The following is a 57671-nucleotide window of genomic DNA, read 5'->3' as shown; positions in this document are numbered from 1 at the left end:
GTGGTCTATCGTACAGAACAGTATGGGGCGATCTGCTGTCCGCGAGATGAAAGACATGCACTGTCGGACAAGGATGCCACATTTATCCAAGGCTATGAAAAGCAACATGGCGTAAAAATTAAAGGAACTTATAGACAGAATAGGGGCGATGAGGGCGAATATAGTACGTACTACACGCTGCAAGGTTTATCCGCAAGAGAGCGCTTAGCCTTTCTACTCGCTAAGAATACACAATGGCAATGGAATAATCAAGGCGTATTCGATCCGCAAACGCCCCGAATCATTACGCCAACACGCGTACTACGCGCAATTGAGGAATATAGTAAGATACAATTGATCACCTATTAATACGCAATACTATGCTGCAGCCTGTTCTATTTCTCCTCATCATTAGCATCTCACTTAGTGCTTGTCAACAACAGAGCGATCCTGCCAGAAGCAAAAACAGTAAGGAAGAGAACCAAGCTTTACTAAACTTACTTGCTGACAATATGCACGCAAGCATCACCGACATGACCGAAAGACAGCGTGAGCCGACTAATCAATGGTTATTAGTGAGTTATTATCCGTTATCTGCCCATGAGCTAGCAGCGTTGCAATCTGTCGCAGATCAAGAAGGCAGTTTCGCAACCGGTTTGGTGGATGGCATCACCTGCAGGATAGTGAGTATGCAACTTCGTGACGAAAATGGAGTAGACATCACCCTGGCAGATACGAGTCAATACCCACTGTATGTACAGCGATTTGGATTGTGGGAACACGAGGAGAAATTGTGTCAAAATGTGGGCATTCAAATTCGTACGCTTGCGCCATTTTCTAGCTTGACTGGCCATATCGAGCTTCGGCTTCAGTTAGAAGACGACGCGGTAAGCGTAATACCTGTAAACATCAGCATAAATGATGTGCTGTAGCGGTCTTTTTTAATAATTATTTTTTATGCTTAGACATCTTTTTCCCAGATTATTGATTGGTGCTGCTGCGCTACTCGTATTAGCACTCCATACCAGCGAAGCGGATAAAGGTGGTGGCAATAATGGTATGGGATTGAAAATCCTGTTGTTCGTCGCGCTCGGTATCTTGCTAATAGAAGGACTGTACCTTTTCGGAGAAATGCTCGCTCTTGGTTATAAAACAAAATACCAATTGGCAGCGATCAATCTAGGGCTTCTCGCCATTGGAGCTCTTGTTTTCCTATACTTATCTACTCTTTAATTTATTTTCACTATTAAATCCCTTTACTATGATGGTTAGATTTACCGTATTACTTGTTGTGCTTTTGCAGCTTTCTATTACTCACGCTCAAGAGACTATGCTACCTGAAGTGTTGGATGTAGCACACATACGATTTGATGGCAAGTTGGCACGCTTCTTTTCGGTGTCTGAGTTCGAAGCGCATTATCAGCAAGCAGACAGCACCGCTTTACTCATCGATTTGCAGCCCTGTAGTTATGTTTTTGAATACGCCGATGGCAGCAAAGATGCGGATGATGAATATTGGTACAAGGATGGTTCTCGTTTCGAACGCAGCCAGGAGAAGCTTGCGGTAGATGAATTCCGATTTACTAATGATCATTTTATACTGTATACCGATTTGCGATTGGATGCCTCGACAACGTTAGCTGATTTGGCGATTCATTTTCCCAATGCTGTACAAGCCATGGGTGAGCTAGATGTACAAGGGGAAGGAAAAATGCAGATGCTGATATTCCGTGAAGACGAGGAAAATATATCTGATGGACACATTCGTCTCTTTCTCAAAGATGGAAAGCTATCTTTTATCCATTGGTGGTTTCCCTGTTAATAATAGGGTGGTTTTTTGAGTGATAGCCAATCATTTTTTGAAAAAATGATGCTACATTAGGGAAAGAATTTTCCGCAGTTAGCTATTCTATGGAATAGCTAACTGCGCGGAATCTGATGATGCCGATCAGGCAAAGTCAGACTATCTACCAAAGCAACAAGAACATCACATTACACAATGCAGGGTGACAGCAATAAGTATGCAGCAAATACGGATCAGCGCATGATAAAAGTGGTAATTATAGAGGATGAACCCGCTGTGCGCAAAGAAATAAGCTATCTCGTGCAGCAAGAAACCGATATGGAGTTGATCGGTTGGACTGATAATGTGTGTGATGCAACGACTTTACTCGAGCAAAAAATGCCCGACATCGTATTGATGGACATTCAGCTGCGCGATGGTACGGCGTTCGATGTATTGAATCAACTAAAAACTATTCCTCAAAACATTATTTTCATCACCGCCTACAATCACTTTGCTATAAAAGCGATAAAATACGGTGCGCTAGATTATCTACTCAAGCCTATCGATCAGACCGAATTGCAGGAAGCGCTTGATCGCTACCGTCGTCGGCGAGAAGATAATCCACAGTGGATGCAGCAACTGTCGCTCGCGCAACAGAGCATCGCGGAAAATCAACTTCCAGAAAGTATTGCCTTGAATTCGGTTAACAACATTCGCATCATCCCAGTGCAAGATATTCTATACTGTAAAGGCGATGGTCCGTATACCCATTTTCATTTGCAAAGCGGAAAAGTGGAGTTGACCTCTAAACCGCTGAAGTATTTTGAAGAGCTGTTGCCAAATCCTCATTTTTTACGGACGCATCAGTCGTATTTGGTCAATCGGAAATACATCTCTAGCATTCAGCGTTCCGAAATTTTGGTTTTGGAGAACAAGGAAGAAATCCCAATTTCTCTGCGCAGAAAGAACTTTATTATCGAACAATTATCCCTTGCGAAGTGATGCGCAGTTTCTTTTTTATATTGTTCATAAGTTTTCTATTTGCCTGTCAAGAACATACAACTACGTATACAGCTGGCAAATCAGATGTAAAAACACACATACAGCAGCTAGAAACGGCCGGCATTACGCCGCAAAATTACGATTCTCTAAAGTCCGTCTGGCATCAGTTGTACCAAGATCCTACCTTATCGTCCGACAGCGTATCGTATGCTAAGGTGACGTATCATTTGGCGCGGATGTACGGCATGCGAGGGGAGGATTCGGCTAGTTTCTTTGTGAAAAAAGCATTGGATTTTATCGAACCGACACAAGGAAATCTCGACGAAAAAGCGCTAGTGTACAATGGGATGGGCAATATTCTGAGTTTACAATCTAAGGCGCATGAAGCAGGTTTTTATTATAATCAAGCGGCAGCGATTGTACTCTCAGACAGTTTAGTCGATCTGTCTGCAGAAGCCAAATCGGTGATGTTGCTATCCGCGGCACAAAGCAATAATGCCACGTATCAACTCTCGCTCGCAGAGCGAATGATTCGCGAAGCGATCCCAATTTGCGATTCCTTGCCAGCAGGGCACATCAGCCATCAACGTGTGCTAGTGCAGATGATCCAGACGCAGCGGGCACGCAAACAACCTGCCGATAGCATTGCACCATACCTCCGCAAATTAGAGGAACTGCACAGACAACATCCTACCCAATACAATCCAGCCTATCTGTATGAGTCCAAGGTTTTCTATTTTGAAAAGACCAGTCAAACCGATTCTTTAGTTCATTATCAACTGCTTAAAATGCAGTTGGATGAAGAGAGAAACAATGTCAGTGCAGCACATCCTACCGATGTTAAAAATCTTTTTTTGGATTATTGCAATGTGGCGAGTACTTACTTGCTGCTTGGCAATACAAACTTGGCAGGCACCTATTTGCTGAAGGCAGCCAAACTGAAAAAAGAACATTCCGAAATGATTCTAAAGCATGACGAGATCTATTACCAAAAGGCCGTAGCCACCTTGTGCGAAAAAACGGGACGTAAAGACGAAGCCATAGCGCTCTTAAATCATACGATGGATTTGGAAGAAGATATCTATCAAGAGCAAAATACGCAAGCGGTGGCCGAGATGAATGCACTCTATCAGTTGCAAGCCAAAGATCGATCCATCCAAACGCTGCATGAAAACATCCAAATCAATACTTTGCAACTGCAACAAAACCGCCTTTGGTTGATTATTTGCTTGCTAACTTTAGGACTATTGGCCTTAGGAATCTTCTTGCTGTACTACAGTCAGCAACAGCGTCGGATCAGGATGGAAAAGGAAAAAGTAGTCTTGCAGCAGCAATTACTGCGCACCCAGATGGAGCCGCATTTCATTTTCAATACGCTTTCGGCATTGCAGAGTTTTATACGACTGGATCAGAAAGATCGCGCCATCAAATACCTTAATCGTTTCAGTAGACTGCTACGCAGTAGTTTGGAGCTAAGCCGGGAGCAATTGGTGCCCTTAGATGAAGAAGTAGAAACCTTGGAAAACTACCTCAGTTTGCAACAGATGCGTTTTGATCAGGCATTCACCTATCAGGTTTCTATTCCAGAAGATCAAGATTTGACTGCCATCATGGTGCCGCCGATGTTGGTACAGCCTTTTGTGGAGAATGCCATCCTCCATGGGATCAATATGGAAACCGGAAATGGACATATCACCATTGCCTTTACGATCGAAGCAGAAGTATTGAAAGTGACTATTAGCGATAGCGGTAAAAAAATAATCCCCGGCATCAAACCCGATCACCGTTCTCTATCCAGTACGATCAGTCGCGAGCGACTACAGCTCTTAGGAAAGAAAGCAAAACTGAAAAGTATAACCGATGCCAAGCGCGGTACAGTGATTTTTTTAAATATTCCAATTAAAGGTTAATATCGTTAAGAATATGCAGAAATGTTGCATTTTGAACAATCTTTTTTGCGACAGCTTAGATACATTTAGAGTTGATCACGAATGCAAACTCTGTAAGAGTCAACCAAAACAACTCGCGAACATATCCTGAGTTTTTAATTCATCCAAACGAGATTTGCAGTGATGCTGTTTTATAAAAACCATCCCTGGATTATATGTTTTGCTATGTTTTTAGCGTGTATACTGCGATAAAAAATTGCATGATAAAGAATACTCTACGTGTAATAAAAAAAACCTACTCGTCAGTTTGCACTGCAAACTTTTTCATCAGTGGTGCCATATCATCACTCACTTTCTCATTAAGTATCTTGGCGTAAATCTGTGTGGTGGCAAATCTGTATAGTTATGCGGCAGAATGTCTTCTTTGGCAAATATCGGCTAGGTATCTGCTGTTCTTTACATTTCTCCATTTAGCATTATATGCAAGTATCCTTCTATTAAAAGGCACACATGGTGTTTAAACTTATTTACACATCATGTGTCTTATCAAATCTATTTTAAGAAATGAAATTCTATATTTTGGTGTATGCCAATTAGATATTTCAAATGCAGAAAGCCTTTCCAAATAAACGCTCATCCTTATGAGATTGCCGATATTTCGGGGTAGAAAAAAGGCTATGATGATAATCACTTTCTACTGAAAATTTATAGCATCAAACACGCTCACTTTAGGCGCTATTATAGTCTTCATAGAGAGCAATTTTTAAACAAAAGCGTCGGTATCAGCAAAATGCGTTCTTTTCACATATTTAACCTACACATAACGCGCGAATTATCATAACTGAAATCAAAACCCCAATCTCTCAACTTTTAAAGAAACCTTTGCTGTTTCTTTCGTGTAAAGACAAAACGTAAATATAACGGTTGATCCAGCAACTCTCCACGCTTGTAAGTAACGGGAAGTGCCGTCAACAATCGGACTACCCGTAACGCCTCCTGATTAAATACATCAAAGTCACCATTTATTCCCAATATGGAATCCACCTTACCGAATTGATCAACCTCTAAGGTTATAGAAACGTAGATATTTTCTTCGATAGGAGGTAGCGTCGCCCAATGAATGAGGGAGTCTATGGTGCCTATTGGAACAGGCTGGTACATAGTACGGGGTGTACTGGTAGATAAGGAATTGTCGAAGTAAGCCGAAGTCTTCAATATGCCCTTTTCGAAAACATACTCAAACTCATCTTCGTGAATACTGGAAAAGCCTGCATGCTGATAATATACAAGCCTACCTTTGTAGGCAGTTACCTTGTCGGTAAACCAGTCAGCAGGTACCCGACTATCGTAAACTTTATTGCCAAATAGCGTATCCAAGTTTACTTTTGCGCTGTGATTCCCATTATAGATACCCGTTAGGTACAATTGATTATCGATCAGCTCCCAATAAGCAACGTATCCTCGCCAGCATCCAGTAGAAAAACTACTTAAGGAATCGGGGAACAGCGGTCTTTCCAACTCGTTCAGCTTTGCCCATTGCTGTAGAGGCAAAGCGTGGAGTAATAGGGTATCGCCGTTAACAATTAACCGATCCGGTGCTTGTTCCGTTGCAAAAGCGGAAAAGGAAACTATCATACCGAACATCAAACTCATCAGGGCTGTATACTTCATATATCATGTGCTTTAACCTAATGATGAATACCGGGATGTAATTCCATAAGTCAAAATGACATTTTTAGCTACTCTCGGACGCAGGCCTGAGCCTTCCAGAATCGAACCATTGGGTTCTCATCCCAGCCAACAAAAAAAGCAACCCTTGTGAGGTTGCTTTTTTTGTGATCCCGCTGGGATATTTTGCGTCGCTTGTCCCCATACTCAGGGCTGCAAAGAATATGTTCGAACCCATGCCGACCCTTCTGTTCGAATCTGTCGGAAACAAAAAAACCTCACATTTCTGTGAGGTTTTTTTGTGATCCCGCTGGGATCATATTTTGAACCTAAAATCGCCGTTTGGGATGTCATGAAGCCCTTTTTCAAAAAGAGACTCACCGAAAAGCTCACCTAATTTTTTAGCTGCAAATGCTATTTCATAAATCTACGAAATTAAATCATATCACAAATAAAGAATATGAACCCTTTTGCAATCACAATCGAATGGTAAGACTTCAAAAACAGGTGAGGCTACCCCTTCAATACTACGAGTACGTTTTTTATATTTGTAATTATACATTTTTGGAAAAGCAACTTATGCTTAAAATTCTTGGCCGATTAAATATAGCAACCACGACAGATTCATGCAATGTTGTTTAACGACCAATAAATATTTATTGTTTTATTAATGAATATATATCAGATTGCGGTTAGGCCGAGACACCAGAGGTTCATGTTTTTTATATCTACGAATTATTCCTATGATAAATTGTATCGGTTAATCGTTAGAAATCAGTCACTCTGGGGAGGTCGGTACAATCCCATTATACCTGTAGACGACGGAGAGATATCGCCCGGTTACCTCGATATTATTAGACATTATGACCCCGATCTTATATTCTATAGTACGGGTGTTGATCCTGAAATTCTAAAGAACCTCGGACTGTTTAACCCTACAGGCTATGTAAATATGGATGAACATCCTCCCATTGAAAATATCACTGGTGTTAATACTTTTTTCTTTCTAACTGATTATGATGCGAGCGCCAAAGTCTTACTACCCGAAATGGTATGGCCCGAAGACAGAATTTTACCCAAATTTTATGAGCTAAATTTCGGCTTGAGTGATATGCCCTATCATCATGAATATGAAATGAGCAAGAAGAAAATCCAATTGGTAATCGACAATGAAAGACTTGCTGAACTTAATAAAATTATTCATTTGGAGAAGCCTGTCAACCTAGTGTCTTTAGCTAAGAAAAATGTTAACACTCATATTTTAAGGAATCTGCGACATGCTAAATTCAATGATTGTGAGTTAGTCGTTGCTAGAAGTGACGAACAAGCTGACGACTTGCTGTATTATTGGAATCGTGGTTTATATGAACATAAAAACATTGTCTATGTAACTGTCGATCAATTAAAGGAATTCTCCAAGGATAAATTCTTCGGTGGTGTTCTATACGATATGAAGGGAGATTCCTCAATTCATGTTGTGTCGACATCATTGAATCAAAAGGAGATAGAAGAGCTTATAGAAAATTTGTTGCGCCCTATAGCATTTAACACCAATTTCCAATATTATGACATCAGTGCGTTTCCATATGAGGTTTTAGATAGAAACGGATTATTTGAACGGGATTACGGTGAGTCCGTCACAACGCAAACATTGGTGTCGGATAATGGACGTGTTCATGTGCCAAAACTAAGCTTTGGAGGCACACCGGTTTATTTAGAACAAACCTATGTTCTCGACCTAAAAATCTCCCAAGACTTTGAGTCAGGTCAACAGCCTGTGTTGTTTCCCTTAACAACAGAATCGCAGTATATTGTCAAAGAGATCAGAGGACGCGTCACCCTTTCAAGAAACCTCTCCATATTCCTAAATAGTCAGCAGAACCAAACAGACTATTTTAAAATCAGTATACCTTCTTTTGATAAACTTGTACGTCAGTTGATATGTAGCCCGGTCATACACGGAGAATATTCTAAAAATAAAATAGAGGACATTGGTCCACATGATGCAAGCAACCGATTAAGAGCCTTTATAAAATCGTTCAATGGCCAGCTAGAGGAAATTAATTACTTTTTTTCAGACAAATTTTGGGTTGACATTTTTGTGGAACTTAGCACGAGTGAAAAGGTTACAGGGGATAGCTTGACATTCGACGAAATTCTAATTAAAGCATTAGCAATTTACGCTCAGCAGAAATTAAAATTCGTTGATCGCAGTCAAGGATGGTTTAATTTGGAAAATTTGACTTTAGGCTTGAAACAAACTTTGACCGAGTTGACAGGATACCAAGTGTTTTTCAAAGGGTTCAAATTAAAATGTGCTAATTGTTCATCGACATTTTGGTATCACGTCAACGAAGTGAGGGAGTTAGTGAATTGTCGCGGTTGTCTGAGAGATTTTAATTTACCCGTAGAGCCACAGTTTGCATACAAGTTGAATGACTTGATAAAAAATAATATATTCACAACTAAAACAAGCCGTGACGGCAATCTAACAGTCATAAGGGCTTTGGCGGCTTTGAGTAATGGTTTAGGCTCGTTCCAATTTTCTCCGCAATTGAATTTGTATGATGATGTACATAGCAACAAACCGTGTGGGGACCTAGACATTGTTATAAATGATATTGGAAAGTTTGTAATAGGTGAAGCAAAACACCATAGCAAAGGTTTTTTTGATGATAGTATGAAATCGCTAAAATCACTTGCGGATATCGCGGAGATGATATTTCCAGACCAGATCGTTCTTGCTTGCAGTGAGGATGAGAAGAACAAGCTGCAAAATGCTTGCAAAAGTTTGGAAAAGTTAATTAAACACTTTCCACACAAGCCCAAAATCGAACCGCTGCTTTTATCTCAGCCTGACTACTGGCACATTAAATCACATAGATACTTTAAATACTAATCAATTAAATATGCCTAAGCGAGATTTGTAACAATGCAAAATAGTCATTAAACAAATAGCCAATTTTGTTTAAGTCCATTTTTGTTCGATTCGCTAAAGTTATAAAATATGGAGGATATATGCGTACAGATAAACCATGTGATAATATGCTTCGTTTGTTAACCTTCATCATTTAAAGTCTCTCGCCCGAAGAACGCCCCCTGTATTCCTAAGGTGTGATAATTTTTTGGTGATAACAGGGGGGCAGGATGTTTTAAGACCCAATACTATTTCCCCATTAAGTATAATAACGTTTATAAATATAAAACATAAAGATATTGTTTGAAATTTAGAAATAATTAAACGGTTGTAACTTCAGTCGTTTTGACTTTAAAATTATTACTTTTTAATGATTAAAAATTATTAAGTTCCAATTAAATGGAATCCACCATCACAAAACCAAGCATCGGCTGCAAGGTCTCTATATAAAACTGCCTGCCAAAGATTTAAATATACTTCAGACTTAGACCTGGCAGTCTCAAGCAAAAATTTTTTCACTGCAATTTGATTCGATCTTTCACCATAGATACCGGCTAATTGTTTTTTCATTCCTGCCAATTCTCGACCTGCTTGAGTTCCATATAATTTTTTTAGCTCAAATGATTCAAAATGCCTGCTAACGCGATCAAATAATAATTGACTCCAAACAGTCGGTCGATCCACATAAAATGATACTGAGACTGGGTTCGTTTGCAATACATGCATTTTCAACCATTGGACTTTTTCGATATCATCGTAGTAAGGATGAAGTGTTTCATCTTCGGGTGTTGACGGATATTCCATTAATTTCCCCTTGTTACATACTGTGCATGCGGGGATTAGATTAATTGGCACTATAGAGAGCCGGGGATATTTTGCTTTGGGTAAATAATGGTCTAAAGTATCAACATCCCGATGTGCGCACAACGGGCACAAGTTATGAGGTGCTGACAACAATAATTTATCATAATGAATTCTTCCGTTGGCATGTCCGACCATTTGACCCGTGTAAACATATTTTAATTCTCTAACCGTAACATTGCCGTTGATAATCGTTTCGCGAGCAATAGTATGTATCAGCCCTTTGGTAACTTTACTATTAAACTCTGCCTCAGCTTGCAAAATTAGTGGTGTACAGGCAGTAAGCTTGGCTTTTTTCAATGCATTTTGAGTCGAGTTAATACAGTCTGCATAAACGGTCGCAGTTAATAGAGTTGGTTTAGGTAATTTTAACATGTTTAGCGATTACTGATTATTGCCATAATTATCGATCTAGCTTCTGTACCAAGCTGTCCGTTGAAAGTCTCTATAACACTATCATAGTCATAGTTCCTCTCTAAGAGTATACGATTAAGAAGTGTATAAAACCCTGAGTCGGTAACTTCCAAACCAAAAACATCATTGGTTAATAAACCTACGTTTTCACCAAACGTTTCCCTCGGCAGACGATCTGCGCCCATTAAATTACCACTACGCTTTAGTTTCCAAGCACAGCTTTTTGGAACTTCTTGTAAAATTACGGGTGAATGGGTGGCAACGATAGCCACTCCATTTGTAGCAATCAATAGATCAGACACGGCCCGTATAAATGCGGATAGCAACGGTGGATGAAGATGGGCTTCAGGCTCATCCATTATAACTAAGCTCCGTTCTTGTAATTTTTCGATTAAACGTGTAATAGTTAGTAATACTATTTTATGACCAGAACTAAGCCGCCGAAATGTCCTTAAGGTCTTAGCACTAGATTCTCTAGTACCATCCATTTCTATTAAATCAATTATTCTGACTTCGTTGAAATAAGGGTCAGATTGTAATGTCGTGATAGCAGAAGTCCAACGTTCATAAGTCCCTGCTGACCGACAACTGGCTAAACTGGACAAAAACTCTTTGGGCAACATTGTAGAGTCCTTAATTTTTGGTGCATTTGTATCGTTTGAAGATGGCAATTTCAAGCCGATATAAGAATAGGTCATTTCATCAATTAATTCAACATTTTCAGAACGAGGTTCAATCTCGTCGAAGGCGCTAAAAGAGACGGATATTAGATTTGCAAAATGACCCACTTCTTCTTCCCAAGGTTCGGCATCATAAAAGAAAAACCTTCCCACTTCATCTTTGCGCTCTTGATCTACTACCAAAGAGTCAATCATTTTATTTATTAACACCGTTTTGCCAACGCCGTTTTTCCCTATTAAAACATGAACATTTGTTGGAGGAAATGACTCTGGTTTAATTTCGAATGATAAACCAAATTTCTCATCGTCATCTGCGCCTTCTGCATATGAGAAGTTAAAAGGTGTAAGCTTCGCTCCGCCTTCAGCAATGCGATGAAACTGGCCGGTAATGGTATTCGAGTTTAATGATCTTAGAAATGATGTTTGAAACACAGGTTCATTTTCGATTTCTTTATAAAGTTTATTATTCTTTGCGATATCATTAAGGCTCATTAAAATATCATCGCGTAATTGAGGCCCTAAACTTTTTAGCCCTTCATAATACTCGGCGGATGTTCCAACTGAAAAATAAATATCGCCAATATTAGAAAATCGATGACCAATTTGATAAATCCTATCACCAGTTTCCTGGCCTTTAAAACCAATTTTTATAGCACCCAAATCGTGCTTTTCAGAATGTTTATCGACATAAAAAATAGCAAAAAGAGTGAAATAACTATAGTCATTCCAATTATCCCAAATTAAAAAAACGTGATTTTTTGCATTTGGCGGGTAATCGCCCCATGTATCTAATATTGAAAAGTTCATTCGCGATTGTTTAGGAAAGTCTAATTTTGGTGCTTTAAAGATGGCAATTTTGATTGTGAAAAAGAAGATTATTTTGGAGTAGTGGTGTAAACCTTTTTAGGACGAGTCAATACAGCAAGCAGAAGTTGGGCAGAGCCTCACCTTTATAGCTTTATGCGCTGCGATCAAGATTTTAAGTGTCCTCCAGGGATACTTTTCATGTTTAAGCGTGGCTGAAAGATCATTTCTGACATAATTGAAAGTATACGATCGTTTTCTGTGACAGTACTAGTAGGTTCCGCTTTGGGGTGGTAGAATTCCACTTTGTCCGCTAATATGGAGCAACACTCGTCGCTTGACGTCTTGGACGAAGGAGGTGCTTATTTTTACTCTTGCTAATTCGCTGAGGCGACTTTTTTAGAGAGGGGCGTTGGGTGGGTGGATTTCTGTGATTGGTTTATCAAAGATAGTACTGTCGTCAAAGTTCTTTGTACATCAGGTGCACTAGGCGGAACATGGGGCTGTGTGATTTGCGTGCGTATGTGCACCGTAGTAGGAGCCTATTTTGCTGCCGGAAGGGCACGGAATGACTTATTTCCTGTTAGAAAAATACATGCTTATATTCAATAGCTTGAGAAATTAAGTGCTAGAGTCGTGAAAAATATTTTCAGATGGACTATTTTGGTCATTCTAATACGTATGTTTGCTATATCAACCAATCAATTATTATGTCAAATTTTTATTGTGTCCAATGTGGAATTAAAAAGTCTTCTGTCCGAGAATTAGTGGCTTCATCGTGCAGTAAACATCCTAACGGATTTAACAAAGGCGCACACATATTGTACGAAGGATCAGAAAAGACCAATCACCATTGCAAGTATTGTGGAATAAAAAAATCTTCAATAAGAGAGCTTACTTCATCTTCTTGTTCCAAGCATCCAGGAAGCTTCAATCGCGGAGCTCATTCGCCAACCTTGTAGCGTCAGCTGACTATTTTTATCCAATTATTTTCTGGTTAGTTATTTGGTTTTGTTAGCGATAATAAGTTTTTAGACTTTACGTTTTCCCGTATTGTTTTCGCCTGAAAAAAAACATAATTTGTGGAACGCTATCGCTTAAAAATAACTACCAAGCAATCAGTAAAATGGCAATAAAAAAATCAGAATTATATAGCTCATTATGGGCATCATGCGACGAATTACGTGGCGGAATGGACGCTTCGCAATACAAGGATTATGTATTGACGATGTTATTTGTAAAGTACATATCTGACAAGTACAAAGACGATCCGTTTGGTGCCATCACTGTTCCGAAAGGTGCGTCGTTTGATGATATGGTGGATTTGATTGGGAACCCAGAAATTGGCGATATGGTCAATAAGCTAATCCTGAACCCTATTAAAGAGGCGAATAAACTGAATGATTTCCCCGATTTTAACGATGAAACGAAACTGGGAAAAGGCAAAGATTTGGTGGATACCGTTTCGAACTTAGTGCGTATTTTTAATGATCCAAGTTTGGATTTCTCCGGAAATTCCGCGGAGGGTGACGATATTTTGGGCGATGCTTACGAATATCTAATGCGTCACTTTGCGACCGAAAGTGGAAAATCAAAAGGACAGTTTTATACTCCTGCGGAAGTTTCGCGCGTATTGGCAAAGGTCATTGGCATCAACCAAAACAATTCATCACATCAAACAATGGCTTATGACCCGACTTGCGGATCGGGGTCGCTTTTATTGAAAGTGATGAATGAAGCAGGTAAAAACATCGATTTGTACGGGCAGGAAAAGGAAACGACCACTGCCAACTTAGCGCATATGAATATGATTCTGCATGGTGCCGAAACCGCCACCATTGTTGCAGATAATACCTTGAGCCGTCCTTCCTATAAAGAAGAAAACGGATCGCTTAGGAAATTTGATTATGTAGTTGCCAATCCACCATTTTCATTGAAAAACTGGAGAAATAACGTGAATCCAGATAGCGATGAATATAACCGATTCGAATTGGGCATTCCGCCAGAAAAGAATGGCGATTACGCCTTTCTGCTGCACATCTTACAATCCTTGAAAGCGCACGGAAAAGGGGCTGTTGTACTGCCTCATGGTGTATTGTTCCGTGGAAATGCAGAGGGCGAAATCCGTAAGAATATTTTGAAGAAAGGCTATATCAAAGCGATTATTGGTTTGCCTGCCAATCTGTTTTACGGTACGGGCATTCCAGCCTGTATTATTGTGTTGGACAAAGAAAATGCCGAGCACCGCAAAGGACTGTTTATGGTAGATGCCAGCAAAGGCTTTGTGAAAGACGGCAACAAGAATCGCTTACGCGAGCAGGATATCCGCAAGATAACCGATGTGTTCGATGCCTTTGCCGAAGTGCCAAAGTACAGTCGTATGGTATCAATGACCGAAATTGCCGATCCCAAAAACGATTACAACCTCAATATTCCACGCTACATTGACACGCAGGAAGCAGAAGATATTCAGGATTTGAGTGGGCATCTGTTAGGTGGTATTCCACAAAAGGATGTGGAAGGCTTACAGGCCTATTGGGATTTGTTTCCATCACTGAAAGCGGAGCTATTTAGCGAAGCCAGATCCGGTTATTTTGCTTTGAAAGTATCTGCGGAAGACGTAAAAGCGACCATATTCAACCATCCGGAGTTCGTGGCATTCAACCAAGAGATGCACCAAGCTTTTGACCAATGGTTGCAACAGCAACAAACCGAATGGAACACATTAGACAAAGGTTTTCACCTCAAAGATAATATCCACCAAACCACACAATCGCTTTTAAAACATTTTGAAGGCAACGCTTTGGTGAGCCATTATGCGATGTACCAACACCTGATGCAGTATTGGGCAGATACTATGCAAGACGATTTTTACAGCATTGCTTTGGATGGCTGGCAAGCAGGAACCGAATATACCCGCTTGGTGGTGAAAGGCAAAAAAGGAAAAGATGGCAAAGCAGCAATGGATAAAGAGATCGCTGGTTTGGCAGGGATAGAAGGCAGAATGATAACGCCGGAAATGATGATTGCCTATTTCTTTAAAGAACAAGCCGATAGTTTGCAGAATTTAGAAAACCAGTTGAACTCCACGCAGGAAGCCCTTGCAGAAATAGAAGAAGAAAACAGCGGTGAGGAAGGCATTTTCAGTGAGTTGGAAAAAATAAATCTTAAAAATGTAAAGGACTTATATAAAGTTCGTAAGGCAGAAAATGCTTCCAAAGAAGAGTTGAAATACATCAAAAACTATATTGATACGCAGGAAGCTTTGGGTGGCATTACCAAACTGATCAAGATTGCGAAAGAAAATCTGGAAATAAAAGTGGTGGCGCAATATCCTTTACTTACCGAAGCCGAAATAAAAGATATGGTGATTAACTACAAATGGACACCTATATTGCAAAATGCGCTGAACAGCGAACAAGAAAAGCTGAGCCAAAACTTGACGCAACGTATTAAGGAACTGGCAGACCGCTACCAACAGGCTTTACCTGCATTGGAAACCCAAACAGTGGAAGCATCACAAAAAGTATTGGCGCATTTGCAAAAAATGGGATTGGTATGGTAAAAGAAAATAAGATGGTGCAGACGGAGATTGGTCTGGTTTCTGAAGATTGGGTATTAGAAACTTTCGGCGATTGTATGGAAGGTTTTTCAAGTGGGATGACACCATACAGAGGTAATAAGGAATACTATATAGGCGATTTTCCTTGGATAACAAGCGGGGAGCTTAACTATAATATCATCAAGGATACAATAGAAAAAATTTCCCTATTAGCTATTAAAAATACTAATCTTAAAATAATTCCGAAAGGAACATTTTTGATGGCAATTACTGGGTTGGAAGCTGAGGGCACAAGAGGTAGTTGTGCAATAACTGGTATAAAGGCAACAACTAATCAGTCGTGTATGGCTTTATATCCACAAAAGAATAAAATTAACACGTCTTTTTTATATCATTATTATGTTGCTTTTGGAAATGAGTTAGCATTAAAATATTGCCAAGGAACAAAGCAACAAAGCTATAATGCTTTAACAGCAAAGAAGTTACCTATCTGTTATCCAAAATCCTTACCTGAACAAGAAGCAATAGCCGAAGCCTTGAGTGATGCCGATTCGTGGATAGAAAGCTTAGAACAACTCATCGCCAAAAAACGCCTGATTAAACAAGGTACTATGCAAGAATTGTTGTCGCCAAAAGAGGATTGGGAGGAGAAGAAATTGGGGGAAATGAGTATTATTTACACCGGAAGGAAAAATAACCAAGATAAGATTGAAAATGGTGTTTATCCATTTTTTGTTCGCTCACAAACTATTGAAAGAATTAATTCTTATTCTTTCGATGGAGAAGCAATCTTAATTCCTGGAGAAGGTAATCTTGGGAGTATTGTTCATTATATAAATGGAAAGTTTGATTTCCATCAGCGAGTTTATAAAATTAGTGATTTCGTAAACTCAAATGGTAAGTACCTATACTGGTATTTTAGAATGTACTTTGGAAATCACGCAATGCAAAATACTGTAAAAGCAACTGTTGATTCAATTAGGCTTCCAACATTGCAAGAATTTAAGATACAATTTCCATCTCTCACTGAGCAAAGCCGCATCGCCACGATATTATCGGATATGGATGCAGAGCTGGAAGCTTTGGAAGCGCAACTGGGCAAAGCACGAAAGGTAAAACAAGGAATGATGCAGGAATTGCTGACGGGGAGAGTGCGGTTGGTATGATGGATACAGAAATTTTAGACCTTGTAAAAGCTTTTACACCTGCTTTTCTAGGAGTTGTAGGTATAGTGATAACCGTTATATTCAGTGCTGCGAACAAGAAGCTGAACCACCAAAAAATGGAGAAGGAGCTATTTAGCGAGTTTAACAAAAGGTATGATGAATTTAACGATAGCCTCGATCTACTTGATACTATTGCCACATTAAGTCAGTTGAAAGAAATCGATTCTCTAATTGAAAAGAAAAAAATGTATCACTTGCTCATCGATTACTTTAACCTTTGTGCTGAACAATATTATTGGTATAAGAAAAAGCGAATTTCAGCGAAACTTTGGGAAAGTTGGCATTCTGGTATGATGTACTACTATCGTAATTATGCCGTATTTCGCGAATTATGGGAGGCTGAAATTGCTGGTGATGGGTATAAATCTTATTATCTCGAGAAAGGTAAAGACTTTTTCAAATCAAAATAAAACAATCGCACCTTACCTGAAAATATTAACCAAACCGAATTAAACCTATAATCAATGACCGAATATTACCGTGTAGAACTAGAGCGTGCAGATGGAGATGAACGACATACTGATGTGTGGCGACCTGGTCCTCACAACTATCCACATGAGCACATTCATTTATTGATGACTTATGAGGATGTTATGCGTCGCTTGGATCATTTGCCCCTTGATTTTTTACTGATCCTGAACAACTTTGTTTACTTGCACGGACATCGATTTATGGATGAATTAGCTTCTGCTATTAGTTTTGGTAGCAGCTTGGATTTGGACAGGATCACACATGCACCGCATCATAAAGGGTTGACCATCGATGTAGATGATTTGAATGCTTTTTTGCAATCTTTTGATGCGGAGAATCGTTTCGTGATGATTAACGATGACCGGATTTTTTGGGAGTATTTCTTGGAGCAGGCGCGTGTAGATGCATTCTATCACAAGACGTCGCGGCGTATAGGCGCTTCGTTCTTTACTGATGAAGCGTCGTGTACGTACTTTATGAACAAATACTTGAGTGGAAAGGGGCATATACATCGGGTGGAAATTTTGGAGCAAGAGGGGATGTTTGTAGGCGATTTTAGGATTGTAGATAGTCTAAATCATAAGATGCTTTACAGGGATTTTATGGGATACCTGCGCCGTTATTGGAGCGGGGAGAAAACCGAAGAGCCGATGATGGAGGTGATTTTTCAAGGCGAGTATCGGTTGGTTGCGGTTTAGCGAAAGAGGTTTAGGGAAGTATCAAACTAATTTTTAAAAAGAAATATCTAAAAATGAATAACAACCTACAATTGTTGCCTATCAATGATTTAATGCAATATTCGTTTTTTGTACCATCGTATCAGCGGGGGTATCGATGGACAAAAATCGAGGCAGAAGCTCTGCTGAAAGACTTGTTCACATTTATGGAGAAAAAAAACGACGAGGATGATTTCTACTGTTTGCAACCTATCGTTTTAGCGAAGAGTGACCATTTAGAGGAAGGGTGGGACTTAATTGATGGTCAGCAAAGGTTGACGACAATATTTCTAATTCTTAAGTTTTTATACGGCAGGTTTTCAGAAGAGTATCGTCCTAAAGCCTTTGATCTGCGCTACCAAACACGGGTTGATAGCCAAAAGTTTTTGGACAGGATTGATGAAAGCTTGAGTAACTCAAACATTGATTTCTATCATATTCATGAAGTATTCGACACGATAAAAAAGTTTTTCATCGGCAAACAAAACTTGATAAATCGTTTTGAAGATATTTTGCTGAATAGAACGTTTATCATCTGGTTTGAAACATCACAGGAAAGTGCTATTGAAGTATTTACTCGTATAAACGTCGGTAAAATACCTCTGACGAATGCGGAACTGATAAAAGCCTTGTTTTTGAAGGCTGAAAATTTTAAAAATGGGTCTGGATTAAAACAAATTCAAATCAGTACAGAATGGGATGGGATTGAAAGGAAACTTCGAGATCCCAAATTATGGTATTTTATAAACTCTACTAAAGGGAAAATCGATTATGATAATCATATCGACTTCGTATTTGATCTGATTTCAAAAAAGAAAGCGGAGTCCGATAGACTACACTCCTTTTTGCATTTCTATCATATGTTGGGTGAGGAAAATTTGGATATTGAAAAATCCGTTGAAGAGGTATGGCTAAAAATAAAGCAGTACTTCAACAAATTGGAAGAATGGTACTTAGATCGTGAGCTTTATCATTACATCGGTTTTTTGATAGAGCACCATGCTATTAATATTGAAGAGGCGATCCATGTTTCCATGAGCTTGGATAAGGATGCGTATGCTAGCTGGATTTTAGGAAAAATTCGGCAATCTCTCCAAGGTATCGAACTCGAGGAACTGTCGTTCGATAGTCATAAGAGTGAAATAAAAAAGGTTTTATTATTGTTTAATATAGAAACCCTTCTTCAGACCGAAAAGGCAATCTTTTGGTTTCCCTTCGATAAGTATAAATTGGAGAAATGGGACATTGAACATGTTAATTCTCAGACTCAAGCTATCCCGAATAGCAAAAATTACATCAATTGGTTATCAGATCTGTTGAAATATTTCACAGGTTTCGAACGATATTCAGACGAAAAAATAGATGAAGGAGAAACGACTTATGCGGAGGCTGTTGATGAAGTTCTATTGGAGATGAAGAAAGATGAACAGAGCACGCTGCGGTTTACATTAGCAAGTAAAGTCGTCCACAGCATGATTAAGCCTTTTGAGTTAGCGGAAATCGGAGAACTTTTCGAACAATTGCATCATTTTTTTAGAGAGGGTGAGATCAGTGATAACAATGGCATTGAGAACCTCGCGCTTTTAGATAGTTCGACCAATAGAAGTTATAAGAACGCGATGTTTCCTATCAAAAGAATGCGAATCATAGAAAATGACAAAAATGGGGTTTTTGTTCCCATAGCAACTAAGAATTTATTTCTAAAATATTATAGCCGACAAATGTCTCAAGCGCTATTCTGGACAAAGCAAGATGCTAAAGACTATAGTAAAGCCATGCGTCATGTTCTTTCAAAACATCTAAACAATAATTAATGGGAATGCAAAAAACAGCAAGAAGATATTCGTTTTATCAGCTTCTTAGGTTGGATTCATTTCGGATTGAAATACCAATTATTCAAAGAGATTATGCGCAAGGCAGAAGTTCTCAAAGAGAATTGCGCAGCAACTTTCTAAGTGCTTTGTATTCCTATCTAGCCGAGGGGATACCAAATCGGGATTTAGATTTTATCTATGGGTATATCAGTCCGGATAAGGTTTTTATTCCACTAGATGGTCAACAGCGGCTGACGACTCTTTTCCTATTACACTGGTACCTAGCGAAGGCTAATAACGACCTAAGTTTTATATCCAATACCTTGACATACAATGGTAAGTCCAAATTCGTATATAAGACTAGATTCAGTTCTACCGATTTTTGTGAGGCGCTTTTGACCGAGCAGATTGATTTTGCTCCGCTTATAGAACCTGATAGAAATAAAGAAAACGCGCTCTCCAAATTAATCACTAACAAAGGTTGGTTTCAAGAGCATTGGAAAAGTGATGCGACCGTCTCGTCTATGCTTAATATGCTTGATCATATTCATCTCTTATTTAAAGATTCCATTCATTTTTATTCTCGTTTGATTTCAGATGAGCCGGTAATTACCTTTTTGTTTCTAGACTTGAATGATTTAAAACAAGGAGATGACTTGTACATTAAGATGAATTCGCGAGGAAAGCCATTGACGGACTTCGAAAATTTCAAAGCTAGGTTTGAGGAGGAGATTAGCTCAATTTTCGACGATAAAATGATGGATTTCACGTTGATTCTGGGTGGTGAACCTTTGCCGTGTTCTGCTAAGCAATATTTCTCGAATAAGATTGATTGTGTGTGGACGGATTTGTTTTGGAATTACCGTCACCTTGTTGGCGCCAGTAATATTTATGATGAGGAGTTGATGAATTTCATTCGAGCATCGCTAACATTCTCTTACATTACAAATAATCCTTTCAATAAGGAAATTTTGGACGTGTTATTAAGCAATGAATTCCTATCATTTCACCGACAAAAAGACCTGAACCTATTTACGAAAGACAGTATTCTTTTCCTGATGAGTACGTTAGATAAACTCATGAATGGAAACGATAAGCCATTGAATAAGGTCGAAAACATTTTTTACTTTCGGTTTGAACAAGTTTTTGAAGATATACTAAAAAATACCCCATCCATTCCGGACAGGGTACTATTTTACGCGTATGTTAGCTACCTATTGAGATACGATGACAAAACGGATGGTATTAGCGATTGGATGAGAGTCGTTTCGAATTTAGTTGAGAACACACGCTTCGATAGGTCTGAGCAAATGTATTCTGCAATTACCTCGATTAATAGGCTTTTAGATTTTGCGCCTAATATTCTGGAATCCTTGCGAGATGATGTTCAAATAGATTTCTTTATGAGTGATCAGGTTTATGAGGAACGGATAAAGGCTGCTTTGATACTATCCGATCTAGGCACAACCAATTCTTGGAAGAACCAAATCGAAAAAGCCGAAATGTCCATTTTTCATCGTGGTCAAATCGCCTATCTTTTGGAATTCAGTGGTATTACCGATCATCACGTATCGAATCAAGATAACATAGATTTAAAGGTTATTTTCAATAATTACTTGGTAAAGTTCACAGCCTTGTTCTCCATTCTAGACTCTGATCATAATAGCGCATTTATTTTGGAAAGGGCACTTCTTACCCAAGATAACTACTTGATAGAAAATCGAAGCAAATGGTTGTGTAATTTTGGTAGTTCAAAAAAGGTGAAGAACTACGATCGGGATTTCAGTTGGAAGCGTATGTTGCGTGTTTATTTTTCGGATTATGAACTCGCCGTCTCATCTAAATTGAAAAGGAATATTTTTAAATGTGTTGTAGATAGCGAAAGTTTCCGCCATGATAATATACAATCCGTTGTTGATTCATTAAATAACATGATTCATGAATCGGATGTTGTTGATTGGAGGAAAGATTTTATTGATGATGCTAGATTAATTGCCGCCTGTGGACAGGGTTATATCTATAGCCAGGAGTATCGTCATGACGCCATCCAGCTTTTGAATGCATCGCAGATGAATCATAAAAGGTATGATTTAAATACGCTAGTGTTATACCATAAGATTTCGGATAGGCAAGCTTTTAGCCCGTTTGAAAGTTGTTTGATTTATCCGGCAAAAGGCTATGACGATATCACTCAAATTGATTTTAGTGGTTGGCATTATGATCGTATTAGTTATACGGTTGCCATTAGTTTTTTAGAAGAGGGTTACCGTATAATCTTTATGAAGTCTAAAGGTTCTAATAAAATTGACAACTACAACGATACCATTCAGTCGATCTTAATTATTTTAGGATATACGTGGTCGGAGTATGGCTTTGAGATCATTTTAGAATCTAGAACCTCTGCTTTGAATGAAGTTGAGACTCTTTTAAGTAAATTGAATCAACTGTAATCTACATCCCATGATTAACCCGATAGAACGCATTACTCAAAACCGCATTATTCAGCTTTTTCAAAAAGAGTTGGGTTACACCTATTATGGTAATTGGGAGAAACGCGAACATAACAGCAACGTAGAAGGAGCTATTTTAAAGCAAAATTTGCTGAAACGTGGTTACTCCGAAGTATTGGCGGACAAAGCTGTGAAGGAAATTTATGATCTAGCAAATACGAACGCTGGTAATTTATACGACCGCAACAAAGCTATGTATGCCCTTCTTCGCTATGGTGTAAAAGCTAGACCGGATTTGGGCGAGCAGTTTGATACGATTTTCCCTATAGATTGGCAAAATTTCGCTAATAATGAGTTTGGTGTTGCGGAAGAAGTTACACTTAGTAAAGGGGAAAATAACCGTCGCCCAGATGTAGTGCTGTACATCAACGGTATTGCCGTTGGCGTTTTGGAGCTGAAGCGAGGAACAACCGATATTTCCGAAAGTATTAACCAATCCATCTCCAATCAAAAGGTATTGTTCAACGAGTGGTTTTATACCACGGTGCAATTGCTGATGGCTGGAAACAATACCCAAGGCCTGAAGTATGGAACGATAGAAACACAAGCAAAATATTACCTCGCTTGGAAAGAAGATGAGGAAGAGAACGAGGACTATAAGCTGGACAAATACGTAAAGAAGCTTTGCCAAAAGGAGCGTTTGATCGATTTGATTTACAATTGGGTTGTTTTTGATGCAGGTGTTAAGAAATTTCCACGTCCGCATCAGTATTTTGCCTTAAAAGAAGCGCAGGAATTTGTTCGCAAAAAGGAAGGCGGTATCATCTGGCATACACAGGGTTCTGGAAAATCCTTGATGATGGTGATGTTGGGTAAATGGATATTGGAAAATGTAGCCAACTCCAGAATTGTTATTCTCACAGATCGCACCGAGCTTGACGATCAGATAGAGCGCGTATTCAAAGACGTCGGTGAAACCGATGTAGCGAAAACACGATCGGGAAAAGAATTGATGCAATTTCTTACGTCATCTCGACCAAGACTGGTCTGCTCGTTGATTCATAAATTTGGAAACAAGACAGATATCGATTTTGATGTCTTCATCAAGGATTTAGAGAACAATCCGGTACAGACGCAAGGTGAGATCTTTGTGTTTATCGATGAATGTCATCGTACGCAAAGTGGCAAGTTGAACCAAGTAATGAAAGCGGTGTTACATAACGCCGTGTTTATAGGGTTTACAGGTACGCCTTTGTTAAAAGCAGATAAGAAAACGACGATGGACGTTTTCGGTCGATACATTCACACCTACAAGTTCAACGAAGCGGTAGAGGATGGTGTGGTGAAAGATTTGATGTACGAAGGACGAGCGATAGAGCAAAACCTGACTTCGCAAACCAAAGTCGATCAATGGTTTGAAGCCAAGACTGCGGCGCTGAATGATTTCCAAAAGAATGAGTTGAAGAAGAAATGGGGCACGATGCAAAATGTACTGAGTTCCAAGAGCAGAATGGAGAAAATTGTCACGGATATTGTGGTCGATTTTTCGGTAAAACCACGCTTAAAATCCCAAAACGGTAATGCAATACTGGTCGCATCCAGCATCTATGAAGCCGCAAAATATTATAGTTTATTTCTGCATACGGAGCTCAAAAATAGATGTGCCATCATCACTTCGTATAATCCTAATGCCAGCGATGTTTCCTTGGAAGATACTGGTGCAGATAGCGAAACGGATAAGCAATTTGTCTATAAAATATACACGGATCTGCTGAAAGAGGTGAGCGTAAAAGGGAATAAATCCAAAACAGAAACCTACGAGGCAGACGCTAAAGAACGTTTCCGTAAAGAACCAGCACGAATGAAGCTGTTGATTGTGGTTTCTAAGCTCTTGACTGGTTTTGACGCGCCACCGTGTACCTACATCTACATAGATAAGCGGATGCAGGATCATACCTTGTTTCAGGCGATTTGTCGTGTTAACCGCTTGGACACCGATGACAAAGATTATGGTTACATTATCGATTATATGGAGCTATTTGGTAACGTTACCGATGCGATCAATGTCTATACTTCGGAGCTAGATAGCGAGGGTTTTACTAAAGAAGAGGTTTCTATTCAGCTAAAAGATCGGTTAAAAATTGCCAAGGATCGACTGTTTACGGCTTTGGAAACGGTGGAAAGCATTTGCGAAAATGTGGCATCGCCAAAGAATGATTTGGCATACATCCGTTATTTCTGTGGCAATACCGAAAATCCGGAGGATTTGAAAGCCACCGAGTATAAAAGGATGGCTTTATACAAAGGTATTGTCGAGTACATACGAGCCTATGCTAATATTAAAGCTGACTTTACCGTCGCGGAATTTACTGATGCAGAAGTCAAAAGATTTAATACGAAGCTGGACGAATACCTAAACCTCCGAGAGATAATCCGTATTGCTTCTAGCGAAACAATAGACCTAAAAGCTTTCGAAGCCGATATGCGTTTTCTGATAGATACCTATATCAAAGCGGAAGAGTCAGCAGTGATTTCTCCGTTTGAGAATATATCGCTGTTGGATTTGCTGGAAACCAATATGGACCAAGCGATAGATCGTTTGCCCAAAGAGATCAAGGCTAACCGAGAGGCTGTAGCAGAGTTGATAGAAAATAATGTCCGCAGTAAAATCGTCGAAGAACATCTATTGGATCCAAAGTATTTTGACCACATGTCTGTATTGCTTCAAGAGTTGATTGAAAAAAGAAAGCAAGAGACCGTTAGCTATCAGGATTATCTGAAAGAGATGGCGGAACTGATACGACATGTCAATCAAGGAAAACAAGATGATATACCGAAATCTTTAAATACCAAAGGCAAGGTGGCACTCTACCACACGCTGGATGGCGATGAGCGATTGGCTTTGGCTTTGGAAGAGAAGGTGCAGTATGCCAAGCAGGAAGGATTTAGAGAAAATCTCGCTAAGCAGAAATTGGTAAAAAAAGCAATTTTTGATGTTCTAGACGATGTAAGTCGAGTGGAAGAAATCTATAAAATTATAGATGCCCATAAAGATGAATATTAATGCGGGCTGAAATTTTACATATCGATTCTGTAGAGATAGAAGTAACATTCAAAGCTATCAAAAATCTACACCTTAGTGTGCATCCGCCTATGGGAAGAGTAACGATAGCATCACCAGACTTTTATGATTTGGAGAAGGTGAAAATCTATGCCGCTACCAAATTAGGTTGGATAAAACGGGAACAGAGAAAAATAAGAAGTCAAGAGCGAGAAGAGCCTAAGCTGATGATCACACAGGAAAGTCATCAATTTTTAGGGAAGCGTTATTTGTTAAAAGTTGTAGAAGCCAAGCGACCGAAGTTGGTGCTGAAACATCTGGTAATTGAACTGTATGCTTTGCCTGGTGCTAGTTTAGAACAAAAGCAAAAGACGCTTTACAATTGGTACAAAAGAGAACTTGACGCAAAGATCGGAACTTTGATTTTTAATTACTCAAGGCAAATGAATCTAACCGATGTCCATTTTGGTATTAGAAGGATGAAAACTAAGTGGGGCAGCTGCAATATAGAAAAACGGATGCTTTTGTTTAATATAGAATTGGCAAAAAAGCCGGTTGATTGTATAGAGTACATCGTCGTTCATGAACTTGTACATCTTCTAGAAAGAAATCACAATAAAAACTTTATTATTTTGATGGACAGATTCTTACCCAATTGGCGTTTGCAAAAGAAAATTCTGAATGAGCTACCCATCGGTCTGTAGTGGGCTGCATTCTTTTAACAAATCTAATATCACGATGAATTTAAGAACAGTAATAGAAAAGCTCCAGCATGAACGACAGATTTTTCATTCAGAAGATGATTTAAAATTTGCACTAGCAGTTTGTATAAAAGAACTGTATGCAACACTGGAACTCCGCTTGGAGGTGCCGCTCAATATTGTAATGAAATCTATTAATAGTGGTGAACAGTCTTTTCGCGCTATAGTGGATATAGTTGTTCTAGATTATGAAAATAGAAAGGCTTATCCAATAGAAATAAAGTACAAAACAAAATGTCTCCACACCAGCTATGATAATGAAAACTACGAGCTACGAAATCATGGAGCTTTGGACGTCGGTAGGTACAGTTTTCGAAAAGATATTTACCGATTGGAAAATGTAGAATCAAAGGATTTTGATATAGAGAAAGGTTACCTTTTGATCTTAACCAACGACAAAAGCTATGTAAATGACAATACAAATCAAAAAAGAAACGTGGATCGTCATTTTTCTTTCCATGATGGAGCTGAAATTAGTCGAGAATATTTAGGGTGGAACTACGAACATACAGATCCTACTAAATACTACACGGATTTAACTATTCCTTTAGCGCCTCCGCTTCGCAGACATTGGACTTTGTCGAAGGAGCTGAGTTATAAACTGGACCTAAAAAAGAATTATCAAATTTTTTGGAGAAATTATTCCACGATTTCTGGTGGTAATAAAAATGCGAATGAATTTTATTATTGTTTAATTGAGGTAGAGCGATAGGTCGGTAGAAACTGATTCATGCTCGATTTATATTTTTTTGTTTTCTCTAGATTTTTATATTTTCGAAAGCTTACTCTATAATTTTCAAAATAGAGACAGGTAAGTTTTTGCTTATTTTTTCTTGCCCGCGTTTCCGCGAAAGGGGGACTGCTACTTCTGGGTTGAAGCTGATAAATTATAAAATTGAATCATTGTGGTATATTTGCTTATTAGGTTATTATCCAATCTTTTTACAAAACTTTATCGAGAAAAATGGGAAATAGAGCAACTTCTGTAGATGAACAGATAGACCTTCTGAAATGCAGAGGGATGCGAATCGACGATGAAGAAAAGGCGAAAGAACATTTGCTGGATATTGGCTACTACCGCTTAGGGTTTTATTGGCACTATTTACAGGTAGATGGAACTCATGATTTTATCCCAGGCGTGTGTTTAGAAGATGTGATCCGTTTTTACTATTTCGATGTTGACCTTCGCAATCTCTTGGGTAAATACTTGTATCGCATAGAGGTGCATTTTCGGACTCAGATTGTCTATCACGTTTCTAATCACTACCAAGATTCGCCTACTTGGTTTAATGATGCTAGAGTTGTTCGTAATGATATCATTAGCAAGCTTCCTATCATTTACAACGACAAGTTTAAAATTAACAATAAACCCATTAGAGATCATCATGCCAAGTATATTAACGATATCTATGCGCCAGCTTGGAAAACGCTAGAGTTTTTTACGTTTGGACAAATGTTTAGGTTGTTCAAAAGTTTGAAAGAGGATAGCGTGAAAAAAGAGATTGCTTCGGTTTATGAAATTCGAGACATAGAGGTCTTGAAGAATCATATACTGGCATTAATTAATATCAGAAATATTTGTAGCCACAGTGGTGTTTTGTTTGATTACAATCAACCCGTGGGGATTAAAAGGATTCCAGATCGACGCTATCGACTTAAAACTAGGAATCAAACGAATTTGAATGCGTCTATACGCTTAATATTGTTTGTTCTGAGCAAGGTTTCTGAAAATAGGGGTGATGAGCTACTTGAGTCATTAAAGGTTTTGATTGATGGTGTTCGTGGGCATGTCGTGATAGAAAAGATCATTAATGAGCATATCGCTTTTGATATCTCCGAGATAAATTAGTACCTTTGCAGTGTAGTTAGTGCCCCGCCACACCTTGAGCTGTGGTGCAGCACTTTAAAACAAGAGAATTTAAACCCGGAGCATTTTGCTTCGGGTTTTCTTTTTTTATTAGTATTTCCTTTACGCATAATTGACTTTATTTCCGTTTGTCGGATACTTTTTTGTTTAATCCGGGACGGGGTGGTATTTGACTTGAATTATTTTGTTTGAATGTAGCTAGCTAGGGTAAGACTACATAGACATATATCTGGATATTCAAATATCAGGATTTAAGTATATCTGGTTTCAAAGGCAATATCGCCAGATATAAGCTGTTGGTTATCGTACTTCTATTTCAGTCTAAGTAAAAACTTCTTATCAAACAGCATTTTACTCCATGCAAATAGCTTTATATATCATGTTGGCCTATCAAATCAGTCATTAAAAAAATGAACTTCTTAGATTTGGAGTATGCAGATTAGATATTTCAAATGCAGAAGACCTTTCCAGATGAACATTCATCCCTTTGAACTAGGCAATGTTTTGGGCATGAAAAAAGGATACGAGGACAATCATTTTCTACTGAAAATGTATAGCATTGACCACTCTTATTTTAATAGTTTTTATAGCTTTCATCTGGAATACTTTCTAAACCACAATCCTTCTCAGCGAGAGAAAGCATTCTTTGCGCACGTCTGGTCTATTGTTAGCGCTCGAATAATCTTCTTTGAAACAAGAGATCCATTCTCAAGGAAACATCCGCGTTATGTCTCCAATATTCAAAAGCTGGAAGAGTTCAGAAACTTTCTGTCTAACTACGATCATGATAACATGCTTCCACAAGAAATATTGATCAAGAAGAAGGATGCGCTTATCACTGAACTTCAAAGCAAGCTTGACGAGCGGGATAAAAGATTAAAAACACTAGAGCAGTACGAAGTGTCGCTTAAGATTATGATTCAGGATAATCATTTGCCAACATTTATAGATCTGATTCACCAGATTAAGGAATTAACTTTACCGGGGTCTGGTCGAAAACTTTTGAAATCAGATTATGATAGTCCCTACTATAAGCTTATTTCAAAATACTTTTCGCACCAAGGTAAAGATATTCCGGTCAATACAGCGCGGAACTATTTTGTTCAAAAGTCTGCAAAAGATGCTACTAAAGGCTCTAAAATACCAGATGATAAGAAGTTGTTCTCAATTACTGCAAAGAATGGTAAAGGATTGATTTGATCTTTATCCATTTGGTGACCATGCGTCTCAATTGGTCATGCACTTAATTATAGTATTCGCGAGTTTTGTAAGCAACGTACAGGAAAGTCCTGTAGCAATTAAACGCTTAATTATTTAACTCATTATGCAAGTGAACATCTTGACTAAAGAAGACCTAAACCAATTTAAGACCGAACTTATTGCGGAGATTAAACTCCTACTTTCCAGTGGTGACCACGCTGTTTCAAATAAACCACGTTGGTTGAGGAGTTCGGAAGTTAGAAAACTTATGAGCATTTCACCAGGAACACTACAAAACCTTCGAATCAACGGTGTTTTGCCTTATCGGAAAGTTGGTGGGATTATGTTCTACGCCATGGAAGATATTCAGAAGATGATGGAAGGAGGGAAATATAATGGCTAGTCAAATTTCAAACCATGTAAATATTTTGAAGCGGATTTGCAGAGCCGTTGCAGATAACGAATGTTTATTACATACACATGTAGCGCTTGTTTTAGCCTTGCTTTATTTTCAAGACACAGTTGAGCCGCTAAAAGCCTTTTCCTCCAGTCGAGCTAGGCTGATGCGGCACGCACGTATTAAGGCAGTTGCTACATACCACAAATGTTTGTCAGATTTGGTGAAAGCTGGTTATATTGAGTATACTCCTTCTTGGCATCCAAAGCAAGCCAGTCAATTCCGCTTTCTATTGGAGAAGTTTTAATCTGAGCTTATAGAATAGGACAACACTAATTTTTGCTGGGAGACCTTAGAAAAAGTGAGTTGCGAACTTTTTATTACCCCCATGATTGCTTCCGAGATGAAATCTCGGAAGCAATCATGGCAAGTTCGTTTTTGTATGGCAGGTTTGACGCAGGAAAGCTGTACGTACAAAGACACAACTTGCAAGTACCTTAACAAAAAATCCTGCGTATACCAGAATCGTTATTTTTGAAGTTGCAGGGCATGTTCGCAGATTAAAAATATTTTCCGATATACTGTACTTAAATTATAGGCCATCGAAGTCTTTATTAAAAAAATCGTTCAGTGACATATCTATCTTTTCGAGAATATTAATTAAAGAACTTATTCTCAAATCTTCTGAACCGGCTTCGTATTTTCCGTATTGCGATCGGTTAAGTTCATATTTATATGCAAAATCATCTGAATTAGAAAATCCCAGCTCTTTGCGAACTTGCCTTAGTCTTAACCCAATTTTTTTTACCTCCTTGGGCAGGTCTTTCGATACTTTTTTACTCATGCTTTGTCCTAAAGCATAAATCTCAACAGAATCAGATTTATTTATTACTCTTAATTAAGAGTATATTAATTTGGAGAATTTTCTATTGTTTATTATATTTGTATGTCGCAGGTCGAATTTGCGACACGCAATAAATAATTAAATGTCCAAGGCACTTGGAAATCGGCACTTGCGCTGAAAATGTAGGAACCTTTCTGAACAGCAAGTTGCAAGAGTTCGGTGCCCATTACATATCTTTGTAAAAAAAGACATGGTGGGCCCTCTCTTGTATGTTGTTCAGCTTTCCTACAAGCTTCAGCGCATATATAGAGAGGTATCCCATCACCAGTTTTAATGGGAATATATCTTCTGCTCCAGATTTTCGTGTAACAGCAGAAATAGATATGATACCTTCAAAAAAACAACTCTTCAAAAATATAATACGCTCCCCAAGTTAATATCATTGTCTGCTGGAAACTTGATCGATTCCTGCTGCTACTTGAGATTTCTATCTCGCATGTATTAAACAATTGATATTTGCGATAGCCTAACCTTTACTTTACTTAATCCCAAAAAATTATGACATTTTCCAATGCCTTGGCCGCGCTTTGGCCTAAATCAAAATACATTTATAGAGCTTTTGCACGGCTAGCTATAACAGTAATTCTAAGTTCATACGTGTTTGTTAATAGTGCTTTTGCCCAGTCTCGCCAGAATGGCGGGGCTGGAGTAAAAGTGCAGCAGTCCATGGGGCTTACTATAGGAGAGAAAGTACCTCAAGATTTTTGGACACGTGAGCATATTTTCTACAATGAAGGTGATACTGTGCGAGGCACGCTAGAACAGTTCAAGGGTAAGCTTGTGGTGCTGGACTTCTGGGCTACTTGGTGTGGCGCTTGTCGGAAGAATTTTTCCAATCTCGAATCCCTGCAAAGGGATTACCCGGATGATCTTGCTTTTGTGCTGGTAAATCCTGCCAAATACAGAGATAGCTATGAAAAGGTTAACAATTGTTATAATAATATGCTCTCCCAGACTGGCGGCACCACCCTTTCATCGATCATCTTAGATGAGCAGCTTGTCGCTCAGTTTCCCCACTACCTGATTCCTCATTACGTGTGGATCTCCAAAAATGGATTTATAAAAGCTTTCACCGGTTCGGGCTGGACTCTGCGCGAAGCCATAGAGTTCCAAATTAACCAAGAGGGTCTTTAAGTAAAACGAATGATGAAATATATAGTTTATCTAACAATTTTACTTGCTGGTTTGTGCTATGGCGCGCAAGCTCAGCAGCTGCGCGGCCGGATCATCTCTTCCTCCGATCGCCAGCCTATTCGTGGAGCCACCATTACCCAGCAGGGTGTCAGTAACTCGGCAGTATCGGATCTACGAGGCCGCTTTGTACTCGGCGTGCATCCTTCAGCCCAGCGGCGTTTTACCATCCAGCACCAATCTTACACAAGTTTTACGACGGCAGTTATTTCTGATCAGACCGATACGCTTACTATTGTGCTTGATGAGCGCCAGCGCGCAGTGGATTCGGTAACGATAGTCTCCACTGGCTACCAGCAGCTGCCGCGCGAACGGGCTACGGGATCGTTTTCAAGTATTGATCGGCAATTATTCAATCAGCAGGTAGGGCCTGATATCACATCCCGTCTGCCAGCCATCGCAAATAGTGTCACTACCGATAATAGCTTAGCTATCCCGCAGCTCATGGTGCGAGGTCTCAGTACCATCCAAGGTCCACGAAGCCCACTCATTGTAATTGACAACTTCCCTTATGAAGGAGATATTAATAATATCAATCCCAATATCGTAGAAAACATAACGATACTTAAAGATGCTGCGGCATCCAGCATTTGGGGTGCTAGAGCTGCCAATGGGGTGATTGTCATCACCACTAAAAAAGGATCATTCGACCGGCCAATCACCCTTGAGTTTAATAGCCATGTAACGATCACCGATAAGCCAGATCTGGGCTACATTCGTCAGATGTCTAGTGCAGATTATATTGATATGGAAGTCGAGCTATTTGATAGCGGGTTTTACAATAGCAGAATCAGCTCACCATCGCGCTTAGTGCTTTCCCCTGTGGTAGATATGCTGGAAAGAGTACGCAATGGATCGATGGATGGCGGGCAAGCTCAAGCAGAGATCCAGCGGCTAAGGGCAGTGGATTCGCGCGATCACTTTGACCGCTATATGTATGACAAAGGTGTTAACCAGCAGTACTATCTGGGAGCGCAGGGCGGCTCGCAGAAATTCTCGTGGTCATCGGCGGCAGGATATGATCGGAACTTTGATCATCTGGGGGCAAGGTTTCACCGTCTCAATCTACGCTTTGAAAATACCTATCAACCTACGGATGCACTCTCGCTGCGCACCAGTATATATTATACCGAGTCTGGCGATCGATCGGGTAGATTAGGCTATGGTGATATTGCCATGAATGCATCTAGCAGCGTACCTTATATGGAACTGGCTGATGAGCAGGGTAGGGCAAAGCCTGTGTTTACCAATCTGAATAATACCTATATCAACTCTATAGGACAGGGACTACTACAAGACTGGAACTATTATCCGCTAAATGACTGGAAGCATCATGTTTCTCGCTCGCGCTCCTCAAGCATGCTAGCTACTGCGGGGCTGGAATACAAAATAATGGAAGGTCTTCGCGCTTCGGTAAATTATCAATACGAGCGGCAGCATGATGGGACAAACCGCCTAGCTGATCGGGATAGCTACTCAGCGCGGGACTATGTGAACCGTTTTACCCAGATTTCTGGTGGCGCGGCCAGTTATGCTGTTCCACGCGGAGGTATTATGGATATTGGCTCGGGCATGCTGCGCTCTAACAGTATTCGTGGACAACTTTCTTTTGATCGGACTTTTGCCCAGGATCACCATATTACCGCAATTGCTGGTAGTGAAATCCGCATGAACGTGCGTGAATCCGACCAGCATCGCCTGTACGGCTATGATCAGGATAACATGAGTATAGGGGTAGTGGATTACTCGCGTAGCCATCCGCAGTTTATCTCAGGCAATAGTTTTATTCTAAACAACCAGTTTATCTCAGCCACGGATACGCGTTTTGTATCGCAGTTTGGTAATGCGGCCTATACCTATAGGAACAGGTACGCACTTTCAGCCAGCACGCGCCGGGATGCCAGTAACCTGTTTGGACTGGCTACCAATGATCAGTGGAATCCTTTCTGGTCGGTGGGGATGGCGTGGAAAGTATCGCAGGAAAAGTTCTTTACAACCGATCTATTGAGCTACGTGAACTTGCGGGCAACCTATGGCTTCAGCGGCAATATAGATCCGGCCATGGTAGCAGTCAATACAATCAGTTACCTGCCGACAAATTCCGTATTCACCGGTAGGCCTGCTGCCCGAATTAGTAACTATTATAATCCATCGCTACGCTGGGAAACCTCGCGCATGCTGAACGTTGCTTTAGACGTTCGCAGCAGGAACAATCGAATCAGTGCCAGCGTAGAATATTTCAGAAAGAATGGAATAGACCTTTTTGGCTCTGCGCCTACAGACTATACCACCGGTATTCCGCCCTCCACGCTTCGTAATGTGGCAAGCATGTCAGGGGACGGGATAGATATAGAACTAAAAACAGATAATATACAATCGGGTACTTTTGGGTGGTCGAGCATTTTAAACTACAGCTTCTTTAAAGACCAAATAGAAGAGTATCTAGTAAATCGTACGCTGGCCAGCCAGTTTGTTAATCCCACATCAGTGCCAATTTCAGGTATCCCGGGACGTCCGGTCTATTCCGTGTTTGCCTATCCATGGGGTGGTCTTGATCCTAGCAGTGGCGATCCGCAGGGTATTCTGGATGGCGAGCTCAGTACGGATTACCGAAACCTGATCGGTGCGGGCACTACGCTGGAAGAATTGGAGTTTTTTGGATCATCGATCCCGACCCATTTTGGATCTTTTATTAACTCGTTTGGTTATAAAGGATTTAGCTTGCAGGTAGGGATTTCCTACAAGCTGGGCTATTTTATGCGCAGAGGATCGATACATTACACGAACTTACTGAACAGCTGGCGCGGGCATAGCGACTATGGTGATCGCTGGCAGCAGCCGGGCGATGAGCTGATCACTGATGTGCCTTCGAATACGTATGTGGCGAACTCGCAACGGGATAATTTCTATGCCGGATCTAGCGTGCTGGTGGATAAAGCGGATCACATCCGTTTGCAGTATATCAATCTAGGCTATGCCTTACCAATCAGGATAAATGCCCAGACCCAGCGCATCCAGATCTATGTTAATGCGAATAATCTGGGACTACTTTGGCGCGCAAATAAACAGGGCATTGATCCGGATTTTAATAATAACACAGGCACTAGACTTGTTCGACCTGCAGGATATACGATAGGGCTGCGAACAAACTTTTAAAATGACTTTTTATGAAACAGTATACGGATATACATAGTTCTTTGACTAAGACCATCAGCGCGATAAAAACGGGTTTAACTCGCAGGAATGCTACTTCTGCTAGCTCAAATATGTTTATACTGCTAGGCATACTGATAGTAGCCACTACTATGACGGGATGTAGTGACTTCCTCTCCCAGAAAGCCGACGGCCGTTTAGCGGTGCCTACCAAGGTGGTAGACTTTCAAGCCATGCTGGATAACTTCGGTACGGTGAACAATAATTTTGTTTCGGCAGGAGAGGTAAGTGCGGATGACTTTTATTTGCGGGATGCAGATCTTCGGGGCTTATCGTATGAAAGTGATCGCAGGCTGTATACCTGGCAAGCGGACTTTGTGGCTAGACCGCAAAGCACGGCAGGGGATGAGTGGTATAATTGCTATACCGCTGTCAATATTTGCAATCTCGTTTTAAAAGGATTAGAGGATAATAACTTGTCTGGCTCAGAGGTCGATCTGGTACGCGGACATGCTTTATTCATGCGGGCGGCGAGGTTTTTGGATGCGGTACAGACTTGGTGTGTAGCTTATACGCCAGCAACCGCAGAGAGGGCTTTGGGTATTGTATTAAAGGTTAATCCTGATCCTGATGAGCGCTCCGTCCGAGCTAGTTTGGCCGCGAGCTACGCGCAGATCATTACGGACTTGGAGTCTGCTTATGCCTTGCTGCCTGAGCTGCAGCCCGGAAAAACCGCACCAACGCGTCTAGTTGCTGCGGCTATGTTAGCACGAGTCTATCTTTATATGGGAGATTATGCGCAGGCGGATCGTTACTTGCAAACTATAGCGAATTCGGAGCTTCCATTGCTAGACTTTAATGCGCTCAATCCAGCTACGCTGTATCCAATTCCTACGGTGACTGATAGCAGTATAGAGCTCCTGTTTTGGAGTAATGCGATGCTGGCAGCGCCGCTGAATGGGAATATTGCCCGCATAGCGCCCGATCTTATCGCACGGTATGAACCAGGTGATCTGCGCAAGCAAATCTACTTCCGCCAGCATGCAGATGAAACGTATTTCTTTCGGGGAAGTCATGTTGGACAGATGACTCTTACTCCCGGGATGAGCAGTAGTGAGGTGTTACTGATGAAAGCCGAATGCTCTGCCCAACTAAATAACCTGCCTGCGGCGCAGCAGGCACTGAATCACTTACTGGTTACTCGTTACGAATCTGGAAAGTTTCAGCCATATAGTTTTTCTAGCAGCGCAGATGCCTTAGAGGTCATTCGCAGGGAGCGTAGAAAAGAGTTGGTAATGCGCGGACTTCGCTGGGCGGATATCAAGCGATACAATCGCGACGGTGCAGCACTTGTTTTAGAGCGGAATACCGAGGAGGAGTTATACAGACTGCAACCCGGCGATCCGCGGTATGCGATTGCAATCCCAGAGGAAGTCATTACTCTTTCGGGTATTCAGCAGAATCCAAGATAATAGCCGCCCTAACATCAGATGCAATATGTTATTTCTCGATAAGCAAAACGTGATCGATTTCTATCTAGACTCTGGACAGATTTCTGGGAAGTTGGAAAGTGCCAAGAAAGAATTGTTAAGGCAGGTGTTCTACTTAGCTTTAGATGTGCCTGATCAGGATTTCTTATTGCATGTAAGCAGCCTTATTGCCGAGTGCACGCTTGAAATGGAGGAGCATGGGGATTTTGAAACGTTGCTAGCTAAAGTAGGAGCACAGGCGATAGCACCTAATATTGACATTTAGACGGAAGATGCTAGTGGCAAAGTTCGCTATATGCGATTTTATAAAGTCGACATGTTGACGCAGCTTATCTGGGCTGTTCTCAGTGAACCGACCTTGGGTAGTCGGGATTCTAAATATAGAGATCTCCGTAAAGAGCAGGCAAATTAATTGATAATACAGTAACAGGCCGAAGCATATACGCTTCGGCCTGTAAAATTAAAAACATGAATCAGTCTTTACGGACGTTTAGATGATGGGTTTATATCAAGTACCGCTTCGTTATCCATTCCACTAAGGTAAGTCGCCAGTTCGTCCAAATTATTGGCCTCTACAGTTATCTCACAAGGTTTCTGTCCAACTGTACCGCAAGCATTGGATGTACCTTCTCTCCAATTGTCAATTTCTGAGAATTGGCCAGGGTCTTCGCTATCGCCTACGAAGTGAAAGGTGTTTTGTAATTTATTAGTGCCCACGGACTGCTTATTCATCACTGCGGTAAATGCAAACGTTCCGATTGCAATTAGCGCCAATATTAATGTGAAGAGTGATGTCTTCACTGCAAATGTATTTTTCATGGTTGTAAAATTTTGAGGGTTTGTTAATTACCTTAGCAGATATTTGCCCGCCAAGGCGTTTGATCTTTTTGTGCTGTGGTGGCCTACTCATCTATAGTATTCAGCGAGTAGACCTTTAGCCGGAAGAGAGCAAATTTCATCTTGAACCTTTTCATATCACATATCTTTATTAATTCTATAATTTCAGTTGCATTAACACTGCTGTTAAATGTTGATAGTCAAAATTATAGATGTTAAAATACGTGAGTTGCACATCAGATGTGCAATTTTTAGCTATTTAAGCTTTTTAGGAAAAGATATTGGCATTCTTGAAGGGTTCGTTTAAATATACCCAAATAATCTGCTTGTTCCTGCTGAGTCATTACCGACTGAATACTGAAAAGCTGCTCGCGGAAAAGTCTATACCTATCAAGTGGTGATTTTAATAGCAAAATGGAGATATGACTTCTATGCTGTCTTATTTCTCTACTAGCGAGCACATCAAATAGAATGTCAATTACTGGATCACGGTTTTTAAGTTTTTTTACACGTTCGTATGCTATGCGTAGAACTAAACTTGACCGAAGTGCTACGATACTGCCTGTTCTTGGCGTATTGGTATAAAGGTGATTGGTTGATTTTAAGGAGTTGTATGCTAAAGCGACACTTTCGATTTTTCTTTTTTTAATAGAAGGATCAATGGATACGAATGCGATCATTCCTTGGCAAACGAAATATAAGTTTCTCTGTGGGGAAGAATAGTTGTATAGAAGTTCGCCGCGATTGACCTGTATTGGGTGCAGGTTGTCTCGAGCCCATTGCTTATGGTATCTGTCCATTTGAGCATACTCTGACCAGAATTTAAAAAAGATATGTAAGGCTTTGATGTCTTTCTTCATGGGGTAGATGTGTTGTCTAATAATCCGCTAATACAAGGTTAAAAAACAATGTAAAACTGATATTCAAAGCTAAGTAACCTTTGTAAAAAATGGGTTTGGTATGGACATAATGCCATTTGGTAGGAGCGTAATGCTATTTGCCTAGCGCAAAATACTATTTGATCCTACGAACTTGAACAAAATTGAAGGTAAAATTTCAATTGAAAAGTTGAAATTCACTCCTGAAATCATGAATTTAATAGGTGGATTTTTAAATGGGAGGGAGGGTCAGTTTTGGTTTAAACATTTACTGAACTTGGAAAATGTGTCTCTTTTGGAATGAACACTTCGTACAAAGAAGATGTTTTGATCATGCTTCCAAAGCGAGTAATAGGTAAGCGCAATAGAGGATCGGCAGAGCAATTAGAAACCTTTCCATTACCTCAGAGCAAATAGCGCAGCTGCCAGTAGTAGAATAATCCCCAATACATCAGCCAATCGATGTATTACTTTATAAAGTATTTTTACGTGATCTTTCATATTATACCATTTCAAAACGTTCTGAATAAATCTGTTTCCAATTGATTCCCAAGTTATGTAGGGATATTTCGGTAATGTCCATCAATGGTGTTGGTCCACAGATGAAAAACATATAATTATCGTGCTCCTTTGGGATATAGCGGGCTAGTAATTCCTGAGAAATAAATCCTTCCTCTCCATCCCAATCATCTTCGGGCTCTTCAAGTACATGAATAAGTCGGAGATTCAATGTTTCGCTCAACTCATCCAATTCCTCTCGAAATGTAATATTCTCCCAATCACTATTAGCATAAATCAGCACAATCTCCCTCTCGTCCTTCTGATCACGAAGCGTACGCAACATGCTCATAGCGGGCGTAATACCTATACCGCCCATAATAAAGAACAGATTCGCAGAGGCAGACGGTGTAAATGCGCCGAAGGGTCCTTCCAGATAAGCCGTATCACCTGGCTTCAAATCTTGCCAAGTTGCTGTGAAGTCACCTAAAACTTTTGCCGTTAATTGAATTTGCGGATCTAACGCGCTAGAACACAGTGAAAACGGATGTTGCTGCAGATCAAATGGCGTGTTATTGATGGTTACCCAACAGTACTGACCTGGTACGTAGTTCATCTTTTTGCCGGTGGCCTCAAGTGCTATGGTGTAACAGTCGTTTCTTTCTTCGATCACGTGTACAATCTTGTAGGCATGTTTACGATTTTGGTACGGCCGAATAATTCGCGTATGCACTACGAGATACATACAAATACAGATAATCATAGCTAAAATGATTTTTTTCCACAAGGGATCCATATAGTGAGACACCTGAATAGCGTGAACCAACCCAATAAATACGATGGCTAATGCTAGAAAACCATGAATTAATCGCCAATTTTCATAACTGAGATTCATCGCTTGGCGCCACAAGCTGCTGCCTACGATCGCAAATAGCGAGATCGTAACTATGCTAAGCGAAATTGCACGCATGAAGTTGACTCGTGGATCGAAATAAGATATGTAAGAAAAGTCGGCCAACAACAAGGTGATGGGATGGGCAAGCACAAAAAGGAATGAGATGATGCCTATCTGCTTGTGAAATTGCATTACATTATCACCACTATACACGGCAGCAATCTTTTGAAAACGTCCGGTAAAAATGAATTGTACCGCCATCATGCCCAATCCAATAAACCCAAATGCCACCCCAAGTTCTATCCAAAATTGCCTAACCTGAGGAATGGATCCTGTCAAAGCAAGCAAAAGGGGTAGAAGCGACAAGCCAGCATAAATAAAAAGCCAAAGAAATCCGTTTCGATAAGTATAGTGCATAGGGCTTAGATGATCAGTGCTATGATAAGAACACGATATACTACATAGTGTTTCTTTTTTCTTAAATGACAAAGGATAATGTTACTATTTACGTGTTTACGCGTAAATAGTGCCGACTAATGCCACTTATCACTACAGACAATCCGTCTATATACCCGAATTATAGAAATCATAAACATACGCTAATCCTATCTGTCTTATCAATCATACAGATTATTGGTATTGATTACTATTTAACGAAAGGAAAGATTATGATACCAGAGCACAAAAAAGGTAAACGAGTGGATTGTTCATCATCTACCGAATTTTCTACTGGAGAAGAAGCAAAGCAATTTTTCTTAGTAGCTAAAGAACGTCTTTTAGATATCAACGATTGGAATGAAGTAGCCGTATTACCATCATCCGTATTCCAATTGGCAGACAGCAATGGTGCGCACTTGGAGCGAGAAGCGCAAGAAGGTGATTTGGTCAAAATTGACATTCTAGGACCAGGATTACCCAGCAGCGATGGATATGATTGGGTACGAATTGAGCAAATTTTGGAAGAAACCACATCAAAAAGTCAAAAAGTTTCCATTACACTGAGACCAACAACTGATCCAACACAAACTGAAAAAGATATTGCGCATTTTTTCAAAAACATAGCCACTTCTACTATTTTGTTGGAACAGAAAGATAATGAAGTTTCCGCTCAATATGCGGGAAGAAATGAGTTGATTAATGATGAAAATGAAGGTATAGCAGATACCATTAGAAATGCACTAATCGGACTTGGTGTTAAATTAGGCGGCTCATATCCACAGTGGAAAGCGTTGGTGGCCGGAATAGTTAAAAATTAAGTTGAGCAATTTTATAGTCAGAAAATTAAATACCAGTGTTACTACTTTTTAAACTGAAAAAGAAAGTAGAGCCAATACCTTATTTACTTTCAATAGATATACTACTATCATGTAAACGCAGCAAATCCGACACTAGATATAGACCTATACCAAATCCGGAAATATTTTTCCTATGCAGGTCTTTAATCCTATATAAACGCTGAAATAGCATTTTCTGATCTTTTGCGCTTATACCCAATCCTTGATCTTTGACGCTAACGATGACTTGGTTATCTTTATTTTCACAGCTAATAATGATTTGACCTCCTGAGGGCGAGTACTTAACTGCATTACTAACCAAGTTCGTTAGCACCTGACAAATCTTATCACGATCTGCGATAAGATCGTTTGCAATATCAAACACTTTAAAAAGCCATGCGTTTATTACTTAAGAAACGCAAAGCTTTATTCTTCTCGTATGCCAATAATTGGTTTATTGAATGTACTGTGTTTCCAGGGGCGTTAAAAATTGTAATTGAAGATTACCTAGCGAAATCGGTTCAAATAATTTGTTTAAAATTTAACACAACATGTTATGACAGACACTAAAAACCTTTCAGAAGACCCATCTCAAAAATATCCTAAACCTCCCGTTCCAAAGCAAGATCAACCTGTTCCAGGTGTGGAAGGTAAACTAAATCCAAAAGCCGATCATGGCGAGGATTCGTATAAAGGCAGTGGGAAATTGAAGGGAAAGAAAGCGATTATTACGGGCGGTGATTCAGGTATAGGGCGGGCAGTCGCCATAGCGTTTGCACGAGAAGGTGCAGATGTATTGATTAGTTATCTGGATGATTCAGAGGATGAGGATGCAAATCTGACTGCTGAATATGTGGAAAAAGAGGGGAGGAAGGCAGTCCTTATCAAGGGAGACATCAAGGAAGAGTCACACTGTAAATATATTGTTGAAACTGCGGTGAAGGAGTTTGGCGGATTAGATATTTTGGTGAATAATGCGGCATTCCAGATGGCAAGGGAAAGTATTCAGGATATATCTTCTGAAGAATGGGATAAAACCTTTCGTACAAACATCACGGCCATGTTTTACCTATGTAAAGCCGCTGAACCTCATTTGAAACCAGGAAGCAGTATTATAAATACCACTTCCGTCAATGCGTATTCCCCTAACGAACTGTTATTGCCTTATGCAGCCACAAAGGGTGCAATACAGAACTTTACAGCTAATTTGAGTCAAATTCTGCTGGAAGATGGAAAAGGTATCCGCGTGAATGCAGTGGCACCAGGACCCATCTGGACACCGCTTATCCCTTCAACAATTCCAGCTCACGAGGAGTTTGGGAAAAATACACCTATGGGAAGAGCTGGTCAGCCAGCGGAGGTAGCTCCAGCCTATGTCTTTCTTGCATCAGAAGATGCCAGTTATATCGCAGGTGCGACTATACCAGTAGCGGGCGGAAGAATAACTATTTAAAATTTGATCTCAGTGCAAATTGACTGCGATAATATTCGGTGATAAGACTGTAGAATGAAAAAAACCATTCTACAGTCTTAGATAAATCAGTCAGCTGTCAATTTGATTAATTTTTGATCAATCGGCGCTAACAAACTTCTTCATCAGTGGCGCCATATCTTCACTTACTTTCTTATCAAGTACTTTTGCATAAAGCTGCGTGGTGCGAATATTGGTATGACCAAGCATCTTTGATACGCTTTCGATAGGCACACCATTCATGAGTGTTACTGTGGTGGCAAAAGTTCTTTTAGCTACACGGTTGCCTAAAGTCTTATTAATGCTACATAATGCAGCTATTTCTACCAAATATTCATTCATCTTTTGGTTACTGGAAATTGGTAGAGCACGATTGTTATGGATACACCACGGATTCTCAGCATACTTTCCCAGTATGCTGGATGCTATGGGCAGTAGGGGAATCGAAACTCGTGTATCCGTTTTCTGGCGATACGTAAAAATCCATTTTTCGCCGTCTATACCAATGCCAATATCCGTTAGTTGAAGTTTATGTACATCTGCGTAGGAAAGTCCTGTATAGCAACTAAACAGGAAGAAGTCACGAACCTGTTCCAGTCTTTGCGTTGTCAGCTCTTTCTCGACAATACGGCTCAATTCATCTGAAGTCAAAAAAGTTCTGTTAACGGGCTTAGATTGAAGCTTACGACCATCAAAAGGATCAGCATCAATCCATTTATAGCGAATGCAGATTAGAACGATCTTTTTAAGATTCTTTAAGTGTTTATTGGAGGTGTTGATGTCATTAAGCTTAACAGATCGAAGGTAGAATTCGAAGTCATCAATAAATGTCTGATCTAGTTCTTTCAGGTCGACATCAGATTTGTGGTAAGTAACTTCTATGAAAGTTTTAATGTGCCTTAGGAGTACCTGATATCGTTTGAGCGTACCTACGGCATACTCACCATGCTGCACAAGCGTTTGCATTTTTTCATTGTGGATCTCAATGGCATAACATAAGGTATAGCCGGTATCTGTAATACCTAGGTAGCGTTTTTTAAATGCAGCAATGTCAAAATCGGCTCCATCCATCCGAAGATCATGATAGATAGCATGTAACCTCGCGTTCAGATTGTCCAAAAATGCATTCATTGTTCTGGTTTGTTGGGACTTTCCCAAGAATCTTCCAGCTTGCACATTCCACTGTTCTGGGAATGCTTTTTTTCCGGTTGGGCATTCCCACCGCTTTCCATTCAAGGTAACGCGCCAATAAACGAAGGACGGATTCTGTGATTTTTGATTTTTTGACTTCTTCAAAAAGAAGAGTACACTAAAATTAGTCTTCATAACTAAAGAGTTAAGGTGAAACAAAATTAGCTTTGCAGTACTATTTTAACAAGATGTTCTTGGGGTGAACCTGTTTGATATCAATAAGTTAAGTCCTTATTCGGTGAGTCATCGAAAAAATGCCAATGACTCACCGAATAACTCACCGCAAATATGCGATTTCGTGCATATTTTGGTGCTTTTCCCCAAATAAAAAACCCTGCAATCTGTTGATTTGCAGGGTTTTAATGATTTTTGGTGTTACTCTCTGTGATCCCGCTGGGATTCGAACCCAGGACCACTACATTAAAAGTGTAATGCTCTACCAGCTGAGCTACGGAATCATTACTTCTTTCAGAAAACGTAAATCTTCTTGTTTGAAGTGATGCAAAGGTACTATTTTTAGAGATAATTACAAATATCTTTTAAAATTTTCTCTGCAAAAAATGCATTATGTTATGGTTTTTCTTTTCTGTATTTGGTGTAAGAATCACTAATGTAAGCTCTTAAGTCTTCCGGAGTGGCACTCTCAATAAATGATAAACTTGGTCGGTAGCCCTCTCGAAACAGCGGAATTTCGTCATCTGTAAGTGGAGTCATCGAACGAATTAGCTGATTAGTAAACACCCGATCCACTTGCCGATTGTCGCGCTCAGCGATCAAAACATCTAAATTGCTTCTCGCTTGCTTCCCACGTCTTCCAAACAAGCGAGAAGGAGAGACGCGCAGTCCACCGCGTTGCTGACTGGCTTCCGCCGCTTGTCCGTCATTCTTTGCACGTGCAATTTCCGATGCCAGACGGCTGTCCGATAAACGCGTTACATACACTTCGTTGATCACCAAGGTTTCTTGATCCCTTACTAAATACACACGTCGCAGTGCCTGTTCATAAATAAAAATCGTGTCTGACTCGTAACCACCGCCCGAAAGGCGTAGGTAATCATTTGCCTTAGCATCTATCGTGAAGTTACCTTCACTATCTGTTTCTGCCTGCTTATTATTATTCAGATTCTTGACTAAAATTCCGCGCAGCTTTTGACTGTTTTGAAGGTCATAAACTACGCCCTTCAGTTCCTGACCAAAGGAACTGAGTCCGCTGGTCAGAAATAGAATAGCCAATACCGTTATCGATAAAAGAGTTTGTCTCATTACTTAATTAGATTTCCAAGTGTTATTTTCCTGATTGATATCTGGATATACATGATCTGGATCGATGGTTACAGATACCAATCTTTCTTTAGTTTCTAACATAAATGACCAGGTTTTGTTTCGTTCCCAAATGTCTACTGGAAGTTTTTTACGAACTTTTTGACCGCTTTCTGTCACGGCCTCTACCACTACCGGCAACGCAAGTTTCTGCAGGTTGCTAATCTTAATAATAGCTCCCTTCTCAGGCGACATTTCTACATAACGTACTTCATCAATCGCCTGATCCAATAACCAATTGTGCTGAAACCAGCCGCGCCAAAACCAAGCGAGGTTTTCACCAGTTTCGCTTTCAATTGTACGGAAGAAATCTTCCGGTGTAGGATGTTTGAATGCCCAAGCATGCACGTAGGCTCTAAATGCGGCATCGAACCGCTTCGCGCCGATAATCTCGTCGCGGAGCAAACGTAAGCCAAAGCCCGGTTTGTAATAGGCAAGAATACCTAAGTTGCGCTCGCGCATATTTTGCGGTGAACTCATGATGGGCTCCAAACCAGGAACAGCGAAAGCCGTCGTCATGCTATTGCGATCGCCCATGCGACGTTCGTATTCCCCATTATTGAATGCCGCCGTAGAAAGATCATTGATAAAGGTGTTGAAGCCTTCATCCATCCATGCATGTAAACGCTCATTGCTACCTACAATCATTGGAAACCAGTTGTGACCAAATTCATGATCTGTTACGCCCCAAAGGCTACCTGCTTTCGCTTTGCTGGAACAAAATGAAATTCCAGGGTATTCCATACCACCCACATTAGATGCCACGTTCACGGCAGCCGGGTAGGGGTACTCAAACCATTTTTTGGAATAATACTCGATAGAGGCCTTGGTGTATTCGGTAGAACGCTCCCAAGCGTTGCCGCCATTGCTTTCTGCCGGATAAGCAGACATCGCCAATGCGCTTTTACCGCTAGGCAAATTAATGCGCGCACCATCTATGATAAATGCTTTAGAAGAAGCCCATGCTACATCCCGTGCATTTTCTAAGCGGTATTTCCAAGTCAATTCCTTTTTGTTCGGACGAGATTGTTTATTTGCTACTTCCTCTGCCGATCGGATCATAATTGTCTTATCGCTCTTCTGCGCGTCTTTATAGCGGCTCAGCTGCTCGCTGGTCCATACATCCTGCGGGTTCAGTAACTCGCCACCCATAACCACGATATGCTCTGCAGGCGCCGTAATCTCGACGTTGAAATCTCCGTATTCACAATAAAACTCACCGGGTCCGGTATATGGCAACGTATTCCAACCTTGTACATCGTCGTACACATACACTCGCGGGTACCATTGCGCAATCGCGTAAATATTCCCTTGTGCCGTTTCAAGAATTCCTGTACGATCCGCACCATACATCGGGATATTGTAAGCATATTCAATGGTCAATGTAGTTTTTCCACCATTGGCCGCCAAAGGCTTAGCCAAATCAACACGCATACGAGTGTCATTGATCGTATATTTCGCGTCATTCTGACCATTTACGCCCACAGAAGCAATTTCGTAACCACCGTTAAAATGATCACCAGCGCTACCATAACGGCTATTGGATAACGGCACCACTGCTTGCCCGATTGAATTTGGCTCAAAAAGATTCTGGTCTAGTTGTAACCAAATAAAATCCAACACATCGGGACTATTGTTGGTATACGTTATCGTAACATGGCCAGAAACTCGATTGGCCTGATCATCTAGACGAACTTTCAGGTCGTAACTAGCTGCGTTCTGCCAATAGTTGTGTCCTGGGCGGCCACTTGCAGAACGGTAGGGAGAACCATTGTTATTATAAAATATGGGATGGAAGGCTTCTGTATAATCGTACAGCGATTCTTTGGCTTGCTGAGCTTGAAGCGATATGGAGCTGATGGCCATTCCAGCCATGGCTACAAAGGATAGTAGTTTGTTCATTCGTATGCGCGTTTCTAAAGGTATGTTTTGTAGTTATCTTCGTCAAAACCGACTAGCAAACCAGTTGAATGCTCTATTATAGGGCGTTTGATCATGCTGTTATTGGCTGCCAAGACTGCATTCGCCGACGGAGCATCGACAATTTGTTGTTGTACTTCCGATCCAAGTTTTCGCCAGGTCGTTCCTTTTTTATTCAATAAAGTTTCGTAAGTAACATGTTTTTCCCACTCTTCCAGCTTGCCTACAGTAGCGGGTTCTTTCTTAAAATCATGAAATACAAAAGGCTTTTCATTTGTTGTGAGCCAATCCAGAGCTTTTTTTACGGTGCTACAGTTTTTGATACCGTAAACATTTAGGTGTGAATTTTTGGATGCTGTCATGGTATAAAGATATTAAATTATCGTTTATATGGATATACACGCCGGTAAAACTTGTTGCGCGATTGTGTGTTTATCCTAAAAATACCTTATGAACAAAAAATAAAAATTGATTGCAGATCCAGAACAAAAAGTTGTATTTTAATAAGAAATTTTGAGCAGATGCATCTAGACACTATTCACATCGAAGTAACTTATAATGCGCCAGTAGAACGGGTGTGGCAGGCTTTGACCGAGACAGATCGAATTCGGGAATGGTGTTTTGATGTATCCGCATTTCCTGTAAAGGAAGGATCAGAATTCGAATTTCGAAAAGTAGGTCGTGAGCGTGTGTTTTTGCATCGCTGTAAAATTTTAGATGCAGAAGATAATGTACGCTTGCAGTATACGTGGAGCTATCCTGATTTGATGATCGGAGAATCGGTGGTGACCTGGGAGCTTATCCCCCGGGGTTCCGTTACTTCCGTTCGATTAATGCACGAGCATCTGCTAAATCACAAGGAAGGCGGAGAAGCATTTAGCATTGACAGCTTCGACGCTGGCTGGAATGATATATTGAAACGCTCATTAGCAAATTATTTAGAAAAATAACGATGGAATTAAAACATATACCAAAAGGGGAGAACGGGATCATTTTGGCCTTGGAAGACGATGTACAATATGGTGAGATTACCTATGTATTGCATGGTGACAATCAGGTGCTTATCGATCATACAGAAGTGGAGTCTTTTGCGCGTAATAAGGGAGTAGGAAAAGCATTAGTCAAAGAAGTCGTGTCTATAGCACGTGAGAAGGGTTGGAAAATCATACCACAATGCCCGTTTGCTGAAGCGGAGTTTGATCAGAACGATTCGTATTCGGATGTTCGTGCTTAGCCGAAACATTTTCTTCGATAAAAGTGAGTTTAACACATTTTTTGTTTTCTTTGTAAGCCTGGATACTTCAATTTCAGGACTTGAATAGTGTAATGGATGATTTAATTTCTTACTTCGCTTCCTTGCATCCGTTGCAGGCTGCTTTATTTGCTGGTTTATTTACTTGGGGTGTCACGGCACTTGGGGCTGCGCTTGTTTTCTTCTTTAAGGAAATCAATCGTAAGTTTCTAAATATGATGCTGGGATTTACTGGCGGAGTTATGATCGCGGCAAGCTTCTGGAGCTTGCTGGAGCCAGCTATCGAAATGAGCGATGGAGAAGGCTTTAAGAAAGTCGTGCCGGCAGCGGTGGGTTTTATCGCTGGAGCGCTATTTATCTTTGGTTTGGACAAGCTCATGCCGCACTTACACATTAATTTTGCAAAATCTGAAGGTCCGAAATCATCTTTGCATCGTACGACTTTATTAGTTATTGCGATCGCTTTGCATAATATCCCGGAAGGTTTGGCGGTTGGTGTGCTTTTTGGTGGCGTAGCTTATGGATTAGGTGATGCCAGTATTGCAGGAGCCGTTCTTCTAACGATTGGTATTGGCTTACAAAATTTTCCGGAAGGAATAGCCGTTTCTATGCCTTTACGCAGGATGGGATTGAGCCGTTGGAAGAGTTTTACCTATGGGCAGTTATCAGCGATCGTAGAACCGATATTTGCCGTATTAGGAGTTTTAGCGGTTGGCTTTTTTGTGCCACTTTTACCCTATGCACTAGCTTTTGCCGCTGGAGCAATGATCTTTGTCGTGATAGAGGAGGTGGTGCCGGAGACACAAGCAGAAGGGCACTCGGATGTGCCTATTTTAGGATTTGTGCTGGGTTTTGTGGTGATGATGGTGCTAGACGTAGCACTAGGTTAACACCATCAAATTTTATCTACAGTTCTTTACGTAGTCGCGCCACGGGAATATTCATGGCTTCTCTGTATTTGGCCACCGTGCGTCTAGCGATAGAATAACCCTTTTCCTTCAAGATGTCTGTCAACTTTTCGTCGGCCAGAGGCTTACGTTTATCTTCGTTGGCAATGCACTCCTCGAGAATTTTCTTAACTTCTTTATTGGAAACCTCTTCGCCCGAATCTGTTTGTATTGCTTCCGAGAAAAAGGATTTTAATAGAAAAGTACCAAATTCTGTCTGTACGTATTTAGAGTTTGCCACACGCGATACCGTTGATATGTCCATTTCAATGCGCTCGGCGATATCTTTCAAGATCATCGGTTTCAACATCCGATCGTCGCCTTTCTGAAAGTAATCGTATTGATACTCCATAATAGCATTCATGGTCTTTAGAAGCGTCTGTTGTCGTTGTTTAATGGCATCGATAAACCATTTTGCAGAATCCAGCTTTTGCTTTACAAACTGCACGGCATCTTTCATTTTCTTATCGTTCTTTTCGGCCTTTTCATAGTGTGCGAACATCTCTTGGTAAGAACGAGAGACGCGTAATTCTGGTGCATTGCGACCATTTAAGGTGAGGTGGAGTACCCCATCGTTATTGGAGATGTGAAAATCAGGGATTACGTGCAATTGCTTTCCTGCAACAGTGCCGGCATCACCTGGTTTGGGATTTAGCTTCAAAATCTCCGCAAAGATATCTCTTAACTCGGCAGAATCTACACCCAGTTGCTTCTCAATCTTATCGTAATGTTTCTTGATGAATTCTTCGAGGTACTTTTCGATGACAATCACTGCCTTCTGAATGATCGGATTAGTGGTATCTTTCTTGCGCAACTGGATCAAAAGACATTCTTGTAAATCTCGTGCACCCACACCGGCCGGATCGAACTCCTGTATCACTTGCAGAATCTCCAATACATCCTCTTCTTCAGCGATCACATTTTGTGAAAATGCCAAATCATCAATTAGGGAATGAATAGGCCTTCTTAAGTAACCATCATCATCAAGGCTGCCAATAATCTGTAAACCAATCTGGTATAGCTTATCACTTAAGGCCAATAGATCCAGTTGATTACGTAGGTTTTCATAAAATGAATCCTGTATGGCTACTGGGATTTCTTTGCGATCATCCTCATCGTCGCCGGAGTAAGAAGAGCTGTAATCATTAAAATCGTCTTCTTGTATGTATTCCTCTACGCTAAATTCCTCTTCGGTAGAGCGTTCTTCCATCTCAAAATTATCGTCTGGATCACGATCTGGATATTCTTCGATCGGATCATTCATATTGGTGAGACTGCCGTCTTCCAATGCCGGATTTTCTTCGAGCTCTTCTTTTATCCTTGCATCTAATGAAACCGTCGGCACCTGCAACAGCTTTATAAACTGAATTTGCTGTGGAGATAGTTTTTGTAAAAGTTTTTGTTGTAAGGTCTGCTTTAACATTAGATACAATCGTTTGATGGGGTAAAAATAGTCATTTTCTGCCAGAATATTCAGTGTGCATTACCAAAATACTGATTTGGGTACAATTATTGCTATGGGAGATTCTAATTTAACCGTATCTGATAACCATTTGTTAAAAAGCCTTAAATTGATAGGATAGCGCGCATCTTTTTTTAATATTGCACGATAGTTTATCAAACTAATTACCCATTTTTACCCCATGTTTAAAAGAGTGAAAAACCAGGTTTTGCGATGGATATTAATCCTTGTGTACACCGTTATTCTATTCACCTGTGCTATACAGCTCAATTTCCTTGGTTTATTTGGCTATTCACCCACCAAGAATGATATCGTTTTACCGACTTTAAACGTGAGTTCTGAGTTATATACTGCCGATTCGGTTTTGATTGGTCGTTACTTTCGCGAAGACCGGGATCCAGTAGCCTTTGATAGTATTTCACCAGCTATTTTAGAGGCGTTAGTCGCAACAGAAGATGTTCGATTTTATGAACATAGCGGTGTGGACTTTCTCGGACTTATCGGTAGTGTGGTATCTACCTTACGTGGTAGCGACCGCGGCGGAAGTACTATCACACAACAATTATCTAAAAATTTATATAAAACCCGATACCAGGAATCGCAAGGATTATTGGGTAGAATTCCAGGAGTAGGCATCCTGATCACAAAATACAAGGAATGGATGACTGCCTTTAAGCTAGAGAGCCGATATTCTAAGCAGGAAATTATTACCATGTATTTGAACACAGTATCTTTTAGCAACAATGCCTATGGTATAAAGTCGGCCTCCCTACGTTACTTCAATAAACAACCTTCGCAGATAGCAGAAAGAGAAGCAGCGGTATTGGTTGGCATGCTCAAAGCCACTACGTTGTACAATCCTATTCGTAATCCTAATAATGCTTTCAAACGCCGAAATGTCGTATTGGGTCAGATGTTGAAAGAGGGATATTTGACCGAAGCAGAGCATGGCAAATTGGTGAAAGATTCCCTAGGATTGAACCTAAATTATCACGAAGTTTCCAGTTCAAATGATTCTTATCTACGCACTGCGGTAGAGAAATGGCTGGATAGCTGGTCTAAAGAAAATGACGTTGATATTTATACCAGTGGACTTAAAATCTATACGACTATCGATTCACGCATGCAACGCATAGCGGAGGATAATATGGTGCAACGTATGCGAGAGCTGCAAAATAGATTCGACAACGTATGGCGTGGAAAGACACCATGGCGTGACAAAAGCGGTGAAGTCGTTCCTAATTTCCTGGAAGATCAGGCCCGCAACCTGCCGATTTATAAAACCCTGATGGAGCAGCATAGTAATAATGAGGAGCAAGTGTTCAACATTCTGCGCCAAACAAAGGAGATGGAGGTGTTTACCTGGGACGGCATGGAAAAGAAAACACTTTCTACTATGGATTCTCTACAGCATTACCTCACCATGCTCAACATGGGGATGATGGCTATGGATCCCTATTCCGGTGAGGTAAAGGTTTGGATTGGTGGCATCAATCATCGTTTTTACAAATTCGATCACGTCAATCAAGCACGTCGCCAGGCGGGTTCTACCTTCAAGCCTTTTGCCTATATGGCGGCACTAGAGTCGGGTATGGCGCCATGCGACAAGTATGAGGATAAGCCTGTGCGTATTGAGTTTGTCAATAATAAAAATGAAAATGAAGTGTGGGAGCCCAAAAATGCGGATTGGAATTTTTCTTATCAGCAGATGTCGCTTCGCTGGGCTATGGCACGTTCTCTCAATAGTGTTACTGCACAAATTACCAACGATGTTGGCTGGGATAATGTGGTTAAGATGGCGCATCAGCTAGGTATTACCAGCCCACTGGCATCTGTGCCATCTGTAGGGTTGGGTTCCAATGATGTATCTGTCTTTGAAATGGTCAGAGCCTACGCCGCATTTATGAATAAAGGTAAGCGGACAGAACCTGTCTTAGTATCAAAGATTGTGGATGCAAACGGACGTGTGCTTGCAGAATTTAAATCGGAGCAAAAACAAGCTATTTCTCCGGAAAATGCTTGGTTAATGAGCTATATGTTGCGGGGTACGATCGAAGAACCTGGAGGTACGTCTCAAGCGCTTTGGGAATGGGATCTTTTCCAGAATAATAATGAAATCGGTGGTAAAACCGGAACTTCCTCCGATTATGTGGATGGTTGGTATATGGGAGTGACGAAAGATTTAGTAGCAGGCGTATGGGTGGGCTGCGATGAGCAGAGCATCCACTTTACCAGCTCCGCCAATGGAGAGGGCTCTAAGACCGCCTTGCCAATCTATGCTTCGTTTTTGGAGGAGCTGTACAAACAGCCTCAATTGGGTGTTACGTTTGGTAAATTTCCTGAACCGAGTGTAAAAATTACGAAATCTTATCTTTGTCCAAGCCCTAGAATTCGCGTACAGCCTGATTCTGTTAGTACAGAAATCGAGGAAATGGAGATGCCAGATTTTGAAGAAATTACCTTTCCGGATATTATTGGACCAGAATTGTAATACCGCTATATAATTGATAGTGTATACTTATTGATCTGCCACCACAGATCAATACTTATTTTATGAAATATAGAAATGATATGATCCGTTGTCGTTCTTCTATCCCGGTATTTTTGGGATTTATTCTTTGTTTTCTTGCGCCATCTATCGGCATGAGTCAGTATTTTGGTCAGAACAAAATGCGGTATAAGAAGCTGAATTTCAAGGTGTATGATACACCTCACTTCAATGTATACTATTACTTGAATAATGATTCGATGATGCACTGGTTGGCCAAAGAATCTGAGGTGTGGTATGAAATGCATCAGCAGGTTTTTCAAGATACCTTTCTGCGTAAAAACCCCATTATTTTTTATAATAATCATCCCGACTTCCAACAGACCACGGCCACGCAGGGCGAGATTGGCGAAGGTACGGGTGGTTTTACGGAAGCTTTCAAGCAGCGTGTCGTGATGCCGATTGCACAATCCAATCATCAAACGCGCCATGTGTTGGGGCACGAGTTGGTACACGCCTTCCAATATCGTATGTTGATCGAGGGCAATGACAGTACCCGATTAGAAAATGTAGGCAATCTGCCCCTGTGGATGATAGAAGGTATGGCGGAGTATTTCTCCATCGGCAAGAAAGACGCTTATACTTCCATGTGGATGCGCGACGCTTACGCCAGAAAAGATTTTCCATCGTTGCAACAGATGACCAATCAATCGCATCGCTATTTTCCATATCGATACGGCCAATCTTTTCTGGCATTTATTGGCGCTACGTATGGTGATACTGTGATTATGCCTATGTTTATCGAATCGGCTAAATATGGTTATGAAACCGGTATGAAACGTGTGTTTGGCTATGATGCACAGACCATTTCCACCTTGTGGAAGAATACCATGGAAGATACCTATCGGAAGTTAGGCAAGGATACTACCTCTCGGCCAATTGGTACACCTTTACTGACTCGTTCTAATGCGGGAAGAATGAACGTGTCTCCTGCGATTTCGCCGGATGGCAAATATGTAGCCTTCTTGTCTGAGTTAGATCTTTTTGGAATTGACCTATTTCTAGCTGATGCAAAAACTGGTCAGGTGCTTAAAAAATTGGGTAGTAGACAGACTAATAAAGATATAGATGCTTTTAGCTTTATTGAATCTGCAGGTGCTTTTTCACCAGATAGTAAGCAGTTTGCCTTTAGCGTATTTAACCAAGGTAAGAACAAACTGATGATTATCGATGTCGAAAAGAGAAGGCAACTTGGTCTGGTCGAGATGGAAGGTATCGCACAGTTTGCTAATATCACCTGGTCTCCTGACGGAGAAACTGTGGCATTCTCTGGACTTAAGAACGGCCAAAGCGATCTGTATACATACAATCTTTCCAGTAAGAAATTGGTGCAATTAATGGACGATTATTATTCCGACGTGCAGCCTAGTTTTTCTCGAGATGGTCGTTATTTGGTCTTTAGTACCGATCGCCTTGCGCTGCAAGCGAATAATCGTTCGGTAGATATTCCGATGAATCTTGCCATTTTTGATTTGCAACAAAATACTTTCAAGAGCCTGAATGTATTCCCGGGAGCAAATAACTTAAATCCGCACTTTTCGGCAGATGGTTCCGCGATCTATTTTCTTTCTAACAGTGATGGTTTTCGCAATATGTATCGCTTGAAGACGGATTCAGAACAAGTGGAGCGCCTTACCGATTTCTTTACCGGCATTAGTGGAATTACAGAATATTCACCGGCTATGAGCATTTCTGCACAAGACGAAATCGTTTATTCATTCTTTAAAAACAACGAGTATAGTGTTTATCGCGCGGATGCTTCTGCTTTTGAGCCAGTATCAGTAGATAATCAACTCGTGGATTTTAACGCCGCGATGCTATTTCCAGATGAGGATCGAGGAGTAGACGTGATAAACAATAATTTAAGGAATTTCAATACTTATCGTCGCATCAATTCTTCTCAAATTAATGAAATCCCTTACCGGCCACAATTTAAGCTGGATTACCTCACCAACACGGGGATGGGCATGGCAGTGGGTAACCGATATGGTGCTGGTATGGCAGGGGGGGTATTTGGTACATTCTCCGACATATTGGGTTACAATCAAATTTTAGGAGCGCTCAATATTAATGGTGAAATTTATGATTTTGGTGGGCAGCTGGCGTACATTAATCAGCAGAATCGTTGGAATTGGGGTTTCTCGGCATCGCATATTCCTTTTCGCTATGGTTTTACGGAGTTTAACGTGCAAAATTTAGGGCAGGGTGACGAGTTGGTGGAGAATACCTACCTGATACGGCAGTTTCAAACCCAGTTGGAAGCTTTTGTAGCCTATCCCTTTAATAGAGTTCACCGCTTCGAAGTCGGCGCTGCTTACGCTCGGTATGGATTTCGTGCAGAGCATTGGCGTTTTGGCAGAAACACTGGTATCAGTGATCGTAATACCATGAGTTCGGATGATGCTTTGCGGTTGGGTTTGGGAAATCTGGAAACGTTTGCCATGCCGCAAGTTACGGCAGGTTTTGTTGGCGATAATGCCGTATTCGGTATTGCCGCACCCCTGCAGGGCTATCGCTATAGAATGACAGTTGGACAAAATTTCGGTGAACAAAATTTTCAGGTGTATAATTTCGACTATCGTCGATACGAACGCCTGAAACCAGTTACATTGGCAGCGCGGGTATATTCTTATATGCGTGTGGGTGAGGGGGAAAATCGCTTTCAAGGCTTGTATATTGGCTATCCGTTTCTAATGCGTGGCTATGAACGCATACAGGATCTTTCCGGTAAGGTAACTTTTGGAGATTTGGTAGGGTCTCGCATGGCGGTAGCCAATTTTGAAATGCGCTTGCCGTTTACGGGGCCAGAGGGTTTGGCGCTTTTTAAATCAGGATTACTTTGGTCTGATTTGAACTTGTTTTTCGACGCGGGACTAGCTTGGAGCCGAGGCAACACCATTCGCTGGAGTAAGACTGATGCAGATCGTATCTTAGTTGATAATCCAAATGGCGAATCTTTTTATGAGTATAATCAGCAGGTTCGTGCACCGTTATATAGTGTTGGTATCTCGATGCGCGTAAACCTCTTTGGTGCCATGATATTGGAACCATACTATGCTATTCCTTTGGTGGGCGGTCGTTCGCAGTTTGGCCACTTCGGATTAAATTTTGCGCCGGGCTGGTAAATTTATCTATCTGAGCTGACATAAGCTAATTGGATGGATACATTATCATTAGCTTATGCTGGCTAAACGGTAGCTCCGAAATAATGCCAAGCAGCATCTGATTGTCGGCAGGTTCTTCATCGTTTAAAAAGTTAACCTCATGTCGCTCAACTTAGTACCCATATTATCCAAGAGCGAATTTTTTCCTAATAACCGAGAGCAGATAATTGAATAAATTTCCGTTATAGAGGAAAAGTTATTGTAGAATAGTTCTGCCTAAATCCTTCATATGTGCTCACGCTAATATTTCATTATAATAAAGCCTTTCCTTTATAAATCAACTAATTAGAGCATTTAAACCATCTTTTGTCGTCCGGGTCTTTAGTTTGCTAAAGAAAAATTGCTATAAAATCCTCTACTAAAAAGCCATTCTAGTTCTTGTTATTTTTATTAAGTTTTCAAATAAATTTCATTTTTAACATATGTGGTAATTTTCATATTATGAATATGATTAATTTTGAGTCAACATTTAAAAAACACATTTATTATGAAATTCAAACAAAATGTAGTGTTAGCTCTAGTGGGTTTGGCACTATTTGCAGCTTGCAACAAGAATGCTGCACATCTAGAAAATGAAGCGGATCACAGTCAGATCGCTATGTCAGCAGACGCCTCTATGACAAAATCTTCCTATGAGGAGCTTGGTTACAATAATGTAGACGAAATGATTAAAGATGGCTGGAAATTGGTTGATACCTATAAAGCAACTCCGGCAACTAACCAACGCTGGGCCTTCAATCAAAACCTGACCTCAAGGGTTGAGCAAGAAAAACTACCTATCACGTATAATCTGCTTAAAGATATGGGCTATGATATTTATACTAGAAGAGATTTGGCCAGACTGAAAATTAAGACATTGCTCGAGGGAAAACGTCCGGATGGCCTTTCTTTTAGTAGCAACTTAACTACAGAAGGTTCGTCACATCCGACAGCTTTGGAGCGCATGGGTCTGGAGGGGATCTATATTAAATTATATCCTCCTCAACTAGAAATTTTGGAATCATCTATTGGCCAGCCGGATGAAATATTTAGGGTTACAGCTTATAATAGCAGTAATCAGGAGAGTACATCTGAAGTAGATTATTCCTACAAGACTGGTTATAAAACGACCTGGCAGAAACAGGTGAACGGAAGTTTAAAAGTTGGCGTAAAAGCGGAAATTGGCGTACCAATGCTTAGTAAGTTTGAAACAAATGCAGAGGTCACTATTGGTAAAGTCAACACAGATGGTGGTGAAAATAGCACTGAGACGACGAGGTCTTCCAAATATAAAGCTACCGTACCTGCCCATTCTAAGAAGACGCTTGTCGTGATCACAAAGCGTGCGAAATCAAGCGTACGGTATACAGTACAAATGTCAGTTTTTGGTTCTGTGGGTGCAAACTACCCAGTCCCAGTTGCCCGCCATGGAGTCCCTGGCTGGCATTATTTCCATGGTTTTAGCGCAGATACATTCTTTCTCCCTCCTAAATCAGAGCAAGGTGTTGTGAATGTACTTGAAAACTTTGACGTAGAGATATTTGAATCACCTGCAGAGAGGATATAATATTTATATAGATTAACAACTGCTTTCAGAGATATTGAAAGCTAAAGTAAAAGGAGGAGGCTACGTAAGTCTCCTCCTTTTACTTTAGCTTAATTCACGCTACGTCTACTGATAGCGGGTTACTACCAATTGTATGTTTTCAGAATTAAACCTTGAAACATTTTAGTGATCTAACTATCAAATAGTTAAAGTATAGGGTTATTAA

General features: G+C 40.5%; 44 protein-coding genes and 1 tRNA gene (1 of these 45 running past the window's edge). 31 read left to right on the top strand and 14 right to left on the bottom strand.

The window, feature by feature from the left end; all coding sequences use genetic code 11:
* The 6 genes from M8998_RS03860 to M8998_RS03835 all read left to right on the top strand — a co-directional run.
* A protein-coding gene (locus tag M8998_RS03860; RefSeq protein ID WP_249990781.1) for a hypothetical protein crosses the window boundary here: on the top strand, positions 1-348 show its final stretch. The gene continues 510 nt to the left of window position 1, outside the view; 348 of the gene's 858 nt are visible here — the last part of the coding sequence; its start codon lies beyond the left edge, outside the window; it ends in the stop codon at positions 346-348.
* A gap of 11 nt (positions 349-359) precedes the next feature.
* Positions 360-911, top strand: a complete 552-nt coding sequence (locus tag M8998_RS03855; RefSeq protein WP_249990780.1) for a hypothetical protein — start codon at positions 360-362, stop codon at positions 909-911.
* Between the two features lie 25 nt (positions 912-936).
* Entirely contained in the window at positions 937-1212 is a 276-nt protein-coding gene (locus M8998_RS03850) for a hypothetical protein (RefSeq protein ID WP_249990779.1), read from the top strand.
* A 28-nt stretch (positions 1213-1240) separates the two neighbouring features.
* Positions 1241-1801 (top strand): hypothetical protein, encoded by a 561-nt coding sequence (locus tag M8998_RS03845; RefSeq protein ID WP_249990778.1) that lies wholly within the window; start codon positions 1241-1243, stop codon positions 1799-1801.
* A 222-nt stretch (positions 1802-2023) separates the two neighbouring features.
* Positions 2024-2767 carry a LytR/AlgR family response regulator transcription factor gene (locus tag M8998_RS03840; RefSeq protein WP_249990777.1) on the top strand — a complete coding sequence of 248 codons (744 nt, stop codon included), beginning with the start codon at positions 2024-2026 and terminating at the stop codon, positions 2765-2767.
* Positions 2767-4677 (top strand): sensor histidine kinase, encoded by a 1911-nt coding sequence (locus tag M8998_RS03835; RefSeq protein WP_249990775.1) that lies wholly within the window; start codon positions 2767-2769, stop codon positions 4675-4677. Before M8998_RS03840 ends, M8998_RS03835 begins: the two co-directional genes overlap by 1 nt.
* Positions 4678-5526: 849 nt before the next feature.
* On the opposite strand, the gene M8998_RS03830 is transcribed toward M8998_RS03835, so the two are convergent.
* Positions 5527-6327, bottom strand: coding sequence for a hypothetical protein (locus tag M8998_RS03830; protein ID WP_249990774.1), 801 nt, complete (start codon positions 6325-6327; stop codon positions 5527-5529).
* Between the two features lie 949 nt (positions 6328-7276).
* Here M8998_RS03830 and M8998_RS03825 point away from each other — a divergent pair.
* Positions 7277-9223 carry a hypothetical protein gene (locus M8998_RS03825; protein ID WP_249990773.1) on the top strand — a complete coding sequence of 649 codons (1947 nt, stop codon included), beginning with the start codon at positions 7277-7279 and terminating at the stop codon, positions 9221-9223.
* Positions 9224-9625: 402 nt separating this feature from the next.
* Here M8998_RS03825 and M8998_RS03820 read toward each other — a convergent pair whose 3' ends face one another.
* Together M8998_RS03820 and M8998_RS03815 are read right to left on the bottom strand one after the other, a co-directional pair.
* Positions 9626-10477: an HNH endonuclease gene (locus tag M8998_RS03820; protein WP_249990772.1), complete on the bottom strand. Its 852-nt coding sequence runs from the start codon at positions 10475-10477 to the stop codon at positions 9626-9628.
* Positions 10478-10479: 2 nt separating this feature from the next.
* Positions 10480-12003: an AAA family ATPase gene (locus M8998_RS03815; RefSeq protein ID WP_249990771.1), complete on the bottom strand. Its 1524-nt coding sequence runs from the start codon at positions 12001-12003 to the stop codon at positions 10480-10482.
* Between the two features lie 1123 nt (positions 12004-13126).
* Here M8998_RS03815 and M8998_RS03810 point away from each other — a divergent pair.
* The 12 genes from M8998_RS03810 to M8998_RS03755 all read left to right on the top strand — a co-directional run bounded on the left by M8998_RS03810 (position 13127) and on the right by M8998_RS03755 (position 29531).
* Positions 13127-15565: a type I restriction-modification system subunit M gene (locus M8998_RS03810; protein WP_249990770.1), complete on the top strand. Its 2439-nt coding sequence runs from the start codon at positions 13127-13129 to the stop codon at positions 15563-15565.
* A complete protein-coding gene (locus tag M8998_RS03805) occupies positions 15559-16728 on the top strand; it encodes a restriction endonuclease subunit S (protein WP_249990765.1) in 1170 nt (389 codons plus the stop codon). The genes M8998_RS03810 and M8998_RS03805 overlap by 7 nt, the downstream gene beginning before the upstream one ends.
* Positions 16725-17198, top strand: a complete 474-nt coding sequence (locus M8998_RS03800; RefSeq protein WP_249990764.1) for a hypothetical protein — start codon at positions 16725-16727, stop codon at positions 17196-17198. The genes M8998_RS03805 and M8998_RS03800 overlap by 4 nt, the downstream gene beginning before the upstream one ends.
* Before the next feature lie 54 nt (positions 17199-17252).
* Entirely contained in the window at positions 17253-17957 is a 705-nt protein-coding gene (locus M8998_RS03795; RefSeq protein WP_249990762.1) for a hypothetical protein, read from the top strand.
* 53 nt (positions 17958-18010) lie between these two features.
* Positions 18011-19789, top strand: coding sequence for a DUF262 domain-containing protein (locus M8998_RS03790; protein ID WP_249990760.1), 1779 nt, complete (start codon positions 18011-18013; stop codon positions 19787-19789).
* Between the two features lie 5 nt (positions 19790-19794).
* Positions 19795-22239, top strand: coding sequence for a DUF262 domain-containing protein (locus tag M8998_RS03785; protein ID WP_249990757.1), 2445 nt, complete (start codon positions 19795-19797; stop codon positions 22237-22239).
* Between the two features lie 10 nt (positions 22240-22249).
* Positions 22250-25303 (top strand): type I restriction endonuclease subunit R, encoded by a 3054-nt coding sequence (locus M8998_RS03780; RefSeq protein WP_249990755.1) that lies wholly within the window; start codon positions 22250-22252, stop codon positions 25301-25303.
* On the top strand, positions 25303-26004 hold the full coding sequence (locus M8998_RS03775) for a M48 family metallopeptidase (protein ID WP_249990753.1): 702 nt from the start codon (positions 25303-25305) through the stop codon (positions 26002-26004). The genes M8998_RS03780 and M8998_RS03775 overlap by 1 nt, the downstream gene beginning before the upstream one ends.
* A gap of 34 nt (positions 26005-26038) precedes the next feature.
* A complete protein-coding gene (locus M8998_RS03770; protein ID WP_249990752.1) occupies positions 26039-26773 on the top strand; it encodes a hypothetical protein in 735 nt (244 codons plus the stop codon).
* Between the two features lie 252 nt (positions 26774-27025).
* Positions 27026-27910 carry an Abi family protein gene (locus M8998_RS03765; RefSeq protein WP_249990751.1) on the top strand — a complete coding sequence of 295 codons (885 nt, stop codon included), beginning with the start codon at positions 27026-27028 and terminating at the stop codon, positions 27908-27910.
* A 489-nt stretch (positions 27911-28399) separates the two neighbouring features.
* Positions 28400-29128, top strand: coding sequence for a hypothetical protein (locus M8998_RS03760; RefSeq protein ID WP_249990749.1), 729 nt, complete (start codon positions 28400-28402; stop codon positions 29126-29128).
* A gap of 124 nt (positions 29129-29252) precedes the next feature.
* A complete protein-coding gene (locus M8998_RS03755) occupies positions 29253-29531 on the top strand; it encodes a helix-turn-helix domain-containing protein (RefSeq protein ID WP_249990748.1) in 279 nt (92 codons plus the stop codon).
* 586 nt (positions 29532-30117) lie between these two features.
* On the opposite strand, the gene M8998_RS03750 is transcribed toward M8998_RS03755, so the two are convergent.
* Positions 30118-30369 (bottom strand): helix-turn-helix domain-containing protein, encoded by a 252-nt coding sequence (locus M8998_RS03750; RefSeq protein WP_249990747.1) that lies wholly within the window; start codon positions 30367-30369, stop codon positions 30118-30120.
* A 726-nt stretch (positions 30370-31095) separates the two neighbouring features.
* Here M8998_RS03750 and M8998_RS03745 point away from each other — a divergent pair.
* From M8998_RS03745 to M8998_RS03730, 4 genes are read left to right on the top strand one after another with little or no spacing between them, the layout of a single operon-like run.
* Positions 31096-31563 carry a TlpA family protein disulfide reductase gene (locus M8998_RS03745; RefSeq protein ID WP_249990745.1) on the top strand — a complete coding sequence of 156 codons (468 nt, stop codon included), beginning with the start codon at positions 31096-31098 and terminating at the stop codon, positions 31561-31563.
* Positions 31564-31572: 9 nt separating this feature from the next.
* Positions 31573-34776, top strand: coding sequence for a SusC/RagA family TonB-linked outer membrane protein (locus tag M8998_RS03740; RefSeq protein ID WP_249990743.1), 3204 nt, complete (start codon positions 31573-31575; stop codon positions 34774-34776).
* Between the two features lie 11 nt (positions 34777-34787).
* Positions 34788-36245, top strand: a complete 1458-nt coding sequence (locus M8998_RS03735) for a RagB/SusD family nutrient uptake outer membrane protein (protein ID WP_249990741.1) — start codon at positions 34788-34790, stop codon at positions 36243-36245.
* 25 nt (positions 36246-36270) lie between these two features.
* Complete coding sequence (locus tag M8998_RS03730; protein WP_249990739.1) at positions 36271-36528, top strand: hypothetical protein; 258 nt, start codon at positions 36271-36273, stop codon at positions 36526-36528.
* A 215-nt stretch (positions 36529-36743) separates the two neighbouring features.
* On the opposite strand, the gene M8998_RS03725 is transcribed toward M8998_RS03730, so the two are convergent.
* From M8998_RS03725 to M8998_RS03715, 3 genes are all read right to left on the bottom strand, one after another.
* Complete coding sequence (locus M8998_RS03725; protein WP_249990738.1) at positions 36744-37082, bottom strand: hypothetical protein; 339 nt, start codon at positions 37080-37082, stop codon at positions 36744-36746.
* Between the two features lie 269 nt (positions 37083-37351).
* On the bottom strand, positions 37352-37960 hold the full coding sequence (locus M8998_RS03720; RefSeq protein WP_249990736.1) for a Crp/Fnr family transcriptional regulator: 609 nt from the start codon (positions 37958-37960) through the stop codon (positions 37352-37354).
* A gap of 520 nt (positions 37961-38480) precedes the next feature.
* Complete coding sequence (locus M8998_RS03715) at positions 38481-39788, bottom strand: ferredoxin reductase family protein (protein ID WP_249990734.1); 1308 nt, start codon at positions 39786-39788, stop codon at positions 38481-38483.
* Positions 39789-40039: 251 nt separating this feature from the next.
* Between M8998_RS03715 and M8998_RS03710 the strand changes: the two genes are divergently transcribed.
* Positions 40040-40627 carry a hypothetical protein gene (locus M8998_RS03710; protein ID WP_249990729.1) on the top strand — a complete coding sequence of 196 codons (588 nt, stop codon included), beginning with the start codon at positions 40040-40042 and terminating at the stop codon, positions 40625-40627.
* Between the two features lie 79 nt (positions 40628-40706).
* Here the strand turns inward: M8998_RS03710 and M8998_RS16335 are convergent, their stop codons facing one another.
* Positions 40707-41030 carry a sensor histidine kinase gene (locus M8998_RS16335; protein ID WP_502957353.1) on the bottom strand — a complete coding sequence of 108 codons (324 nt, stop codon included), beginning with the start codon at positions 41028-41030 and terminating at the stop codon, positions 40707-40709.
* 171 nt (positions 41031-41201) lie between these two features.
* Here M8998_RS16335 and M8998_RS03705 point away from each other — a divergent pair, with 171 nt between their 5' ends.
* Positions 41202-42098: an SDR family oxidoreductase gene (locus tag M8998_RS03705; RefSeq protein WP_249990728.1), complete on the top strand. Its 897-nt coding sequence runs from the start codon at positions 41202-41204 to the stop codon at positions 42096-42098.
* A gap of 117 nt (positions 42099-42215) precedes the next feature.
* On the opposite strand, the gene M8998_RS03700 is transcribed toward M8998_RS03705, so the two are convergent.
* The 5 genes from M8998_RS03700 to M8998_RS03680 form a co-directional block, all read right to left on the bottom strand.
* Positions 42216-43442: a site-specific integrase gene (locus M8998_RS03700; protein WP_249990727.1), complete on the bottom strand. Its 1227-nt coding sequence runs from the start codon at positions 43440-43442 to the stop codon at positions 42216-42218.
* 250 nt (positions 43443-43692) lie between these two features.
* Positions 43693-43765: transfer RNA gene (locus tag M8998_RS03695), tRNA-Lys, on the bottom strand.
* A gap of 112 nt (positions 43766-43877) precedes the next feature.
* Entirely contained in the window at positions 43878-44570 is a 693-nt protein-coding gene (locus tag M8998_RS03690; RefSeq protein WP_249990726.1) for a carboxypeptidase-like regulatory domain-containing protein, read from the bottom strand.
* Between the two features lie 3 nt (positions 44571-44573).
* On the bottom strand, positions 44574-46529 hold the full coding sequence (locus M8998_RS03685; RefSeq protein WP_249990724.1) for a M1 family metallopeptidase: 1956 nt from the start codon (positions 46527-46529) through the stop codon (positions 44574-44576).
* A gap of 14 nt (positions 46530-46543) precedes the next feature.
* Positions 46544-46909, bottom strand: a complete 366-nt coding sequence (locus M8998_RS03680; RefSeq protein WP_249990722.1) for a Spx/MgsR family RNA polymerase-binding regulatory protein — start codon at positions 46907-46909, stop codon at positions 46544-46546.
* Positions 46910-47068: 159 nt separating this feature from the next.
* Here M8998_RS03680 and M8998_RS03675 point away from each other — a divergent pair, with 159 nt between their 5' ends.
* From M8998_RS03675 to M8998_RS03665, 3 genes are all read left to right on the top strand, one after another.
* The gene (locus M8998_RS03675) at positions 47069-47497 is read left to right on the top strand and encodes an SRPBCC family protein (RefSeq protein WP_249990721.1); all 429 of its coding nucleotides are present in this window, start codon (positions 47069-47071) and stop codon (positions 47495-47497) included.
* A 2-nt stretch (positions 47498-47499) separates the two neighbouring features.
* Entirely contained in the window at positions 47500-47781 is a 282-nt protein-coding gene (locus tag M8998_RS03670; protein ID WP_249990719.1) for a GNAT family N-acetyltransferase, read from the top strand.
* 92 nt (positions 47782-47873) lie between these two features.
* Positions 47874-48689, top strand: a complete 816-nt coding sequence (locus tag M8998_RS03665) for a ZIP family metal transporter (RefSeq protein ID WP_249990717.1) — start codon at positions 47874-47876, stop codon at positions 48687-48689.
* A gap of 16 nt (positions 48690-48705) precedes the next feature.
* Here M8998_RS03665 and rpoN read toward each other — a convergent pair whose 3' ends face one another.
* Complete coding sequence (gene rpoN / locus M8998_RS03660; protein ID WP_249990716.1) at positions 48706-50169, bottom strand: RNA polymerase factor sigma-54; 1464 nt, start codon at positions 50167-50169, stop codon at positions 48706-48708.
* A 220-nt stretch (positions 50170-50389) separates the two neighbouring features.
* On the opposite strand from rpoN, the gene M8998_RS03655 reads away from it, so the two are divergent.
* The 3 genes from M8998_RS03655 (at position 50390) to M8998_RS03645 (ending at position 57466) form a co-directional block, all read left to right on the top strand.
* Positions 50390-52699, top strand: a complete 2310-nt coding sequence (locus M8998_RS03655; RefSeq protein ID WP_249990715.1) for a transglycosylase domain-containing protein — start codon at positions 50390-50392, stop codon at positions 52697-52699.
* A gap of 62 nt (positions 52700-52761) precedes the next feature.
* A complete protein-coding gene (locus M8998_RS03650; RefSeq protein ID WP_249990713.1) occupies positions 52762-55881 on the top strand; it encodes a basic secretory protein-like protein in 3120 nt (1039 codons plus the stop codon).
* A 526-nt stretch (positions 55882-56407) separates the two neighbouring features.
* Positions 56408-57466 (top strand): aerolysin family beta-barrel pore-forming toxin, encoded by a 1059-nt coding sequence (locus M8998_RS03645; RefSeq protein ID WP_249990711.1) that lies wholly within the window; start codon positions 56408-56410, stop codon positions 57464-57466.
* Positions 57467-57671: the final 205 nt, after the last annotated feature.

This window comes from Sphingobacterium sp. lm-10 (assembly GCF_023554555.1).
Lineage (GTDB): Bacteria > Bacteroidota > Bacteroidia > Sphingobacteriales > Sphingobacteriaceae > Sphingobacterium.
This window is presented reverse-complemented; position numbering and strand designations above follow the sequence as displayed.

Bases quoted from the DNA above. Each gene is read 5' to 3' on its own strand.
- M8998_RS03855 (WP_249990780.1), top strand. From the start codon at position 360: ATGCTGCAGCCTGTTCTATTTCTCCTCATCATTAGCATCTCACTTAGT.
- M8998_RS03720 (WP_249990736.1), bottom strand. From the start codon at position 37,960: ATGAAGAAAGACATCAAAGCCTTACATATCTTTTTTAAATTCTGGTCA.
- M8998_RS03670 (WP_249990719.1), top strand. From the start codon at position 47,500: ATGGAATTAAAACATATACCAAAAGGGGAGAACGGGATCATTTTGGCC.
- M8998_RS03850 (WP_249990779.1), top strand. From the start codon at position 937: ATGCTTAGACATCTTTTTCCCAGATTATTGATTGGTGCTGCTGCGCTA.
- M8998_RS03800 (WP_249990764.1), top strand. From the start codon at position 16,725: ATGATGGATACAGAAATTTTAGACCTTGTAAAAGCTTTTACACCTGCT.
- M8998_RS03765 (WP_249990751.1), top strand. From the start codon at position 27,026: ATGGGAAATAGAGCAACTTCTGTAGATGAACAGATAGACCTTCTGAAA.
- M8998_RS03730 (WP_249990739.1), top strand. From the start codon at position 36,271: ATGTTATTTCTCGATAAGCAAAACGTGATCGATTTCTATCTAGACTCT.
- M8998_RS03685 (WP_249990724.1), bottom strand. From the start codon at position 46,529: ATGAACAAACTACTATCCTTTGTAGCCATGGCTGGAATGGCCATCAGC.
- M8998_RS03825 (WP_249990773.1), top strand. From the start codon at position 7,277: ATGGATGAACATCCTCCCATTGAAAATATCACTGGTGTTAATACTTTT.
- M8998_RS03645 (WP_249990711.1), top strand. From the start codon at position 56,408: ATGAAATTCAAACAAAATGTAGTGTTAGCTCTAGTGGGTTTGGCACTA.
- M8998_RS03840 (WP_249990777.1), top strand. From the start codon at position 2,024: ATGATAAAAGTGGTAATTATAGAGGATGAACCCGCTGTGCGCAAAGAA.
- M8998_RS03770 (WP_249990752.1), top strand. From the start codon at position 26,039: ATGAATTTAAGAACAGTAATAGAAAAGCTCCAGCATGAACGACAGATT.
- rpoN (WP_249990716.1), bottom strand. From the start codon at position 50,169: ATGTTAAAGCAGACCTTACAACAAAAACTTTTACAAAAACTATCTCCA.
- M8998_RS03790 (WP_249990760.1), top strand. From the start codon at position 18,011: ATGAATAACAACCTACAATTGTTGCCTATCAATGATTTAATGCAATAT.
- M8998_RS03760 (WP_249990749.1), top strand. From the start codon at position 28,400: ATGAACATTCATCCCTTTGAACTAGGCAATGTTTTGGGCATGAAAAAA.
- M8998_RS03725 (WP_249990738.1), bottom strand. From the start codon at position 37,082: ATGAAAAATACATTTGCAGTGAAGACATCACTCTTCACATTAATATTG.
- M8998_RS03785 (WP_249990757.1), top strand. From the start codon at position 19,795: ATGCAAAAAACAGCAAGAAGATATTCGTTTTATCAGCTTCTTAGGTTG.
- M8998_RS03665 (WP_249990717.1), top strand. From the start codon at position 47,874: ATGGATGATTTAATTTCTTACTTCGCTTCCTTGCATCCGTTGCAGGCT.
- M8998_RS03650 (WP_249990713.1), top strand. From the start codon at position 52,762: ATGAAATATAGAAATGATATGATCCGTTGTCGTTCTTCTATCCCGGTA.
- M8998_RS03690 (WP_249990726.1), bottom strand. From the start codon at position 44,570: ATGAGACAAACTCTTTTATCGATAACGGTATTGGCTATTCTATTTCTG.
- M8998_RS03820 (WP_249990772.1), bottom strand. From the start codon at position 10,477: ATGTTAAAATTACCTAAACCAACTCTATTAACTGCGACCGTTTATGCA.
- M8998_RS03655 (WP_249990715.1), top strand. From the start codon at position 50,390: ATGTTTAAAAGAGTGAAAAACCAGGTTTTGCGATGGATATTAATCCTT.
- M8998_RS03750 (WP_249990747.1), bottom strand. From the start codon at position 30,369: ATGAGTAAAAAAGTATCGAAAGACCTGCCCAAGGAGGTAAAAAAAATT.
- M8998_RS03830 (WP_249990774.1), bottom strand. From the start codon at position 6,327: ATGAAGTATACAGCCCTGATGAGTTTGATGTTCGGTATGATAGTTTCC.
- M8998_RS03740 (WP_249990743.1), top strand. From the start codon at position 31,573: ATGATGAAATATATAGTTTATCTAACAATTTTACTTGCTGGTTTGTGC.
- M8998_RS03745 (WP_249990745.1), top strand. From the start codon at position 31,096: ATGGGGCTTACTATAGGAGAGAAAGTACCTCAAGATTTTTGGACACGT.
- M8998_RS03845 (WP_249990778.1), top strand. From the start codon at position 1,241: ATGATGGTTAGATTTACCGTATTACTTGTTGTGCTTTTGCAGCTTTCT.
- M8998_RS03700 (WP_249990727.1), bottom strand. From the start codon at position 43,442: ATGAAGACTAATTTTAGTGTACTCTTCTTTTTGAAGAAGTCAAAAAAT.
- M8998_RS03710 (WP_249990729.1), top strand. From the start codon at position 40,040: ATGATACCAGAGCACAAAAAAGGTAAACGAGTGGATTGTTCATCATCT.
- M8998_RS03810 (WP_249990770.1), top strand. From the start codon at position 13,127: ATGGCAATAAAAAAATCAGAATTATATAGCTCATTATGGGCATCATGC.
- M8998_RS03775 (WP_249990753.1), top strand. From the start codon at position 25,303: ATGCGGGCTGAAATTTTACATATCGATTCTGTAGAGATAGAAGTAACA.
- M8998_RS03680 (WP_249990722.1), bottom strand. From the start codon at position 46,909: ATGACAGCATCCAAAAATTCACACCTAAATGTTTACGGTATCAAAAAC.
- M8998_RS03795 (WP_249990762.1), top strand. From the start codon at position 17,253: ATGACCGAATATTACCGTGTAGAACTAGAGCGTGCAGATGGAGATGAA.
- M8998_RS03735 (WP_249990741.1), top strand. From the start codon at position 34,788: ATGAAACAGTATACGGATATACATAGTTCTTTGACTAAGACCATCAGC.
- M8998_RS03815 (WP_249990771.1), bottom strand. From the start codon at position 12,003: ATGAACTTTTCAATATTAGATACATGGGGCGATTACCCGCCAAATGCA.
- M8998_RS03805 (WP_249990765.1), top strand. From the start codon at position 15,559: ATGGTAAAAGAAAATAAGATGGTGCAGACGGAGATTGGTCTGGTTTCT.
- M8998_RS03755 (WP_249990748.1), top strand. From the start codon at position 29,253: ATGCAAGTGAACATCTTGACTAAAGAAGACCTAAACCAATTTAAGACC.
- M8998_RS03835 (WP_249990775.1), top strand. From the start codon at position 2,767: ATGCGCAGTTTCTTTTTTATATTGTTCATAAGTTTTCTATTTGCCTGT.
- M8998_RS03675 (WP_249990721.1), top strand. From the start codon at position 47,069: ATGCATCTAGACACTATTCACATCGAAGTAACTTATAATGCGCCAGTA.
- M8998_RS03705 (WP_249990728.1), top strand. From the start codon at position 41,202: ATGACAGACACTAAAAACCTTTCAGAAGACCCATCTCAAAAATATCCT.
- M8998_RS03780 (WP_249990755.1), top strand. From the start codon at position 22,250: ATGATTAACCCGATAGAACGCATTACTCAAAACCGCATTATTCAGCTT.
- M8998_RS03715 (WP_249990734.1), bottom strand. From the start codon at position 39,788: ATGCACTATACTTATCGAAACGGATTTCTTTGGCTTTTTATTTATGCT.